A 57,671-nucleotide genomic window follows, 5' to 3' on the forward strand; every position below is an offset into this window, starting at 1 on the left:
GCGCATTGTTTTCTTTCCACCATTTTTGAGCAGCAATACATTTGATGTCTGGAACTTTAGTATAAACATCAAACCCTTTTTCCTGCGCTAACAAAACATCTTTTCCAGCATCGTCACGGATAAGTTTATCATTATCCTGCTCATGATTCCATCCTGTAGCGGTGATTTCATGAATGTTTCTTCTTTTTAAAACATTATAGTCATTACGTTTTGTCTGCTCTCTTCTTGGAAGCGGCGCATCAGCAACATTAGACCAGTAATCTTGTCCGTCAACATGTACCCAAGTTGAAGATCCTTCATATCTTGGACTGTCATCTACCTGATATACTTTTTGAGTCCACTGTCCTTTAACAGCTTTCTTGTCCAGTTTTTTATATTTCCAGGATGTTCCTTTATCAAAAGAATATAAGTCTGTGTTTTCAAATAACCAATCTTGTCTCCAGTGTTTGATAATCATATCATCACTTACGATTAATAAGTGCTGCATAACTATTTTGTTTGGAGTATCTTCTAACAATTCTACCCATTCTAAAGCAGATTCATGTTTAGTCTGTGAAGGTTTGTATGTAGCCGAATCTTTAGCATATTGAAAAGTTTCTGCAAAGTTGAACTTCACTTCATAACAACCACACATAGATTTAATTGATTTTATGTCTTGTTGTTTCTTGTCCTGACTAAAACCAAGACCACATGTCAAAGCCATAATGGCTGATAAATAAAGGCTTTTTGAAATCATAACTTATTATTTGTTTTTAATTTTTGCAAATATATAAATTTTATTTAGAACAATTAAAAATAGTTATATATTTGCATCGATTATTAAGACTGAATAAAAATAATGAAAATAAAACTATCCCTTTTTGCTGTATTAACTTTCTGTCAAATCTTATTTGCACAGCAAAAAGATACTATTGCGTCTCAAGAAAAACTATCTGAAGTGGTTGTTACAGGGCAATTAGAACCGCAATCAATAAAGAAATCAGTATTTAATGTTCGAGTGATTTCAAAAGAGACTATAAAACAATTGGCCGCAAATAACCTTTCGGATGTTTTAAATCAATATTTAAATATTACTATTAAAACTAGTGGAGAAGATGGACGTTCAACAGTCTCAATGTTTGGTCTGGATTCACAATATTTTAAAATTTTAGTTGACAATATTCCTTTAGTAAGTGATACTGGAATGGGGACAAATGTCGATTTAACTCAGGTAAACCTTGATGATGTTGAGCGTATCGAAATTATTGAAGGTTCAATGGGAGTTACACATGGAGCAAATGCTGTCAGTGGTGTTTTAAATATCATAACCAAAAAAGGAGGTGGATATAAATGGCAGATAGCAGCAACTGTTCAGGAAGAAACCGTTGGTAAGGAATATGCTTTGTTTGACAAAGGCCGCCATATTCAGTCAGCTAAAATAGCACACAATTTTAATGAAAATTGGTTTATAAATGTTGGAGGAAATCGTAATGACTTTGCAGGATATTTTGATAATAGAGAAGGTAAAGATTACGATTTAAACGATGGCTTAAGAGGGTATACGCAGCTGCCAAAACAACAATTGGTAGGAAATGCAATTTTAGGTTATCAAAAAAATGACTTTAAGATTTTCTACAAATTTGATTACTACGGAGAAAATGTTCATTATTACAATCCAATCTTAATTCCTCAGGATAATTATCCTTTTCCAGAGACTTATTTTGCAAATGACAGACGTTATATTACCAACCGTTATTTTCATCACTTAAATTCTAACGGAAAACTTTTCTCTAAATTAAATTATAACATCTCAGTTTCTGAACAAAAACAAGAACGTGATGTAGAGAAATTCAATTATCAAATTGATACAGGAAATGAATTTGATAATCAGAGACAAACCTATCAGTCTAAAGAAGTCTTTTATTCTACAGGAACTTTAAGTAATTTCTTTGATAGTAAAAAAGTTGATTTTCAATTGGGATATGAGATAACAAATGAAAATGGGTTTTATGATGCAACGGCCGGAACCTTTAAAGATGATAACCAGCAGTTGACAGATATTAGAAGGAAATTCGAAAATTACGACATTTTTACGGTAGCCGAAATTAATTTGACAGACAAATTCTCTATTCGTCCAGGAATTCGCTATTCTTTTCAATCGTATTTTGACAATCAATATGCAAGTTCTTTAGGTTTAAGATATCTATTTAAAAAAGGTTTAGAAGCTAGAGCTTCAGTTGGAAAAGCTTATCGTACACCAAATTTTGATGAATTATACACCTATTTTGTAGATTCAAATCATAATCTTCAAGGTAATCCGGACTTAGTTCCAGAGCAAAGTACTTCTTATGAATTGAGTTTTAAAAGATCTTGTCTTCTCAATTCAGGAGCTCAGATAGCAAATAATCTGGCGGTAACTTATATGGATGTGGATGATAGAATTGATTTGGTAATGACTCAGGCAACTCCCACTCAAAATTACAGATATGTAAATATCAATAAATATAAAATGTGGAATGTTTCAACCACAGAACAATATTCTTATAAAAATTGGAACGTTCAAGTTGGTGCTGCTTTAGTTGGAATCTCTCGAAAATTAGATTTAGCAGCTGTGAATGTAACTTCAGATGATAAATTCTTGTATTCATTACGTTTAAATTCCAACATTTCATACAACATACCTAAATGGAATACTTTGATTGCTTTGTTCTATAAATATAATGGAGAACAACAACAATTTGTAGCAGGAACAGATACAGATGGAAGTACTAAATTCTTTTTAAGTCAAATAAAACCTTATAGCTGGATGGATGCCTCTATTCGTAAATTATTCTTTAAGAATCAATTTGAAGTAACTGTTGGAGCTAGAAACTTATTTGACATTACAAGTGTGCAGACGATTCAAAATGGAGGAGGTTCCGCTGGAGGAGGAGCTCATGCTTCTGGAAGTTCAGATTTGCTGTTGGGATATGGGCGCTCCTATTTTCTTAAACTTACGTATAACCTAAATTTTAATTAATATATAAATACCATGAAAAAAAACTTTATTTTAATCCTTTCTTTCGTTTTACTTGCTTTTACAGCTTGTAATAGTGACGATGATGCACCTGTTGTAAATTCAATTGCTTTTGCAGCAACTTCAGTTAACTTAACTGCTGCAGCAACTCCAATCGAAATAAAATTTGCTACTCCTACAGCTGCTGCGGGAACTGTAACATTATCATTTGTTGAAACGGATGTTGTTAGTGGTACAGATTTTACAACTTTACCAGCTGCTACAGCAAAAACGGTAGTAGTTCCTTTTGGACAAAATGTTTCTTCTGTAAGTTTTACTTTTAACAAATTAAAAGATGCTGTTGAAGGTGAAAATAAAACTAAAAAAGTTGTTTTTACAATTGTAAGTGCTACTATCAATACTACAATTGCTGAAAACAAATCTATCCAGGTAAACTTTACAGAAACTGCTTCTTTAGGAAGTGCTTTGTCTCCGGAAGTTGGAGGTTCTTTACAGCCAAATCAAGTTTATGTTGATTTGAGCAGCGGAACTATGACAAAAGTTGTTAGAACATCTTGGGATTTAGGATTCTATTCAGGAGATAAATTTAGAGTAGTATTAAACAGCTCTTTAAAAATGGCAGCTAAAGTATTAGCAACTTCAAACATTGATGAAGTTCAGGTAGCTGATGAGACCATGATTATTTCTCAAGGACAAGGAAATGCAAGTCAAATTGATGATCCAACTGGAGATTTTACTAAAACAACTGCTATTGCTGAAGTTTCTGCTACAGATTCTGAAAACAAAGTTTACTTAATCAATATGGGAAGTAATCCTTCAACAACTACACCTGCTTCAGGATCTGAAGGATCTGCTGGAGGAACTTCAAGAGGATGGAAAAAAATCAGAGTTTTGAAAAGTGGAAACGATTATAAAGTTCAATACGCTGATATTGCTGCAACAACTCATAGCGAAGTTATAGTGTCTAAAAATGCGGCATTCAACTTTACATTCTTTAGTTTATTAGACAAGAAAACAGTTGATGTTGAGCCCCAAAAAGCACAATGGGATCTTAACTTTACAACATTTACAAATATAATTCCAGGCGCTACACCTACACCTTACTATTACCCGGATTTTGTATTGAGTAACTTAAAAGGTGGTGCAAAAGCATACCAGGTACTTACAACTGCTTTTACATATGATGCATTTACATTAGCAAATGTTGATAATGCTAAATTTACAGAAGACCAAAGAAATATTGGTTCAAACTGGAGAAGTACAAGTGCAGTAGGTGCTGATGGAATTCCTGTTTCTCAATTTGTATTAAAAACGGATCGTTTCTTCGTAGTTAAAGATCCTGCAGGAAATATTTATAAATTGAAATTTACTGGTGGAGCTAGCGCAACAGGTGAAAGAGGTTTCCCTAAATTTCAATACGCTATCTTAAAATAATTGATAATGAAGAATCTAAAAAAAATATAAAGATTATTTCATTCTAGTTTATGATGTTTCAGCATCAAAAATTTAGTTAATCATTAGCTTTGTTTTTTTTATTTTTTTTTGATTTAGAGGTTAGATTTATCTAACCTCTTTTTTTTATTTCTTTATTATTAAAAATGAATGTTTAATTCTATCTTTGTCTACATTTACATATTGCGAATTAATAGGAATTTTACAATAATTTTTAATTTTCGTAGTTGTTTCTTTTAAATTTATTTAATTAAGTGAATACTAAGTCATATTTCTTTCAGTCTTTTGCAATTGTAGCATTAGCATTTATTGCTTTTATTGGTTTTAAACAAATCTTACCAGATAAAATTTTTTCTGATAGTAAAGTAGATCCCAAAAATGTACTTATAGACAGCCTGCTTCTGGAGTCAGTAGCAAAAGATTCATTGTCCTTAAAAAGCGACAGCATCGAAGAAAGCGAGCGTAAATTAGGCCAGCAGAAAATTGTTTACGATGCTTCAGAAGGAATTGAATTCCCATCAGAAACCTTCGATAATTACAAAGGATATCAATATCTGATTTCTTTTTACGAAAAATTATATCAATTAGAACAGAATCCGCAAAGGCATGTTAGAATTGCTTATTACGGAGATTCTATGACCGATGGAGATTTAATTGTTCAGGATGTGCGTAACAATTATCAGGACCGTTTTGGCGGGAACGGAGTTGGTTTCGTATCCATAACTTCAGAATCTGCAGCGTCAAGAGGTTCTGTTAAAGCCACCTATTCTAAAAACTGGAAAACACAATCATATTTAAATGTAAAAAGACCTGCAAGCCCTTTTGGTGTAAACGGACATGTGTTTTTTGCAAATGACCAGACAAACCCAACCTGGGTTCAATATGAAGCAGGACTTCCAAAACATACAACAACTTTAGATAATCCAACCTTATTTTATGGGAGATCATCTAAAAGAGGAAACGTAAATTTCATTATCGGAAAAGATACCTTGAAAAAAAGTCTTACTCCAAACAATTTGGTAAACACTTTAAAAGTTACTTCGGGAAGTATAAAAGCTTTCAAAGCAAACTTTATTCATGCCGATTCAATTCCAATTTACGGATTTAATTTTGATAACGGAATTGGTGTTCACGTTGATAATTTCTCTCAAAGAGGAAATTCAGGACTGCCAATTTCTATGTTTGATGCCAGCGTAATGCAAGCCTTTGATAATAACCTGAAATACGATTTAATCGTACTTCACTACGGAACTAACGTATTGAATTACGGAACCAAAAACTATTTCTGGTACGAAAAAGGAATGACAAAAACGGTAAATAAAATAAAAGAATCATTTCCGGGAGTTTCTATTTTAATTGTTTCAACAGCAGATAAATCGACTAAATATGATTTAGAAATGAAAACTGATTCTGCAGTTGTTCCTTTAATGAAAGCACAGAAAAAGTATGCTTTAGAAACCGAATCAGGATTTGTAAATTTATATACCTTAATGGGGGGTGACGGATCGATGGTAAAATGGGTAGATGAATCTCCTGCAAAAGCCAATAAAGATTACACACATTTTAACCAAAGAGGCGCAAAAGCAATTGGTAATTTGTTATACAGTCAGTTAAATAACGGATACGAACAATATAAAATTTTACGTCAAAAACGTGAAACAGGCGTTAGACCTAAAGCGATTAGAAAACCCAAAGCAGATTCCGTCTCTGTAGAAAAAGATAGCGTAAATGAATAAACTTATTATTTTCTTTTGTTGTCTGTTTTTCTCAACAAATGATAAACCGCAAAATCCAGTTTCACCTCCAATAACTAAAAATATGGTTAGTAAAGTCGATTCAACAACAGTTGAATCTTTCAACGGAAATAATATTTACAATGTGAAAGCTTTAGAAAGTTTTTTTAAGAAATTAAAAGACAATGAAAGCGATAACAATCAAAAAATAAATATTGTTCATATTGGAGATTCTCACATTCAGGGAGATTTAATGACCAATGAAATCAGGAAAAATCTGCAAAGAAAATTTGGAAATGCCGGCCGCGGATTAGTTTTTCCGTACCAATTGGCTAAAACAAACGGATCTTACAACGAGCGTTTTCGCTGCAACAGAGTTTGGGAAACCTATCGAAATATTTATCCGGTTAGAAATTATCCTGTTGGTTTAAGTGGAATTGGACTTTGGAGAGATTCCGGCGGATTTGTTTTAGAACTGAATATTAAAGATCCGGTATATAAGTTCAATTCAATAAAAATAATAACACCTCAAAATGAAGACATGTTTGATTTGTCAACAGCATCTCAAACCAAATTTATTGAAACAGCAGAACCTAAAATAATCAAGCATAAAATTAAAAAAGGAGAAGCAATCTCTGTAATTGCAGATAAATATAATGTTTCGATTGCCGAAATAAAAAGAGCAAATTCGCTAAAATCAAATAACATTCGTGCAGGAAGAATATTAAGAATTCCGACAAACGAAACACAATCCAGAAATATAAAAACATCTGAATATGTTTCTTTAAACATGGAATCTGATTCGTATTCACATTATTATAATTCAGAAAAAGCGTTAGATAAGATTTATTTGATTCCGAATAAAAAAGCTTCAAAATTTGAACTAAACGGAATTGTTTTAGAAAAAGATGCGCCGGGATTAATCTACAGCGGCATTGGAGTAAACGGAGCAAAATATTCAGATTATAATAAATATCCGTTGTTTTTTGAGCAGTTAAAAGCTTTGCATCCAGATATGTTGGTATTTTCACTCGGAACAAATGAAAGTTATGAGAAACTGGAATCAGGAAATTACATCAAACAGTTAAGAGAATTTATAAGCAACTTAAAAGCGCAGAATATAAATGTTCCAATAATTGTAATGACACCGCCGCCGTCTCTGCTTAGAAAAAGACCGAATACATTCATTCAAGATTACACCAAGCAAATTATTGAAATCGCACAAACTGATGGTTTTGCCGTTTGGGATTTATATGATGAATTTGGCGGAATGGAAGGAATTCGAAATCTAAAATCGGCAAAATTAATTGGTCCTGATTGGGTTCATTATTCTAAAAAAGGATACGAAAAACAAGGAAATTTGTTTTCAGAGGCATTTTTAAAAGCATACGATAATTTTAAATTAAAGAAGTAAGTTGATAACAATAGATAACATCAATAATTGGTTCGTCCAAAATTTTGGTGCAATTACAATAGAACAAGTTAAAAGCTGGTTTGTTTATAATCCAGACGAAAAACTATTATTTAATACAGGTTTATTCTTAGGATTATTTCTCGTTTTTTATTTTGTGTACGGCTTTTTACGCAAAACATTTTATTTAAGATTAACGTACGTTATTCTCTTCTCGCTTTTCTTTTATTATAAGTCAAGCGGAATTTACTTTTTGCTGTTATTACTTTCTTCAGTTGTAGATTATGGCTTGAGCCAAATTATCTATAAAGAAACAAAAGTCGCTACCAAGAAAGTATATTTGGTAATTAGTGTAATCCTGAATTTGGGATTATTAGGGTATTTCAAGTACATGAATTTCATGATTGGAACATATAACGATATGTTCAACGGACATTTTAAATTTCATGATATTTTCCTTCCGGTCGGAATTTCATTTTACACTTTCCAATCGATGAGTTACATTATCGAGATTTACCGTGAAGAAATTAAACCAACGAAAAACTACATTGAATATTTATTTTTCGTTTCGTTTTTCCCACAGTTAGTTGCCGGGCCAATCGTGCGCGCAAAAGATTTTCTGCCGCAGATTTATCAAAAACTAAACTTAACAAGACAAGATGTAAACAATGCCTTGTTTTTGATTATTGGCGGATTAATTAAAAAAACGGTAATTTCAAATTATATCTCCATAAACTTTGTAGATCGCGTTTTTGATACGCCTTTAAATTACACTTCATTCGAAAATTTAATGGCATCTTACGGATATGCCATCCAGATTTATTGCGACTTTTCAGGATATTCAGATATGGCAATCGGTATTGCTTTATTATTAGGATTCAAATTACCAGCCAACTTTAGAACGCCATATAAATCAACTTCGATTACAGATTTCTGGAGAAGATGGCACATTTCGCTTTCAACCTGGTTAAAAGATTTCTTATACATTTCGATTGGTGGAAACAGAGAAGGTTCATTTGCCGGATTCTTATTCCCAAGTTTATTCTTCTTCGGATTATTGCTTTGGGGAATCACAAGTTACAATACAAGTATAATTCCGTTGATTATTGCTTCAATTTCGATTGCGCTATTTTGTTTATCATTTCTGCTTTCCAGCAAAAGAAAACAAACTTTAGTAACCAATCTAAATCTTTTCACCACAATGCTTTTAGGCGGATTGTGGCACGGAGCAGGAGCGCAATTTATTGTTTGGGGAGCTTTACACGGATTAGCTTTAGCGGTTCACAAAATTTTCCTTGAATTTTTTCCTTCTAAAAAAGACGGAAAAAGTAATTTCTTATGGAGATTTTTCTCGATTCTAATTACATTCCATTTTGTAGTTTTCTGCTGGATCTTTTTCCGCGCCAGAGATTTCGAAACAGCCTTGCAGGTAATCAATAATATTGGTCAGTTAACTTTCGAACCACAAAACTGGAAAGCAATTGTTTTAGGATATAAAAACGTGTTCTTATTAATGTTATTCGGATATGTTTGGCATTTTTTACCAGAAGTTATTACTGACAAAATGAAATTGGTTTTCGATAAAACACCATTACTAATAAAAGCAATAATTCTGGGCTTCGTTTACTGGATCGTTTACGCAACAGCAGTTGCCGGTTCACAACCGTTCATATATTTCCAATTTTAAAATATAGCCACAAAGACACTAAGGCGCAAAGATTTTTATTCTTTGCGCTTTTTTTACTCTCGCAGATTTAGCAGATTTTTTTCATATTCTATCTAAAAAATAATCTGCCTATCTGCTAAATCTGCGAGAAAGAAAAAAATGACGCCTTGACAAGAAAAAACAAAATAAACTTTGTGTCTTTGTGCCTTCGTGGCAAAAAATTGCACATAAATAAAAATTGCCTGAAATATCTAATTAGATTATCTTTGCACTTCAAATAAAGAAAATAGTATGTTTGATAATTTAAGTGATAAGTTAGATAAAGCGTTCCATATATTAAAAGGACACGGTAAAATTACAGAAGTAAACGTTGCCGATACCTTAAAAGAAGTTCGTCGTGCCTTACTTGATGCCGATGTTAACTTTAAAATTGCTAAAGATTTTACAACCAAAGTAAAAGAAAAAGCAATTGGTCAGGACGTTTTAACAACGCTTCAGCCAGGACAATTATTGGTGAAGCTGGTAAAAGATGAGCTGACAGAATTAATGGGAGGTGATGTTGCCGGAATTAATTTATCTGGAAATCCAAGCATTATTTTAATGTCTGGACTTCAGGGTTCTGGTAAAACTACTTTCTCAGGAAAATTAGCCAATTTTTTAAAAACGAAGAAAAATAAAAAACCACTTCTTGTAGCGTGTGATATCTACCGTCCGGCGGCGATCAATCAGTTACATGTTGTAGGAGATCAAATAGGTGTTGAGGTTTACTCAGAACCAGAAAATAAAAATCCTGTTGAGATTGCACAAAACGCTATCAAACACGCAAAAGCAAACGGTTTCAATGTAGTTATTGTCGATACTGCAGGACGTTTAGCAGTAGATCAGGAAATGATGGACGAAATTGCACGTGTACACAAAGCAATTCAGCCACAAGAAACATTGTTCGTTGTCGACTCTATGACAGGACAAGATGCTGTAAACACAGCAAAAGCTTTCAACGATATCTTAAATTTTGATGGAGTTATCTTAACGAAATTAGATGGAGATACTCGTGGTGGAGCAGCAATCTCGATTAAATCGGTTGTAAACAAACCAATCAAATTTGTGGGTACGGGAGAGAAAATGGAAGCAATTGATGTTTTCTATCCGGATCGTATGGCTGAGCGTATTTTAGGTATGGGAGACGTTGTGTCTCTTGTAGAAAGAGCTCAGGAACAATTTGACGAAGAAGAAGCAAGAAAACTTCAAAAGAAAATCGCTAAAAACGAATTCGGTTTTGATGATTTCCTAACGCAGATTCAGCAAGTAAAGAAAATGGGTAATATGAAAGACTTGGTAGGAATGATACCAGGAGCTTCAAAAGCCATGAAAGATGTAGAAATAGAAGATGATGCTTTTAAACATATTGAAGCAATCATTCACTCCATGACACCGGGAGAAAGAAGCAAACCGGCCATAATCGACGTAAAAAGAAAAGCCAGAATCGCAAAAGGTTCCGGAACGAAAGTCGAGCAGGTAAATCAGTTAATGAAGCAGTTTGACCAAATGAGCAAGATGATGAAAATGATGCAAGGTCCGGGCGGAAAAAACCTGATGAAAATGATGGGAGGCATGAAAGGAATGCCAGGAGGAATGCCGAGATAAAATAATAAAAGTTTCAAGTTTCAGGTTTCAAGTTAAGAGACCAAAACTTGAAACTTTTTTAATTACATAAATATTTAAGCTTCGCAAGTAACGTGAAACATGAAACTTTAAACCTGAAACAAAAACAATGCAACTACTAGACGGTAAAAAAACATCTAACGACATTAAAAACGAAATTGCAGCCGAAGTTCAATCCATAAAAGCAGCCGGAGGAAAAGTACCTCATTTAGCAGCCGTTTTAGTTGGAACAAACGGAGCAAGTTTAACTTACGTAGGAAGTAAAGTAAAATCATGTCAGGAAATCGGATTTGATTCAACTTTAGTAAGTCTGCCGGAAACGATTACCGAAGATGAACTGCTTGCTAAAATTAAAGAACTAAACGAAGACGATAATCTGGACGGATATATCGTACAGCTTCCTTTACCAAAACATATCGACGAGCAAAAAATATTATTGGCAATCGATCCAGATAAAGACGTAGACGGATTTCATCCGACTAACTTTGGAAGAATGGCATTGGAAATGGAAAGCTTTATTCCGGCAACACCATTCGGAATTATGGAATTGTTAGAGCGTTACAAAGTAGAAACTTCAGGAAAACATACCGTTGTAATTGGAAGAAGCCACATTGTAGGCCGACCAATGAGTATTTTAATGAGCCGTAAAGGAAACCCGGGAGATTCGACAGTTACCTTAACACACAGCCGTACTAAAAACTTAGAAGAATACACTAAAAATGCTGACATTATTATTACAGCTTTAGGTGTTCCTGAATTTTTAAAAGCTGATATGGTAAAAGATGGAGTAACGATCATCGACGTTGGAATTACTCGCGTAGATGACGCATCAAACCCAAAAGGTTACGTTATAAAAGGTGACGTTGATTTTGACGGCGTAAGTAAAAAAGCCTCATTTATTACACCAGTTCCTGGTGGAGTAGGACCAATGACAATAGCTATGCTGTTAAAAAACACCCTTTTAGCACGCAAAATGAGAAGTGCAAAAAAATAAGCCAAAAAAGAATGAAAAATACAGAAAGTCCATCTACTAAAGATGGGCTTTTTGGTTTTACAACATGATATAAAAATATTCGGAATTTGAAATGAAAACATTTTATAAAAGTAATGACGGATTATTTGAAATTCCTGAATGGAGTTCGAATTGTTGGATTAATGTAGAATCACCAACTTTAGAAGAAAAAAAATATTTATTAGAAGAACTTCAAATTCCGGAAGCCTTTTATAATGATATTGAAGATATTGACGAAAGACCCCGTATCGAAACAGAAGATGGATGGACATTAGTAGTTTTGCGCGTTCCTATAAAAAGAAACGATATCAAATTACCATTTCAGACCATACCTTTAGGATTCGTTTTCAAAGATGATATCAAAGTAACAATCAGCTTTTATAGAACAGAAATTATTTGTGACCTTGTGATTTATTCACAAAAAAAACATATCCAGATCAATGATAATTTTTGTTTGGTTTTAAGGCTTTTACTCTCATCAAGCGTTTGGTATTTAAAATATCTTAAACAAATCAATCAAAAGATTAAAGTAGCAGAAGATAATTTAGAAAAGTCAATTAAAAATGAAGAACTGCAAACATTGCTTCAAATTGAAAAATGTCTTGTCTTTTTTATAACGTCCTTAAAAGGAAATGATGTTTTATTTCATCGCATTAAAAACTTAAAAATACAAACACAAAACTACGACACAGATTTGGTCGAAGATGTTGAAATTGAGTTAAGCCAGGCGCAAGATACAGCAAATATTTACAGTGATATTTTGACAAGAATGGTTGATTCCTATGCTTCTGTAATTTCGAACAACATGAATAATATCATGAAACAAATGACTTCTATTTCGATTATTTTGATGATACCAACATTGATTGCCAGTTTATATGGTATGAATGTTCCAAACGGTCTCGAAGAAATCAAATACGGAATTTGGATTCTTCTTTCAATTTCAATCGTACTTTCAGCCGTTGGTGTATTCCTTTTTAAGCGAAGAAGATGGTTTTAATTATAAATGAAAATAAAAGCCTGTTCCTTACGAATAGGCTTTTTCGTTTTTATACTTTGGGCGTGACCATGTTTGCAAAAAGGCGCTCCAATCTTTTCGTTTATTGCGCGCCTTTTTGCAAACATGGTCGGGCTATCCGCGCTACTTCGGTAGCCTGCTTCTATCCCTCACGCAGCACTCAGGTAACAACAAATCCCGCTCCTGCAAGACTTGCAAAACGATATGATTATTAAATATTAATTAAATGTGTAGTCCCTACGGGACAAAAAATTGTCGTAAATGATTTTTAGCTACCGATATTTAATCTCTCCGAAATAATTGGTTAGGAGTTATAAATAGTTGTGAATGAAAAATGAATAGCAATAATCTGTATTTAATACAATCCCTGAAGAATACTCTGTTAGGAGTTATATATCGGTAGCTAAAAAAATAGATGCCTAGAAATCCCATTTAATATTTCATCTCTGCAGAATACTCCGTTAGGAGTTATATATCGGTAGTATAAATAGTATCCCCGTAATAAAATATCCCGTAGGGATTACACATTTCATCCCTATGAATCGCAATTCATTTTTACGTCTGCAAATAATTTAAAATAAAAACACAATTTTTTATTTGTCAATTCAAAATAAATAATAACTTTGTAACGCAAAGTACTTTAATTATGAATCAAAAGCACCAAGAAGATTTAGCACATATTCGTTCCATGATGGAGCGTTCTTCAAGATTTATATCGTTAAGCGGACTTTCAGGAGTTTTCGCGGGACTTTCGGCATTAATAGGCGGATTATATGTCTATCAGCTTTTTAAAGTAAATGGAATAGAATATTTCACTGATGAGCATATAATATTATCGGGCAGCTTAGTTTCAGAATTAATATGGATAGGCGTAATAATTTTAATTTGTGCATTTGTATTCGGAACCTTTTTTACCGTTAGAAAAAGTAAAAAATACAATTTGCCAATTTGGACTTCTGCCACAAAAAATATGTTGTTTAATCTGGCGGTTCCACTTGCAGCAGGAGGAATATTTTGTTTAGCATTAATATATCACGGATATTACGGTTTAGTAGCGCCGTCTACTTTATTATTTTACGGACTAGCCGTTATCAATGCCGAAAAATATACATTTTCAGATATAAAATATTTAGGCTTTTCTGAACTTTTGCTGGGATGTATTTCGCTTTTTTATATTGGATATGGTTTAATATTTTGGATCTTAGGATTTGGTATCCTGCATATCGCATATGGATTGGTGATGTTCAAAAAATACAAATAACCCAATGGGAATTATTGATAAACTAAATAAAGATTTTGAAAGCCGTGTCAGACTGGGTATTATGTCCGTTCTGATGGTTAACGACTGGGTAGATTTTACCGAGATGAAAACACTTTTAAATATCACCGATGGTAATTTAGCAAGTCATTCCTCTGCGTTGGAGAAATCTGAATACATCGAAGTTAAGAAAGAATTTGTTGGTAAAAAACCAAAAACATCTTATCAGGTAACGCCGCTAGGCCGCGCAGCGTTTAAAGAGCACCTTTCTTATCTCGAAAAATTAATGAAATCGTAATAACTATATTTTTTTACCTAAAAACTTTGAATTACAAAGTACTTTTAAAAATTGAAATCATGAAATTGCCGATAGTGTTTTTACAATTAGAAGATAAGGCAATTACATTTTTGACCAATAACAAATAAAAATCTACAAAAATGAAAAAACATCAAATTATTTTAGCTTGTACAGCGGTTTTTATACTGCTTTTTTACAATGAATCTGTGGGAATCAATATCTCTATTTTTGGAGTGATACTTACTCTGTTAATTAGTTATTTCTTTCAGGAAAAGTTTGTAAACAGATCACATCTTGTTCTTGTTATGACTTCTATTTTATCTTGTTTTGCCTTTGCGTGGTATGGAGACGCTGCATCATTTTTTGCTTTAGCATTATCAATTCTGTTTTTACAATTTAAAACGCAGGATGGAGAACTTAAAATCGTTCAGATTTTTCCTTTAATATTCCTAAACGGAATCACTACAATAGGACGTATTTTTATATTTAGCCAATGGCTTCCTGAACGAAAAATTCACAACGACTTTGCTAAGAAACTAGTAGCGTTTGTAATTATTCCGGTAATATTTCTTGGATTATTTTTTATCGTTTACTCATTCGGAAGCAATCATTTCTCTTCATTGTTTACTGATTATACATTAGATATTAATCTGCCTCAATTAATAGCTATGTGTATTTTAGGATTTTATATCTCATTCAGTTTTTGGAATTACTGGGTTCCGGATATTTCTTATCAGTTCAACCCAAAATTAAACAATGAATTCACTAACATTTCTGAAGTAAAAAATCAAAGTACATTCTCATTTTTAGATTTGGATTTTGAAAGAAAGAGCGGAGTAATCACATTATTTATGTTAAATATTATGCTTCTAATTTTCATTGGAACATATAATTACGAACAATTTTTTGAAGTAGTCGAAAAAACAAACCTAAGCGCCGATACACACGAACGAGTAAATGCAGTTATATTTTCAATTTTGATGGCAGTTGGTGTAATCTTATTTTACTTTAAAGGAGGTTTTAACTTTGATGAAAAAGCAACAACACTAAAAAAACTGGCAAAAGTATGGATTGTATTAAATGTAGTTTTAATTGTAAGCGCCATTGTTAAAAACTCAGAATATGTTTCTTTCTATGGTTTAACATACAAACGTCTAGGAGTTTATGCGTTTTTAATTTTAGCCATTATCGGGTTAGTTTATTCTTTCTTAAAAATAACGAAACAAAAAACTAATGCCTATCTTTTCAATCAAATGATTTGGTATTTCTATGGAACAATTCTTTTATGCAGTTATGTGAATTGGGGGAATTTAGTAACCAATTATAATATTTCGGTAAATAAAGGAGTAGAGCCAGTATTTTTAAGCGGATTAAACTTTAATGATGATGCCAGAAGAGAATATCTTTCAAAGAATAATTTAGACGGAAAATATCCAGAAGCGGTAAGAGAAGAATTAATTTCAAATTATCAAAATGCAGGTTTTTTATCTAAGGCTTTGTATTATGAATTTTTAGATAATAAGAAATAAATTAAAAAGTCCCATTTGAAATCTCAAATGGGACTTTTATTTAATTGTTATCACCTCTTTTTCTAAATCGGGGATCGTGTTTTGAAATAAATGTTGTTCTTCGATTCGAACTTTGACTTGGAGCTTCAACTTTAGGAAAACTCGCTTCTTCCGTTTTACTCGAAGGCTCAATTAACTGATTTAATTCTTTAATTTCAGCATCGGTTAAATCGCGGTAACGCCCAACTGGAACATCCAAAGAAATATTAATAATTCTAATACGTTTAAGTGCGGTAACTTCATAACCCAAATATTCAGACATTCTTCTAATTTGTCGGTTTAAACCCTGAGTTAGAATTATTTTAAAAGTGTATTTACTGATTTGTTCTACTTTACATTTTTTGGTAACCGTATCCAAAATTGGAACACCATTTCCCATTCGTTGTATAAAACGATCTGTAATAGGTTTATTTACTGTAACCGTATATTCTTTTTCGTGATTGTTTCTGGCGCGTAAAATCTTATTTACGATATCACCATCATTGGTCATAAAAATCAATCCTTCACTCGCTTTATCCAATCTTCCAATTGGGAAAATACGTTTCGGATAATTGATATAATCCACAATATTATTTCGAACTTCTAAGTTAGTGGTGCATTCGATTCCAACCGGTTTGTTGAAAGCCAAATAAACCATTTTTTCGTGCTTTTCCACGATTAACTTTCCGTCTATGCGTACTTCATCATGTGGAGAAACTTTAGTCCCCATTTCCGGCACAACGCCATTTATTGTTACACGTCCTTCTTCAATTAATTTATCGGCTTCACGACGAGAACAATATCCCGTTTCACCAATAAATTTATTAAGACGTTTAAGATTTTCTTCCATACTGCAAAAGTAGGCAAAAAAATGATTTTAGATTTTAGAATTCAGATTTTAGATTTTTCAAAAGCTTTGAGCTAAAAAAACTTAGAATCTTAGCAACTTAGAATCTCAGTATCTTTATTAAGAATCATGAAAAATCGAACTATCTTCCGGAGTTTCTTTTCTTTCAAACATTCCGTAGTCGCGCACAACAGTCGCAATTCGTAAATGATAATCTTTAAGAACCTCATTTCGTCCTTTTGTCTGTGCAACGTGATGCATTTCAAGATTTCTCCATTGCTGAATACTTTCTTCATCTCTCCAAAAAGATAAAGACAAAACCTTTGAAGGATCACTAAAACTCTGAAATCGTTCTATAGAAATAAAACCTTCAATATGGTCTAATTCAGGGCGCAGACTTGCGGCGATATCAAGATATTCTTCTTTTTTTCCTTCATTCGGAATAACTTCAAAAATTACAGCTATCATTTTAATTGTAGATTTTAGAATTCAGATTTTAGATTTTTGGAAAAACTTTGTCCCTTTGAACCTCTGTTACTTTGTCCCTTCAAAAAGAAACTCAATCACCTTATCATACAATTCATCATCATGCATTCCGTGACCTAAGCCTTTGGTTTCAATAAACTGACTGTTTTTCCAGTTGCTTGCTATTTTTTTTCCTTCGGCGAAAGCCACAATTTTATCAGAAGTATCATGTGCAATGAAACCGGGAATAGTAAATTGAGAGGCAAATTTTTGCCCTGAAAAATCTTCCAGTTTAAAGTTGAAACGATTTATGAATTTATTTTCTAAAAGAGACAGCATTTTGGAATTCAGACTCAGCATCGAAATATAATTATCAATCAAAGTTTTTAAATCTGAAGGGGCGCCAAGAATAACCATTTTATTAATGCTCGTATTCGGAAATAAATATTGATGATAAACACAGGCTGCACCACCAATAGAATGTCCAATAATAATTTCTGGCTGATATTTTTCTACCGCTTTATTGATGAATTCGGTATAAAGCGGAACATTAAATTCTTTTCCGCTGCTTTGTCCGTGTGCGGGCGCATCAATTGCAATAATAGTACTTCCTGATTTTTGTAGATGAGGTAAAGTTTTTTTCCAACGAGAAGCATTGCTTTCCCAACCGTGAACCAATAAAATTTTGGTTTCATTTCCTTTCCAGATATAGGTTTGAAAATGATGTTCGTTATGGTGAAAAATTTCTGTTTCGGTGTTTCTTAAAACTTTTGGAAGTGTTTCTTTTTTTAATCTCCCAATTCGGGGCTGACTAAAAAGAGCATAAGAAAGTTCCATGGCTTTTTGCGGACGCACATAACTCAAAAAGTTAATATAAGACCCAACTGATTTTAATGTAATAAAACGAATTCCTTTTTTAATTCCCAAAACTTAAATTTTTTCTAAAGGTAAAAAATGTTTTGCCACAGATTAAAAGGATTAAAAGGATTTTATTCAGCGTAAGAATAATTTAATCTGTGTTAATCTTTTTAATCTGTGGCAAAAAAATAATTGCAAAAAAAAGTCCCGATTAAATCGGGACCGTTTATTTAGAATTTTGAGAACAATTGTTCCATTTTTTCTTTTTCTTCTTCAGCTAATTGAGTATCAACTAAAATTCTTCCAGAGTGCTCATCAGTAATGATTTTCTTTCTTGAAGCGATTTCAACCTGAGTTTGTGGTGGAATCGTAAAGAAAGATCCTGCAGAAGCTCCTCTTTCGATAGAAACTACAGCTAATCCGTTACGAACACTGCTTCTGATTCTGTTGTAAGCAGCTAATAATCTTTCTTCAATTTGAGCTGAAAATTCAGCTGATTTCTCAGATAAGAAGATTTCTTCTTTTTGAGTTTCAGCCATAATAGCATCTAATTCAGATTTTTTATGTTTTAAATGAGAGCTTTTAGCATCAAGTTTTTCTTTTAAATTAGAAATAACTTCTTTTTTGTGCTCGATAGAAGCTTTCATTTCTTTGATTTGCTTTTCAGCCAATTGAATTTCTAATTCCTGAAATTCAACTTCTTTTGTCAAAGAATTAAATTCTCTGTTGTTACGAACTGATTCTTGTTGTTTTGTGTATTTCTTGATAACCTCTTTATGCTCCTCAATAGCAATTTTCTTTGCTTTGATTTGCTCCTCAATCACTTCAAGTTCACCTTTCAGTTTTTCTGAACGAGTGCTCAAACCTGCAACTTCATCTTCTAAATCTTCAACCTCTAAAGGAAGTTCTCCTCTAACGTTTCTGATTTCGTCAATTCTAGAGTCAATAAGCTGTAAATCATATATTGCTCTTAACTTGTCCTCAACACTTAATTCTTTCGTATTCGTCATATTCTATAAGTACTTAACTGGATTTGTATTTTCTTCCGATAAAATGATCGCAAAATTAAGAATTTTTTTTCGAAGATAATCAACAATATAGTTTTTTGTATAGCGTTCACTCTCAAAATGACCAATATCGGCTAAAAGTAACTTGTTTTCTGCTTCATAAAACTGATGATATTTTAAATCAGCAGTTAAAAAAGCATCGGCTCCAGCCTGAATTGCATTTTTTATGGCAAAACTCCCCGAACCTCCCAGAACAGCTACTTTTTTTACTTTTTTTCCTGTAAAGGCAGAATGACGAATTCCGCGGGCAATCATAATTTCTTTTACGTGCAGAAGAAAGTCTTTTTCATCCATTTCATTTTCCAATTCGCCAATCATTCCTAAGCCAATATTTGGATGCGAATTTTGAAGATCGTAGATTTCATAAGCCACTTCCTCATAAATATGATTCGTTAAAAGCGCTTTTAAAACTTTGGATTGTAAATGTTTTTCAAAAATAACTTCGATTTTTATTTCGGTTCCGGTATGTAATTTTCCTTTTTCTCCAATTGTTGGATTGCTTTTTTCATTTCCTTTAAAAGTAAAAAAGCCTTCAGAATTAAAACTGCAGTTATCATAGTTTCCTATTGTTCCTGCGCCGGCTTCGAACATAGCATTTCGAACTTTTTCAGAATTTTCGGGAACAGTATAAGTAACTAATTTTTGTAGAAATTGCTGTTTTGGAATTAAAATTTTGGTGTTTATTAAACCTAAGGTATTACAGAAAATGTTGTTAACTCCCTGCGGATGATTGTCTAAAGCGGTATGTACGGCATAAATGGCAATATCATTTTTAATGGCTTTTAAAATGGCTCGCTCGACATAGTTTTTACCTGTGATTTTTTTAATTCCGGAAAATAAAATAGGATGGAAGCAAACTACGAGATTGCAATTTTTAGCTATGGCTTCTTCAATTACATTTTCTAAAGCATCATGACAAACTAAAACTCCGTTACTTTCGTTTTCCGGATTTCCTACTAAAAGTCCTACATTGTCAAAATCTTCTGCATAGGCGAGAGGCGCCATTTCTTCTAGTACGGTTATGATGTCTTTGATCTTCATGTAATTTTTGTTTCAGGTTTTAAGTTTCAGGTTTTCTTGTATTGTGCAGATTGAAACTTTAAAACAAATTAACGAATAAACGTATTAACCTTAAAATATTTTAGTGATATTGTGTTATGTAAAATTAGTAATGCCAATAAGACCATATTACCAGTATTACTAATTTTGTATCTTTGTCTTTAAATCAAGAACTATGAAAACGCTAACTGTAAAAATAAACGAACGCACTAAGATAGGGAAAGCTTTTATCGCCATGTTTGATAGTTTTAAAGGTTTTGAGGAAATTGAGATTATTGAAACTGATTATGGACAAGTGAATGAGGAGCGAAGCATTTATTCTTCTGAATTTGTTGAAAAAGTTAAAAAAGCAGAAGAAAATATTAAAAATGGCGAAACAACAAGGCTAAATCCAGATGATATATGGGGAAGTTTAGGGTTGAAGTAACTAAGGTCGCAAACCTGGATATTGAAAAACATAAAAAATCAGGAAATAAAATTTCTATAAAAAATATTGCTAAAATTTTAATTGATCCTACAGAGAATCCATATGAAGGTTTTGGAAATCCTGAACCATTAAAATATGAATATTCAGGATTATGGTCAAGACGAATTAATCAAAAAGATCGATTAATTTATCGTGTAGATGACGAAGTTGTAACCGTATTTGTAATTTCTGCAATGGGTCATTATTCAGATAAATAATTCTATGAACTTACTTCGAAAAATACTTTTTCCCTTCGCTATCCTATACGGATTCATTACCAGCATTCGCAATTTTCTTTTTGACAAAGAAATTCTAAAATCAACTTCTTTTAATATTCCGGTTATTGCAGTTGGAAATTTAAGTGTGGGCGGAACTGGAAAAACTCCACAAATAGAATATTTGATTCGGTTATTAGCTGATAAATATAAAGTGGCGACTTTAAGCCGGGGTTACAAAAGGAAATCGGAAGGTTTTGTTTTAGCAGATGCAGCTTCAAATGCTGAAATTCTAGGCGATGAACCTTTTCAGTTTTATCAAAAATTTCCAAATGTTAAGGTTGCAGTTGATGCCAATCGTACAAACGGAATTACACAATTGCTTTCTCAAAAAAATAAACCACAGGTAATTTTATTAGATGATGCTTATCAGCACCGAAAAGTAAAAGCTGGATTTTATATCCTGCTGACTTCTTACGGAGATTTATATGCAGATGATTTTATGCTGCCAACAGGAAATTTAAGAGAAAGCCGAAGTGGTGCCAACAGAGCTAATATTGTTGTGGTTACTAAATGTCCAAATAATTTATCGGAAGAAGAACAAGAAGAAATTCGTTTGAAATTAAAACTGAATTGTTCGCAGCAAATCTTCTTTACTTTTATAGATTATGATACTGTAATTTATGGCAAAAATGAAAAGATTGCTGTTGATGAAATTAAATCAGAATCAAAGTTGCTTTTAGCCGGAATTGCAAAACCAAAACCATTTTTTGATTATTTAAAAAATGAAAATGACGAATGTTTGACTTTCCCGGATCATCATCATTTTTCTGATGCTGATTTAGATTCTATTCAAAACAAAGCAAACGGAAAAAAGATTATTACAACCGAGAAAGATTATGTTCGCTTAAAAGATTCGAAACTGGTTTCTCAATTGTATTATCTGCCCATAAAAAGCACGTTCATCAATCACCAGCAAAATTTTGACGTTTCGATTTTACAGTATATAAAAGAAAACTTAGAACCTTAGCATCTCAGAATCTTAGCCCTTTTAGATCAATCAAAAAACTTAGCAATTGTACTGTAAAATTCGTCAGGAACAAAAGGTTTTGTAATTACATCGTTCATTCCAAAAGATAAAAGCATATCTCTGTTTTCGTCAAGCGAAATAGCCGTCAAGGCAATAATAGGAGTTGTTTTGTCGAAATCTCTAATATGCTGCGTTGCTGTAGTTCCGTTAATTCCAGGCAAATGCACATCCATTAAAATCATATCAAAACGTTTTACTTTTAAAAGTTCGACAGCATCTTCGCCATTATCGATAATTTCGCAGGTAATCATTTTGTTTTCAAGCATTTTACGCGTAATCATTTGATTGATTTTGTTGTCCTCAATCAGTAAAATAGACTTGTGTTTTAATTGTTTGTCGTTATATGGTTTTTCTTCTGTAACAGCTTCCAAAGGTTCGTTATTAATTTTAAAATTTAGTTTGAAAGTAAAAGTTGATCCTTTGCCAACTTCACTTTTTAGTTTGATTTCACCTCCTAAAAGTTCGATTAATTTTTTAACAATAGTAAGACCTAATCCTGTACCGCCGTATTTTCGGTTCACTTCTATAGAACCTTGAGAAAAACTTTCGAAAACGGTTTGCAGTTTATCTTCGGGAATACCAATTCCGGTATCAACTATTTCAAAATAAACGGTTGCATTTTCATCTTCCTGTCCAAATAGTTTAGCAATTACATTTACATTTCCGTTTTGAGTAAATTTTAATGCATTGTTAATCAGGTTTAATATAATTTGAGATAATTTGGTTGGATCGCCAATTAAGTTGTCTGGAATTGCATCGTCTATTTCAAGATTGAAATAGTTTTTATTAGCCGTTGCCAGTTCTTTTAGAGAGCTTTGAATATTAAAAAGCAATTCTTTTAAATTAAAACTAATATTTTCAACTTCAACTTTAGTCGAATCAATTTTATTAATTTCAAGAATTTCGTTTATAAAAGTAGTAAGATAATTTCCGGAGAATTTTAGAGATTCTAAATATTTTAACTGTGTTTTTTTCGGGTTATCTTCAAGAAGTAAATGCGTGATTCCGTTAATTGCATTTAGCGGCGTCCGCAGCTCGTGACTTACGGTTGATAAAAATTCTGATCTTGCTTTCGAGGCTTTTTCGGCTTTATTTTTTGCCAGGATAAGTTCTTTGTTTTTTTCTCTTAAAAGCAAATTATTCTGATTACGAATAATATTGTTTTTGTATAAAGCCAAACTCAAAAGAGATAAAATCGAAATTAAGGCAATCGCCAAAATACTAACTAGTTTAGAATAGCGATACGTTTTAAGCTGGATTTTTTCTTCGCTTTCCCGTTTAAGTGTATTGTTTAAGGTTTGATTTTTTTTGAATTTTTGAAATTCGTTGAAATCTATTTTGGCATTTTTTAATTTTAGAATATAATTTTCTAATTGATAATGCTCGTCCAAATAAGAATAGGCTAAATCAAAATTTTTGTTTTGTTTGTAGTATTGACTTATTGCTAAAGTTATTTTTGATTTTTGCGAAAGATTATTTGTTTTCTCTGTATAATCAAGCGCTTTTTCAAAATAAATCATAGCAGAATCATTCCGTTTAAGCTGTGTTTCAATTAATCCAAGTTGATAATAAGAATCACTTTTGGTTTCTAAGATCAATGGATTATCCGGTTTTTTGATAATTTTTCGGAAGGTATTGGTCGCTTGATAAAAGTTTTTATTTGTTTTAAATGCAATTGCTTTTTGATAGTCTAAAATTTCAGAACTATCAACAATACCAAGCTGTTTTAGAAGTTTTTGGGCTTTTGCATAATAAACATCTGCCGTTTTATAGTCGCCTTTTGCAGTATTTACAGCGCCAATATATTGTAAGGCTAAGATTTTGGTACAAGTTGGTTTTAGGCTGTCAAAGGATGAAACACTTTTATGAAAGTTTTTTAATGCTTCGTCGTACTTCCGCTGATTGTAGTAAATTTTTCCAAGCTTAAAAGTCTGGTTGGCTAAATTTTCAGGAATGTTATTAGTTTCGCAAAAATCAATTGATTTTTTAGTGTAAAAAACAGCCTCATTGTACTCTTTACTGTTTAATTTTTTATTGGCCAGTTTATTATAATAGGAAACACTATCTGTATTCTGTTTGATTTGAGAATACAAAAATGAATTAAAAAAACAAACAACAGATAAAAGATAGTACTTCATGTATGGCAGAGCATTTACAATGAATTCTTATGTTTTCCTTATCAGTAAAATCAAATCAATCAATCTTGATGAATAGCCAATTTCATTATCATACCAACCCACAACTTTTACCATTTTATCAATGACAGAAGTTAATTGTGCATCGAATAAGCACGAATGCGTATTGCCAATTATATCAACAGAAACGATAGGATCTTCTGTGTAATCTAATATTCCTTTTAAATTTGTTTTTGAGGCTTTTTGAAATGCAATGTTAATTTCTTCAATCGTAACAGCACGCTTAACATTGAACGTGATGTCTGTTAATGAACCATCTGGAACTGGAACACGAATGCCACAGCCTCCGATTTTCTCATGCAATTTAGGAAAAATTTTTGTTAATGCCTTAGCTGCACCTGTAGTTGTTGGAACAATCGACTGACTTGCGCCTCTGGCCCTGCGTAAATCCTTATGCGGCTGGTCGTGAAGACTTTGGTCTGTTGTGTAAGAATGTATCGTTGTAATGTAAGCCTGCTCAATTCCGCACAATTCTTCAATGATTTTTATCATTGGAGCAGCGTTATTTGTTGTACAGCTTGCATTTGAAACAATATTTTCTGTTCCGTCTAATATGTTTTCATTAACTCCAAGAACTACTGTTTTAATCGTATCAACTTCTGATGGTGCAGAAAGTATCACTTTCTTTCCCCCGGCTTCTATATGTGCATTTAATTCTTCATGCGTTTTATATTTTCCGGTCGATTCAATTACAAAATCTATTGAATGACTTTTCCAGTCTAAATTAGAAATGCTTTTTTCGTGAAAAAATAAAAAATGCTTTTCGTTTACAATAATTCCTGTTTCATCATAACTTACAGCAAAAGGCAGAATTCCATGTATACTGTCGTATTTTATTAAATGTGACATTGTTTTGTTATCTGCAATATCATTAATTGCAACAACTTCAATTTCAGGATGATTTATAAGAAGGCGGAATAAATTTCTTCCAATTCTTCCAAAACCATTAATAGCAATTCTTGTTTTCAATGTTTTGTTTATTTGTTGAATCGTTTAACCGTTTAATCGGTTTGACAATTAAACGATTAAACAATTAAACTTTTTATAAAATATGTTTTTGTGCTTTGTATGAAGAACGAACAAGAGGTCCGCTTTCGACATGACGAAATCCTAATTCAAGACCAAATTTTTCGTATTTGGCAAATAACTCAGGCGTGATAAATTCTTTTACAGGTAAATGTTTTTTACTTGGCTGTAAATATTGGCCAATAGTAACCACATCAACATTTGCATTACGTAAATCTCTCATTGTTTGGTAAACCTCTTCTTCAGTTTCTCCAAGGCCAAGCATGATTCCAGATTTAGTTCTGTTTATTCCTTTTTCTTTTAAATAACGTAAAACTTCTAAACTGCGATCATATTTTGCCTGAATACGAACTTCGCGTGTTAAACGACGAACAGTTTCAACATTATGAGAAACTACTTCAGGATTTGCTTCCACAATTCTGTCAATATTTCTTTCAATTCCCTGAAAGTCCGGAATCAAAGTTTCAAGAGTAGTATTTGGGTTCATTCTACGGATTGCTTTTACAGTTTCTATCCAAATGATAGAACCTCCGTCTTTTAAATCATCTCTGTCAACACTTGTAATTACAGCGTGTTTAATATTCATGATTTTTATAGAACGAGCTACTTTTTCAGGTTCGTCCCAATCTACCGTTTCCGGGCGTCCGGTTTTAACACCGCAAAAACCGCAGGAACGGGTGCAGACATTTCCTAAAATCATGAAAGTTGCTGTTCCTTCTCCCCAGCATTCTCCCATATTAGGGCAGCTTCCAGAAGTACAGATCGTATTTAAGCTGTATTTATCAACTAAACCGCGTAGTTCAGTATATTTTTGTCCAATTGGTAATTTTACCTTTAACCATTTCGGTTTTGCAGGCGGTATGTTTTCAATGACTGTTTCCATATATCATAAATCTGAATACAAAGATACGGAATGTTGTTTATTTGGAGATGCTAATTTACTTTTCGTTTACTTTTCATATCTCCTAATGTCATTTAGGATTATGAAGTTCAAGTATTAATAGTTTGACTATAAATACGTTTTAAGCTTATCTTTTTAATTTTTACTTAAGATTTTGATAGTAAGACTAATATTTTTTAAAATTTCACATTTAACCTTAATCTGTTGCAAATTTGGCTTTTTTAGATAATAAAAGATTTACGCTGTAATATTTTTGCTGTTAATTTAATAATAGTTTAGAAAAGACATGAAAAAGAAATTTATTGTATTAGGAATTTTATTTGCAGCTTTTGGTTTTACTAAAATGGATGCACAAATACTTTCAGATAAAACTATGGGAGCTTTAGGTAAAGGAGTTTCAGGATTTACTTTTAGCGATGCAGATGCTGCAGCTTTAGCAAAAGAATCGATTGCTGAAATGGATGCAAATAATCCTGTTGCCGCAGCAACAGATGGTTATTCGATTCGTTTAAATCGTTTATTTGGAAAACATACTTCAAGTGAAGGAGTTACTTTAAATTATAAAGTTTACTTAGTAAAAGATATTAATGCTTTTGCTTGTGCAGATGGAAGTGTTCGTGTATTTGCAGGTTTAATGGATATTATGGATGATAATGAATTACTTGCCGTTATTGGACATGAAATAGGTCACGTAGTGAATCATGATACAAGAGATGCTATTAAAGCAGCTTATAAAAAAGAAGCTTTGTTAGATGCCGCTTCATCACAATCAGGGAAAATTGAGACGCTTACAGGATCTCAATTAGGAAAAATAGGAAGCGCAATGATCGACAGCAAACACAGTAGAAAACAAGAATCTCAGGCAGATACATTTTCATATGATTTTATGAAAAAAAATGGTTATGATGTGAATGCTGTAGAATCTGCTTTTAGAATTTTGCAAAATTTAAGTGAAAGTGCAGAGGCATCTTTTATTACCAAAATGATGAGTTCACATCCTGATTCTGGAAAAAGAGCCGATGATGCTAAAAAAAGAGCAGTAAAAGATGGTTTGTATAAAGAGTATGTACAGCAGAAAATTGTAAATACTGCACCTGCAAAAACAACAACGAAAGCGCCAGCAAAAGCAACTGCTAAAAAAACAACAACAAAAAAGAAGTAATTTTTGTGTAAAAAGTAAAACCGGTAATTCTACAGAATTTACCGGTTTTTTTTTTGATCGTTATATCAGAAACACCTACAATATTGCTAAATAGCTCATTTAAAATTCATATCTTTAATTTGTTAAAAAAATAAACTTTGTGTGAAATGAAATAGCATTATGTTATTTACATTTGTTGTTAAATTGTAATTATAAAAACATGAAAAAAAGATTTATAATAGTAGGACTAATATTTACAGCATTTGGTTTTACAAAAATGAATGCACAGATTAATTTTGGTGAAAAGGCGATAGGAGCAGTTCAAAAAGGTGTGGCAGCTTTCACTTTAACAAATGCAGATGCAGCAGCATTATCTAAAGAAGCAGTTAGAAAATTAGACTCTACTAATCAGGTAGCGCCAGCAACTGATGGTTATACTTTGCGATTAAACAGGGTTTTTGGAAAACATACAGCAGGCGATGGTTTTACTTTAAATTATAAAGTTTATAAACTAAAAGAAGTAAATGCTTTTGCAACCGCTGACGGAAGTGTTCGTGTATATTCAGGATTAATGGATATTATGGATGATAACGAATTGTTAGCTGTAATTGGTCACGAAATTGGACACGTTGCTAATAATGATTCAAGAGATGCAATGCGTGCGGCTTACCAAAAAGAAGCTTTAATTGATGGTGCATCATCACAATCTGCTAAAATTTCTGCAGTAACAGATAGTCAGTTAGGAAAAATTGGAAGTGCTTTAATCGATAGCAAACACAGCCGTAAACAAGAAACTGAGGCTGATTTATATTCTTATAACTTTTTAAAGAAAAACGGTTATAATGTAAATGCAGAAGAATCTGCTTTTAGGATTTTAGCTAAAATGAGTGAAGGTGCAGAAGCTTCATTTATCGATCAAATGATGAGTTCACATCCTGACTCTAAGAAAAGAGCAGATGATGCAAAAGCAAGAGCAGAAAAAGATGGAGTTTACAAACCATACGTTCAGCAAAAAATCGATAATACAGTTCCTAAAAAGACAACAACGAAAAAAACGACTACAAAGAAGAAAAAGTAGTTTTTGACATAAAGTAAAAACGGCAGATTTAAATCTGCCGTTTTTTATTTCTAAATTAACCTAAAACATGATGTGCTAAAACTTTTTGCACATCGTATACGTTTACCGATTTATTGAATTGTTTTACAATACTTGGATTTAATTCGCTTGAAACCCAAATTTTTAATTCAGCATCAAGATCAAATGTTCCCGCAGTTTCTACACTAAAACGCGTAATACTTTTGTAAGCAATAGATTTATATTCAGTTTTGCTTCCTGTTAATCCTTGTACATCAACTAAGATTAATCTTTTATTGGTGAAGATAAAAGTATCACGAATAAGTTTAAAACCCATTTCAATTTCTTCGTTATCTGTCAAAAGCTGACCGTATTTTTTAAGTAAATCTTCCTGACTTACTGTACCGGCATTGCCCATAAGAGCTGAAAATATTCCCATTTCTTTTTATTTTTAATTGATTAATTGTCTTTAAAATATCTTGTAAAAATAACTAAAATGAAGAATAAAAAAGTTTTATAACCATTAAGAGATTAAGAAAATTAAGCTGAAGGTTATTTTTAGCCATAAAAAAAGCAGAACCTAAATTCTGCTTTTCTTTTTATATATTTTATTTTTATTCAGTTTGTCCTGTTTGTATTGTTATTGGAAGATTGTACGCTGTACGAACTGGTTTTCCAGCTAATATTCCTGGAGCCCATTTTGTTTTCAAAGATTTTAAAACTCTAACAGCTTCTTTTCCCATTCCAAATCCTGGATCATTTTTAACAATAATGTCAGTCATTGTACCGTCTTTTTCGATTACAAATGAAACATACACACGTAATGTTTTTTCAGCATCCAATTCTGGTTTTGTAAAATTGTTGCCAACATAAGTATAAAACTTTTTAATTCCTCCAGGGAACTCTGGTAATTTGTCTAAAACTGATACGTTAACAATCGTAGTTCCAGTATCACCAGTATTAGCAATTGCAGGTTCTCCGCCAGTATTTCCAGGTAATACATTTGTACCAGGTCCATCTGTTCCTACTGCATTGTCTACATGAGGAGTATTGTCCACGTTAGCAGCGATAGTTTGTGTGGCCTGATCTGTAGGTACTATAACCGGATTTGTTAATTGACTTGACGTTACTGGCGCTGTTGCTGCCGGTGGTGTTGATTTCATTGGTGGTGCAACAGGATCCTTTGTTTTTGGAACCACTATTGGATCAACATCAGTTAAAGTAAGAGGTGTAATAGGAACAGGCTCAGTCTCAACAGGGTCAATTGTTCTAAATTTATTAAGCAGCATCGATACACTTCCTATGGCGGTTAGTAACAACAAGGCCATAAATAGTGCCGTAACTGTTGTTTTAGAATTTTCCTGGCGTAATTGGTACGCTCCGTATTCTTTGTTTTTGTTTTCGAAAACAAGGTCGATCCACTTGTTTTCATAGATGCTTAATTTAGTCATGATTTTTGGATTTTAAGGTTAAGTAACTTTAAATCATACGCGATAGTGAATTGGGTTTAAGCAAACAACGTAGAAGTTGTTGTTTTAGTGTGTGAATAAATTATTTTTTTAAGAAAAAATATGATTATATCTTATTCTTTTCTTAAAGATAATAAATTATCTATTACGTTCGATGATTTCTGCCAATAATTTTTTAGCACGAAGTAATTTGACCTTTACGTTGCTTAGAGGCTCATTAATTTTGTCAGCAATTTCCTGATAGGACATTTCCTGAAAGTAGCGAAGCTGAATTACTTCCTGATAATGGGGTTTTAATTCTTTGATGCATAAAAGCAAACGGGAGAGGTTTTGCTCTTTAATTAATGCATCTTCTGCAGATGGAGTAGTGTCGGCAATATTGTATGCCTGTTGGTCTTCAGTATCAGTGATTTCTATAAAAAGATTGGTTTTCTTTTTACGTAATAAATCAATATAGACATTTTTTGCAATCGCAATTAACCAAGTGTTGAACTGAAATTCCGGGTTATAAGAACCTATTTTATCAAAAGCTTTTGAGAAAGTTTCAATAGTAATATCTTCTGCGGTAGTTTCATTTTCTGTACGTTTAAGCATAAAGCCATAGACTTCATTCCAGAAATAATCTAATAAAAAAGTAAAGGCGACCTGGTCACCTTTTTTTGCTTTTTCTATTTTAGAATTTATTTCCAATATACAGGTTTTGAAAAAATATTAGTTATAAAGATATTAATTTGCGTTACAATAAGCACAATTTCTAATACTGGAAACCAAATTTTAATATCATTTTCTTTAAGTTTTCCTGCAGAAAAACCAATTACAGTCCAAACTACAGTATAACGTGTTGCTAAAATTGCTACAACAGCAATCCATTGAAATTGAAACGCCAGCAGAATTATAACTGATAAAAAGAAAAATAATTGTGAAAAATAGAAAAGTCCCAATTGAAATTTATCAAAAAACTTATAATGCTCAGCCGTAGAAACGTGTCTTCTTTTTTGTGTAAACCAGTCTTTAAAAGATTCTTTTGGTTTTGAATACGTAAAACTTTCCGGCGTATACGATATTGTAGTATTTAATTTGTTTGCCGCCTGATTGATAAACAAATCATCATCGCCGGAACGAACCTGAATATGATCAATAAAACCATTTACATTAAAAAACTCCTCTTTTTTGTACGCTAAATTTCGTCCAACTCCCATATACGGAAGTCCGGCTTTTGCCCACGAAAAATATTGAACAGCAGTTAATATGGTTTCAAAACGAATAATTTTATTTAATAAAGAATTTTCTATTTTTTCATAACCTCCGTAACCTAAAACAATAGTTTTTTCTGTATCAAATTGTGAAGTCATTGATGTAATCCAGTCTTTTGAAGTTGGATAACAATCTGCATCTGTAAAAAGTAAGTAATCTTTTTTTGCTGCTTTGATTCCTAATGTTAAAGCGTATTTTTTATTTCCCCAAAAAGCTTCATTATTTTCAACTTTAACAAGGCGAATGTTGGGATATTTTTGCTCAAATTCTTCAAATACTTCAAGCGTTTCATCACTTGATGCATCGTCTATTAAAACAATTTCAAAATCAGGATAATTTTGCTCTGCTAATAAAGGAATAAATTTCTTTACGTTTTCTTCTTCATTTTTTGCACATACAATAACAGAAACCGGAATATTCTTTGGCGTAACATCTTGAGGTTTAGCAAAAGCAAATTTTCCAAAAATTCCTAAATAATAGAAAAGCTGAATAAAAACAATAGCAATAAAAAAGTAAAGTAAAATTATAAGCATATGGTTTTAATGTCTGTTAATGTTCCAAATTTTGCGAGAACAAAGGTAGTTATGAATTCCTAATTTTCAATGTTTAATATCAATTTACTTTCGGCACTTTGACATTTCTTTTGCAATTGCAATAGACTGAGGGTTTTCTGTTTTTTCCAGTTCCGAAATTATGTTTTTATAATTATGATCATCGCGGTTTTGAGACAATTTTTTGGTAGCCTGAATTTCACCAATTTCTATTTCAAAACCAAAAATCCCTCTGGCTTCGCGCATTGTTTTTACAGATAAATCTTCAACACGAACAGGATTTTTAGAATTTGCTTCGTATTTGTCAACAAGTTTTTTCAGCTGTTCTACAGATGTAGTGTAATCTACAATCTTAATTCTTCCATAAACATGTACGGCTATATAATTCCATGTTGGTACATTTTCATGATCGTACCAAGAGGATGAAATATAACTATGCGGACCTGTAAATACGGCCAAAACCTGATCGTTTTCTGCAAAACCTTCAGCTTGCGGATTCAGTTTAGAAATATGTCCCTGCAGGATTTCTTTTCCATCAGCATTAATTTCCAGTTCTATCGGAATATGCGTGGCACATAATTTCCCGTTAGTCTGATTGATCAGAATCCCAAAACTATTCTCTTTTAAAAAAGTTCTGATTGATTCCGGATCTTCATCTTTATATAGCTCAGGTGTGTACATTTTGAGAATTTATTTTCAAGATTTCTTTGTGATGCATTCACTTCAGCATCAATATGAGTTCTTAAAGTTTTCAAAACGAAGATAAAGATTTGCGGATAATTCAAAGGTACTTTCTGTAACTTTTTCGGTTTTTGATGTGTTAATTTATAAGGAAGATTTTTTAATCATCAATATAAAATTCAGTTCGTTTTTTTTGAGTTCAAATAAATCTGAATTACGCTTAGATATAAAATAGTAACTCCAATAAAAGTAAAAATTACGCCTTCGATCAGGCATTGTGTTCCAAAATCGTCAGAGCAAAAAGTTCTTATGGGGCGGAATAATTGGGATATTATTTCTTTTCTGAAAAACTTAACCCTTAAAAGAATGTACAATACAATTGCCACTATAATTGTATTAAGTGATGAAAGTTTACTTTTCCAGTTTATAAAAGCAAGTGTGCAAATACCTATTAATGAACCTAAAAATATCCAAACGTATACGCTAGGCCAAAAGTTGAAAATGCCTTCATTTGTGGGTAATAATTTGTTCCAATATTGCGAATGTTGGTATTGTGAATGTGTTTCTGCCCAGATGATTTTTTCCGATACGGTGTAAAATCTAAGCTGCAGAATACCATTTATCAGGAAAATCAATCCGAATATTTGGAGCAAGATAACTTTGATATTTAATTCTTTCATTAAGGTTTGGTTGGTAAGCTGGTAAAGTCTGAGTTTTTTTAGATAACATTTACTTCAGCTTCAATTTGAATGCCAAAGATTTCGAAAACGGTTTGCTGGACTTGTTTCGAAACATCTAAAATTTCCCGACCTGTTGCATTTCCGTAATTTACTAAAACCAAAGCCTGATTTTTATGAACTCCCGCATCGCCAAAACGTTTTCCTTTAAAGCCTGCCTGTTCAATAAGCCATCCCGCAGGAACTTTTACTTCGGTTGGTGAAACTTCGTAAAACTTCATTTCAGGGAATTTTTGATGAATTTTTTCGAAATCAGATTTCAATAAAATGGGGTTTTTAAAGAAACTGCCGCTGTTTCCTAATTCTTTTGGATCAGGTAATTTGCTTTGTCTGATAGCAATTACAGCGTTGCTTACATCTTTTAAAGTAGGTTCAGAAATATTATTCTTAGCCAGTTCAGCCAAAATATCTCCGTAAGATGTATTGATTTTATGATTGCGTTTTGTCAATTTATAAATTACCGAAGTAATAATAAATTGATCTTTTACTTCATGTTTAAAAATACTTTCGCGATAACCGAAATTACATTCAGAATTGGCAAAAGTTTTTATTTCCTGTGTTTCAATGTTCATTGCTTCGCAGGAAACGAAAGTATCTTTGATTTCAGTTCCGTAAGCACCAATATTTTGAACTGGAGTTGTACCGACATTTCCCGGAATTAGGGACATATTTTCTAATCCGCCAAAATTATTGTCGATTGTCCAAAGCACGAAATCATGCCAGGTTTCCCCAGCCTGACTTTCAACCCAAACAAAATCATCATCTTCCTTAATGATTTTTTTTCCTTTTAAATCGATATGAATGACCAATGCATCAATATCTTTTGTTAAAAGCATATTGCTCCCGCCGCCAAGAATAAATTTCTTCTCGTTTTTGTTTTCTTCTAAAATAATTTTCAGTTCTTCAACAGAATGTACTGCGACAAATTTTTTGGCTTTAGCTTCAATACCGAAAGTATTATAGTTTTTTAAAGAAAAATTGGATTGGATATGCATGTGTAAAAGGCTTTTTAATCTGAGGTCAAAAGTAAGGATTATAATTTATTTCAATTGAGTTTTGACATCAGAAAGTCTTTTTAAGCGAATTTACTTTATTGCCTCAATAAATTGCTGCATTTCTTTCATTGTTCCAATAGTAATTCTCGTCCATTTTCCGTTTTCTTCATAGATTTTGGTTCCCTCAATATTGTTGGCTTCTAATTGTTTAAAGAAATCCTTTTTATAATTTTCAAGAGAAAAATAAATAAAATTGGAATAAGACGGAATGCAGGTTAAGTTAAGCTGTGTAAGTTGGTCAATTGTATATTTCTTAACTTCTTCATTTAAAGAATAAACTTCCTTAATAAACTTTTCATCATTTAAGGATGCCATAGCCGCAGCTGTTGATACCACACTAACTGATAAATTTGGAGATGATTTTAAAGCACTGAGTTCGTCAATAGTTGATGATGCCGCAATGGCATAACCGATACGCGCGCCAGCTAAACCATGCATTTTTGAAAAGGTTTTAGTGATAATTAAATTTTTGTTTTCCATTACAAGACTGCTTAATGATTGCTCTTTTGTGAAATCGATATAAGCTTCATCTACAAAAACAATGGCATTTTTAGATGCTTCTTTTACAAAAGAAACCAATTGTTCGTGATCGCATATTGTACCTGTTGGATTATTGGGATTACAGATATAAATCATTTTTGTGTCTGAATCAATTGCTTTTAACATTGCCGCTAAATCATGCTTTTTGTCTGCAGTTAACGGAACCGTAATTTTTTTTATCCCTAATTTTTCAGAAGGAAATGTCCAATAGTTAAAGGTTGTTTCTGCAAGTATGTAATTTCCCTTTTTTAAAGCAGTATATTGAAGAACTAAATCTAAAATTTCTGTTGAACCGGCACCTAATAAAATATTATTATCAGAAACATTATTCTTTTTTGCAATAAGAGAAATTAATTCTCCCGAAAGATTCCAGCCGTATCGATTGCTATTATTGATGCTTTTTTGCATGGCAGAGCGAGCGAGTGGAGAAGGTCCATAAGGATTTTCATTGGATCGTAATAATATAGGAGATTTGTCTGCATCTAAAGAAATATAATTTTCTGGCGAAGGATTTGCAAATGCTTCAAATGAAGTTAAACCTAATCCTATTGTGCCTAAACCTACTTGTTTTAACCAATTTCTTCTATTGCTCATATTATTTTAAGAATTAAATTACACAATCCATTATAATAGTATGTCGTTGAGATTGAAGAAAAGTTACGAAGGTTTTTTAACCGCAAAGACACAAAGTTTACGCAAAGTTCGCTAAGCTTGGTTTTTATTGCGGGAATGCCTGAAAGCTTTTTTTGTTAAAAACAGGCTTCTATAAAAATTACACCATTATAATTTGCTATACCGGCTTGGAAATCTTCTATTTTTGATAAAAGAGATTCTGCATTTTGGCTGAAATAATGAATTGAATCACTGTACATTTTTGAATAATCACTATTCATGTCTTTTAAAGTCTCAAAAAATAAACATGCAGCTTCTTTTAGTTCTGTTTTTCCTTCTACATTTTCTAGCTTGTTTATTAATTCAAACTGTTCTTTTGTATTAGTTTCTGTGTTAGAAATTATAAACTTAATCATTAAGAAGGTTAAAAAATCTAATACTAAATTCATTTCTTCTGCATTTGAAAGAGTATCTAATTCTTTCCAAAAATTGTCTTTTTTAATTGTGCTATAGTAGTTGTTTATACCATTGATGCCAAAAAAGAATAAATCATTTTCGAATTTAGTGTTAAATGACTCAATTTCTTCTAAGCCTAATTCAATAAGAAATTTATCAATGTCTTCATTATCATTATAATATTTATGTACCCAATCCATTATCATCTCAAATTCAGAAGGGTTAATTTTGTAAAAATCTGTTTTTACTTTGAAAATTAATTGTTCAAATGAAATTTTTGTAAAAATTGAATTTTGGGTTATTTCAATTACATAATCTCTGAAGTTGGTAATTTGTTTGTCTTTAAAATGATATAATTGTTTAGGTTGCAATTTTATATCATTCAGTTTTGATAATAATGTAACGGATGTTTTATTCTTGTCGACTTTATAATAGTTGTAATATCCACTCATTTATCTTGTGATTTTATATAGAAATAAGATTTTATTTGTTCAGCAACTCATGATACTTATCAGCAATAACCTTCATATTAATATCGTAATTAGCATTTTCCTCTACAAATTTTCTATTTCGAATAATGGCCTCATTTCGGGATTCAGGATTTTCAAAAGACCAGATTAATTCATTGGAAAGTATTTCAATGTTGTCAATTTCAATTAATTGCCCGTTTTGACGATGCGTAATCCAGCTTTGATTTCCTGCAATATCAGAAACTACAGGATAACAATTGCAAGCCATAGCTTCAAATAAAGATGCCGAAACGCCTTCGGTAATTGGCATGCTGATATAAATATTCGATTGCTGTAATAATTTAGGAAGTTCAGTATTTGGGATTCTTCCCGTAAAAATTACTTTGTTTTCGATTTGCAGTTCTTTGGCTAAATCTTTCAAAAATTGCAATCTTGTTCCATCGCCAACAATTGTCAGCGAAAAATCAATTCCCTTTTGATGTAAAATACCAAATGCTTTTAAAATAGAATCATGTCGATATTCCGGCTGTAGCGAACGCGTTACAATTGCTTCAATTTTATTGGAATGGTTTGTTGAAGCTGTAAAAAGTGATAAATCAATTCCTTTCGGAAGAACCAAAACTTTGTTCATGTCAACGCCAATTTCTTTCATAGAAATCGTCATAACTGGTCCCCAAGCATGAATTAAATGTGCTTTTTTGAAAGCATATTTCTGAATGAACTTTTTAAATGGATATAAAACAGAATCTTCCGGCCATAAATCAGTTCGGCCTTGTTGTGCGATTGCAATAGTTTTTGAACCGGACAAAGCAGCAAGAAATCCGTAACTTGTAGTTCTTTCCGCAATAACCATGTCCGGTTTTTCATTTTTGATTATTGTTCGAATAGAAACAGGAGCGAAGAAATATTCTAAAATACGTTTGAATCGGTTAAGTTTTGAATTACTCGGAGATTGAAGTTCCCAGGTGATAATTTCAAAATCGCCAAATTCTTTCAGGCCTTTCATCCATGTTATAGCATCGGCGCGGTACGATTCTCCAAGAAAAAGTATTTTTCTTTTCATTAAAATGAGTTTTTTTTTCGCCACAGATTTCACAGATTAAAAGGATTTTTTTTTGCCACAAATTACACGAATTAGCACGAATTTAATTAGTGGAAATTTGTGTAATCGTGGCAACTTCAATTGTGAATCATTTTAATCTGTGAAATCTGTGGCAGATAAAATTAAGATTCATCAGTGTCTAAAGCACGATTTATGAATTCGTTTAAAGGTTTTAAAGCAATCAGTTTTTTGCTCATTTTTGAAACGAAATCTTTTTGAGTCACTTCAGAAATATCATATTTTTGAGTCGCAGTAACACTTTTCAGTTTTAGAAATTCAATTGCCGGATGATCTTTTTCATAACCTCTTGGCATACCTTTAAGAGAATTATTTTCGTTTACATCTAAACTTCCAAATTCTTTTTTAAAATTTTTATCCGCCAAAATAGCTTCTAAATCGTCATAAAAAAAGGCAATTTCCTTGCGGACTTTTTTCAAATCTTCCGCTTCAGGCGAATAAAATCCGCCTGCTATAAAACTAGCTCCTTTTTCAATATGAACATAATATCCCGAACGATTCGCGCCTTTTGCGCCAGCCGACATCCAAACGCCCAAATGCGCTTTATAAGGAGATTTGTCTTTAGAAAAACGAATGTCCCGGTTAATTCTAAAAGTACAATTTTTAACCTCCAATAATTCCAGCGAAGGATCAAGCGGTTTCATTACATCCAGAAAATCACTTACTAATTGATGATAGTCTTTTTTGAAGATTTCATAACGTTTTTTATTGTCCTGAAACCAATCTCTATTGTTGTTCTTTTTTAAATCGTCTAAAAATTGCAATGATTCTTTCGTAAGCATATTATGTGTTTTTATTGCAGTTGTTTTAAGTTCGCCACTAATTACACGAATTTACACTAATTTTTTAATTGCTTATCGCTCAACTTTGACAAAGTTTTGATTCGTGAAAATTCGTGGAATTAGTGGCAAAAAACTTTACAAATTAAATATCTTATAAGTTTGATGCGTCGATTTTACAATCGCTTCGGTTCTTTCCGGGTGTGTATCTGAAATAAAAAGCTGTCCAAAAGTTTCGCTGTTTACCATTTCGACAATTTTGGCAACACGGGTTTCGTCCAGTTTGTCAAAAATATCATCAAATAATAAAATAGGTTTTACACCGCTTTGCTTTTTTAAAAATTCAAACTGAGCCAGTTTCAAGGCAATCAAAAAGGATTTTTGCTGTCCCTGCGATCCGAACTTTTTTATGGGATGAGAATCAATTTCAAAAGATAAATCATCTTTATGAACTCCAGAAGTTGTATAATGTAAAGCTCGGTCTTTATTGATATTTTCCTGTAAAAGGGTCAATAAATCTTTTTCAAACAAATGACTTTCGTAAACCAGTTGAACCGTTTCTTCAGAACCCGTTATGGTTTGATGATGTATATTAAATATAGGTATAAATTGTTCCAGAAAATCTTTTCTCTTTTCAAAAATCGATTTTCCGTATTCATTTAACTGCTCATTATATATAGATAAGGTATCATTGTCAAAAGTATGATTGAGTGCAAAATATTTCAAAAGCGCATTTCGCTGTACAATGACTTTTTGATATTGAATAAGCTGATGCAGATAAGTCGAATCTAACTGCGAAATAACACTGTCCATAAATTTACGGCGTGTTTCACTTCCTTCTACAATTAAATCTCGGTCGGCCGGAGAAATGATTACCAGCGGAATAAAACCAATATGATCGGAGAATTTATCGTAAGCCTTTCCGTTTCTTTTTAGAACCTTTTTTTGACCTTTTTTTAAACTGCAGACAATTTGTTCTGTTCTGTCGTTTTTTTCTAATTCGGCATCAATAACAAAAAACTCCTCTCCGTGTTTGATATTTTGAACCGCCAGCGGATTAAAATAACTTTTTCCGTAAGCCAAATGATAAATGGCATCCAGAACATTGGTTTTTCCAATTCCGTTTTTTCCAACAAAACAATTGATCTTGATGTCGAAATCAAAACTGGCTTCAGCGAAATTTTTATAATTGAATAAAGAAATTTTGTTTAAATGCATTTTTAAGAAACTCTAAAAGGTAAAATTTGATGTTTTTCTATTAACTCTTTAACTTTTTTCTGCCACTCCCGATAGCTATCGGGATAAAATGATTAAAAAGATTTTTTGCTGAGGCTTTTTAATCTGTGTAAATCTGTGAAATCTGTGGCTAAAACTAAGTTTTAGCTCAGAAAAGTGGTATTTAAAATCATCAAAAATTTGAGGGTGCAAATTATCGAAAATTATCGATATAAAGGACTTTTGGTACGTTTCAAGTTGATTTATTTTGGTGCTGATGCGAAAGGAGTTAGCGTTATTAAAAATATTTGTTTTAAAATAGTGATAAATTTGATTTTTTATGCCACAGTTTCAAGAAAAATTTTATTTTTGCCGTTCACTAAATTAATTTTAAATGGCTACTTACAATAAAAGAGGATATAAAGCACCAAAAGAGAAGGAAGTTAAAGAAGTAAATGAAGAACAACAGGTAATCATTGACGAAAAAGACAGCACAACAGCTGGTGTTTTTTCTAAATTAGACGAAACTGCTTCAAGAACTGAGGATTGGGTTGCTAAAAATCAAAAAATCATTATTGGTTTAGTTGCTGGTATTGCAGTTGCTACTATTGGTTATTTGGCTTACCAAAAATTTATTGAAAATCCTAAACAAGACGAAGCTGCAAATGAAATGTTTGTTGCACAACAGAACTTTCAAAAAGCTGTTGATGGTGTTGCAAGCGATTCATTATATAAATTAGCATTAAACGGATCTGAAGGTAAATTTGGATTTGTGAAAATCGCTGACGAATATTCTGGAACTGACGCTGGAAATTTAGCAAATTACTATGCTGGTATGGCATATTTAAATACGGGTAAATTTGACGATGCTATTAAGTATTTAGGAGAATTTAAATCAGATGATTTAATCTTAAGCGCTTTAGCAAAAGGAGCAATTGGAGACGCTTACTCTCAAAAAAACAATCAAAAAGAAGCTTTAGATTATTATGTAAAAGCTGCTGAAGCTAACAAAAACGATTTTACAACACCTCGTTTCTTGCTAAAAGCTGCTAAAACGGCTATCGCTTTAGGTCAAAAAGAAGACGCTTTAAAATATCTAAACGATATTAAAGACAACTTCGATGCAACTCCAGAAGCTGGTGCTGTTGATGCCTTGATTGGATTAGCGCAATAATAAAATTTCTAGAGTTCAGATTTTAGATTTTAGATTTGTATTTTTACAATCTGAAATCAAAATTCTAAAATCTTAAATATAAAAGATGGCTACCGAAAATAAAAATTTATCAGAATACGATAAAAACACAATCCCAAATGCGAAAGACTTTCGATTTGGGATTGTTGTTTCTGAGTGGAACGATGTTATAACAGAAGGACTTTACAATGGCGCTTTTGATGCACTTGTTGATTGTGATGTTCCTGCGCAGCAAATTATTCGCTGGAATGTACCAGGGAGTTTTGAGCTTATTTATGGTGCAAAAAAAATGCTTCAGACACAAAATGTCGATGCAGTAATCGTAATTGGATGTGTAATTCAAGGAGAAACAAAACACTTTGATTTTGTTTGTGAAGGTGTAACGCAGGGAATTAAAGATTTGAATGTTCAAACTGATATTCCGGTTATTTTTTGTGTTTTAACAGATAATAACATGCAGCAGTCTATTGACAGAAGCGGCGGCGCTCACGGGAACAAAGGAACCGAAGCTGCAATTGCTGCCATAAAAATGGCATACATTCGTCAGCAGGCTTCTATCTCACACGCTTTCAATCAGCCTTTATTAACTTCTGGTGCACTTCAGATAGAAGATTCTCCAAGAAAAATAGAGAATGAATAATATCTATGGATGAATTTTTCTGTAAAACAAGAGTCTTTTGGGCAATTTCTAGAATTCTGTTAAGTGTTTTTATTTTCTGGAGTTCTTTTAATATATTAGAACGTTATCCAGATTCTTCAGATTCTCCAATAAGTATGTTTATTTGGGTTTATGCAGTTTGTATCGTAATAGTTGCTATTAATGAATTTAGAGAAGAAGATTCTAACAGATTTTTTCTCTTTATAGTTGGTATAAGCTCATTCATATTTGCTCTTTTTCTTGTTTATATGACTCTTGGTCGTCTAAAACCCGGATATGGAATATTGCTTTTTGTAACTTTTGTCTGGCTGGTTTTAGTGGGATTAAAAGATATACTAGGAAATCACTTTTATATTACAGAATAAACACATTTGTTTTAAAAATATTAAAACCTATACTGTGTCACAATAGTATAGGTTTTTTGTTTTTTTTATGATTTCACATATTCAAAAAGCCAGTAGAAATTCACTAAATTTGTGCTGCTTGGTTTAGATTTAAATCAAAAATCTTAAATCGTTAATCTACAATCTAAAATTTTCAATGTCGAGTATTATTCAATTACTTCCTGATCACGTTGCTAACCAAATTGCTGCTGGAGAAGTGGTTCAAAGACCCGCTTCAGTCGTAAAAGAGCTGTTAGAAAATGCTGTTGATGCAAAGGCAACTGATATTAAATTGATTATAAAAGACGCCGGTAAATCATTAGTTCAGGTTATTGATAATGGTGTAGGAATGACCGTTACAGATGCGCGTTTGTGTTTTGAACGTCACGCTACATCAAAAATTCGTCAGGCCGAAGATTTATTTTCTCTTGCTACCAAAGGTTTTCGTGGCGAAGCATTAGCTTCTATTGCGGCAATCGCGCATATGGAAATGAAAACGAAACAAGAACAAGACGAACTCGGAACTCATATTATTATTGAAGGAAGTAAATTTGTTTCGCAGGAAGTGGCAGTTTTACCAAAAGGAACATCATTTGCCGTTAAAAACTTATTTTTTAATATTCCGGCACGTCGTAATTTCTTAAAATCAGATACAGTTGAATTTCGACATGTCATGGATGAATTTCAGCGTGTAGCTTTAGCGCATCCAAACATTCATTTTAGTTTTTATCATAACGGAAGCGAATTGTATAATCTTCCAGCAGCAGGATATCGCCAGCGTATTGTTGGAATTATGTCTGGTAAAACCAACGAAAAATTGGTTCCTGTAAATGAAGATACAGAAATTATAAATGTTCAGGGATTTGTGTGCAAACCTGAATTTGCCAAGAAAAACAGGGGAGAACAATTCTTTTTTGTAAACGATCGTTTCATTAAAAGCGGTTATTTGCATCATGCAGTTATGGCTGCTTACGACGGACTTTTGAAAGATGGCTCTCAACCGAGTTATTTCTTGTATCTGCAAGTTCCGCCAAATACAATCGATATTAATATTCATCCCACAAAAACGGAAATTAAGTTTGATGATGAACAAGCCTTATATGCTATTTTAAGAGCTTCGATCAAACATAGTTTGGGACAGTTTAATGTCGCTCCGGTTTTAGATTTTGACAGAGATTCAAATTTAGATACGCCTTATCATTATAAAGATGTAGAAGCAGAAGTGCCAACGATTCAGGTTGATGGAACTTTTAATCCTTTTACTGATGATAAAACCAATCAGCATTATGCAAAAGCGGGTTCAGGATCAGGTTCTGGTTATAGCTCTGGATCTTCTTCCTCTTCAAACTCATCTTCGTCTTATTCTGGTTATTCAAAAAGAGTAGAACCAACAGTAAGCTGGGAAAGTTTGTATGTCGGATTAGATGTTGAAAATGCTGAAAGTATCGAAAGTTCGCCATTTACATTTGAAAACGAAGAAGTAACATCATCTTTATTTAATGATGATGAGGTGGAACAGGCAACTCAAAAAACATATCAAATTCATAAAAAATATATTGTTTCGCCAATAAAATCAGGAATGATAATCGTTGATCAGCAGCGCGCACATCAACGTATTTTATACGAACAATTTTTGTTGAATATGACTGTGAATCAGGCTTCAAGTCAGAAATTGCTTTTCCCTTTAGATTTATTTTATTCTTCTACAGAAATGAAATTAATCGAAGAATTAAAGCCTTCGCTAGAAACAACCGGATTTATTTTTGAAGAAGCTCAAACAGATCACATTGTAATTTCAGGAATTCCGGTAAACATTACCGAAAGTGAAGTTTCTCTTGTAATTGAACAATTACTAAGCGATTTGCAAGACGGAATTCCGGCAAGCAGTTACAGTCAAAATGATACTATTGCCAAATCGATGGCTAAAAGTTTAGCGGTTAAAACAGGATCTTATTTAACTGAAAAAGAACAAGACAATCTAGTAAACGGTTTGTTTGCTTGTAAAGATCCTAATATTTCACCTTTTCAAAAACCAACCTTCATCACTATGCGTGTTGAAGATATAGATAAAAAGTTTGCCTTATGATGAACATGACTCCAGTAGTTAAACAACTGCTAATTATTAATATTATATTTTTTATTGGTGCTCAGTTAGTGCCAGTTTCTTACGAATATTTCGCGCTCTTTTTTCCGGAAAACCCGGGATTTAAAGTTTGGCAGCCTATAACACATATGTTTATGCATGGCGGATTTGCTCATATTGCATTCAATATGTTCGCATTGTATTCATTTGGGTCAACATTAGAGCATTTTTGGGGAGCAAAGAAGTTTTTGTTTTTCTATATCTCTTGCGGACTGGGAGCTGCTTTAGTAAATTTTGCTGTTAATTATTATTTTTATCAGGATAGTTTAAATATTTTATTGGCAAATGGTTATCAAAAAGCGGATATTCTTAATCTATTAAATAGTGGAAGAATAGATACAAGATGGGAGCAGATTTTGACAGCTTCAGAATTTAAGCATTTCACGAATGCCTATTTGGGAACTGTTGTAGGTGCATCTGGTGCTATTTACGGTTTACTGGTAGCATTTACTTTTATGTTTCCTAATGCAGAACTTGGAATTTTGTTTATACCTATTCCGATAAAGGCGAAATATTTTGTACCAATTTATATGCTTTTATTTGATGGTTTTTTTGGGATTTTTGGAAGTTCTTTTATGGGAATAGATTCTGGAATAGCTCATTATGCTCATATTGGTGGAGCTTTGTTTGGATTTTTGATTATGTGGTACTGGAAAAAAAATCAGTTTAATAACAATCGATGGAATTAATTTTTAACTTTAATTGATTAAATTTAAAAACCAAAAGAAGACTTTATGAATATTCTTGACGATTTAAAACTTCAATATAAATTGGGCGGCATTGCGATGCAGGTTATTTATTGGAACATCGCTTGTTTTCTTATTTCCCTAATTTTTTTCTATCAGTTTTCTACCGGTCAGTTTGTTTTTCCAAATTGGCTTGCATTATCATCATATCCTCAGGTTTTCGTGTTTAAGCCCTGGACATTTTTAACGTATGCATTTTTTCATTTCGGATTTTTGCATTTGTTATTTAATATGATGGTTTTAAATTTTGCAAGCAATTTATTCCTGACCTTCTTTACTCAAAAACAATACTTAGGATTATATATTTTAGGCGCAATTTTTTCAGGAATTGTATTTGCCTTGAGTTTTTATGTTTTAGGAACTTCAGCTTCAATAGTTGGCGCATCGGCCGCTATTATGGCAATTTTAGTTGCTGCAACAACTTATCAGCCTTTAATGAATGTTAGGTTTCTTTTTGGAAATGTAAAACTCTGGCATATTACAGGTGTAATTTTACTTTTAGATTTAATGCAGCTGCGCCTTGAAAATATGGGCGGACATATTTCGCATTTAGCCGGAGCATTTTTTGGTTTTATCTTTATTAAACTGCTTCAAAACGGAACAGATTTAAGTATTATTGTTTCTAGAATATTAGATTTCTTTGCTAATCTTTTTAGAAAATCCCCAACGACCCCATTTACAAAAGTTCATAAAAATTACAAAAAACCTACAGAAAAAGCGACATCAAGAATTGTTACAAAAGACAAAACGCAGCAGCAAATTGATGAGATTTTAGATAAAATCAGCCAGTCGGGATACGACTGCCTGACAAAAGAAGAAAAAGAGTTTTTATTTAAAGCAGGAAAATAATCCTTAGCAAGAAAATATGAAAAACCTTTCGTGGTTTAATAAAATAATGTTCTTTTTGAATATAGTGCTGACTGTGGTCACATTTAGTGTCTATATTTTGCCGTTTTTAGCACCTAAGAGCTTTCCGCTTTTATCGGTGCTTACTTTGTTCATGCCGGCCTTTTTTGTGGCAAATGGACTCTTCTTTTTATATTGGGCAATTCAATTCAAAAAACGACTTATTTTATCTGGTTTGGTTTTGCTTACCGGAATTACTTTTATCAGCAAATTCTATAAATTCTCTGCTAAAGAATATGTGAAAGACGAAAGGGATTTTTCTGTAATGAGTTATAATGTGCGTCTTTTTAATGTCTTTAAATGGCTGGATCGCGATGATATTCCGGAAAATATAAAAACTTTCATTGATGAAAAAGATCCTGATATTTTATGTGTTCAGGAATATTCAAACTCGGCGCATTTAGATTTAAAAGTGTATCCGCACCGCTATATTTTTATTGAAGGAAACCAGGTTAAGACTGGACAGGCCATTTTTTCTAAATTTCCTATTATTGACGAAGGAAACATCATTTTTCCTAAATCAGATAATAATGTAGTTTATGCTGATATTAAACGCGGGAAAGATATTATTCGTGTTTATAATATGCACCTGCAGTCTATTAAAATTTCTCCTGACGTAAGTGAGATTTCTGATGATATTGATAAAGTAAACCAGCAAAAATCACAGCGTATTTATGCCCGAATCAGTAAAGGTTTTACGCAGCAGCAGGAACAAGCTGAAATTTTTAAGGAGCATATAAAGAAATGTAAATACCCGATTATTATTTGCGGAGACATGAATAACAGTCCGTTTTCATATGTTTACCGAAATATTAAGGGAAAACTTAAAGATGCTTTCGAAGAAGCCGGAGAAGGTTTTGGAGCGACTTATAAATTTAAGTATTACCCAGCCCGAATTGATTATATTTTTACCGATACTAAAATGAAAGTAAAGCAGTTTGAAAGCTTTTCTGATTTCGAAAATTCCGATCATTACCCAATAATGACCCGACTTTCAATTGATCAATTTTAGATTATTTTCTGAGTTTTTAAATAATCCATTGCAAACTTACCTTCGTTAAAAAGTAAATCCAAAACACTTAAATTGTTGATAAAACCATGTTTGTCATCAAAAACCTGAGTGTATTTTTCGAAAGAATTTTGATCTTTTTTTCCGTTTGCTAAATATCTGAAATCAGAAATATTTTCTACTTCATGAAAATATTCAGCTGTTTTACCAAATTCTATTTTCATTCGAAGACACTTTGTAACCGTATCAAAAACTTCCATATTTAAATCCATCAGGAAAGTGTGTTTCTTTTCGAAAATAGGCACAATATCGTCTTCAAAATACTCAAAGAACGGCGAACTTCTATAAGCTGCCTCTAAGGATTTAAAATGCTGTTTCTGCCAGTCAAATTCATTTTCGATCAATACATCTTTTGTCTTTTGATGTGCAGATTTAGAATGCTTAACAGGAATGTTTAATAATTGAATTCCGTTTGGACTATAGATGTAAGTTCTGTTTCTATTTGTCTGCTTTTGAAAATTATCTTCCATTTCAAAAGTTATATTCTCAGATTGAGCCATAACTGCAAAATGGCTAATGGATGGAAAATATGTAGGAAGTAATAGGGAATTCATTTGATTTTTGTTTTAAAAGTTTCAGGTTTCAAGTTTCACGTTCGCAAAGAACCTGAAACCTAAAACCTGAAACAAAAATAACATTTTTTATTTTTTATGCTTTATTCTGTTTTCTTTTTCTCCAGAAGAATTCTCCAACAAAGTATAGTGCAAGAATAATTAGGAAATATTTGAAATACGATTGCGGTTGTCCTTCGCCGTCAACAGTAGTGAAAACTCTGCTCCAGCGAATTTTGTTGATACCTTTTCCGTTAGTATCCCAGCTCATCCAGATGAAAACCGGTTTTCCAACGATGTGATTTTCCGGAACGTAACCCCAATAACGACTATCTTCAGAATTGTGACGATTGTCTCCCATCATCCAATAGTAATTTTGTTTGAAGGTATAAGTGTTAGTTTCTTTACCGTTTATGATAAATTTAGAACCACTTAATTCTAAAGTATTTCCTTCATAATTAGTGATGATTTCTTTATAAAACGGAAGCGATGTATTAGTTAAAGCAACTGTTTTACCAGCTTCAGGAATATAAATTGGACCAAAATTATCCTGATTCCATTTGTTGATATGCGGGAAAATCGCATTGTCATTTCCTTTATCAATTTCTCTTTTTACAGCAGTAACGCCCGGAGTATTTTTCAAACGTTCAGCACTTGCTTCGGTTAAAGCTCTAAAATAAAGCGTATCCCTTTTTTCAGTTCTAAAACCTGCAGGATCTGTAATGTCTAATTCTTTAAATAAAGATTCAAAATCAATAGATGTTTTTCCGTCTAAAGCTACAGAATAAGAATATTGAGGTTTTGCTCTTTCCGGTAAAATAAGTTTTTTTCCGTTAATGAATACAAAGCCGTCTTTAATTGATAAACTGTCGCCAGGAATACCAACACATCTTTTTACATAGTTTGATTTCTTATCGATTGGTTTAATAACGCCCGGTCTTCCTTTTGGCTCGTAAAAATAATGTACGGTATCAACCGGCCAGTTGAATACCACAATGTCATTTCTTTTTATTTGTTCAAAAGCAGGAAGCCTGAAATACGGTAATTGAGGCCAGCTTAAATAAGATTTTCTTTTCGTTAATGGAATAGAGTCATGAACCATTGGTAGTGCAACCGTTGTCATAGGAACTCTAGGGCCATAATTTACTTTACTTACAAATAAGAAATCTCCAATTAATAATGATTTCTCTAACGAAGAAGTTGGGATGGTATAAGGCTGAATAACGTAAGTATGTACTAAAGTTGCAACAATAATTGCAAAAAGCAAAGAACTTACCGTATCAGCTGTTTTGTTTTCAGGAGTTAATTTTCTGTCAGCGTTATATTCTAATTTCTGTGTGTAATTTACATAGTAGATATAAAAGCCAAGAGTAAAAATCCCTAAAATAGTATCTAAAGTTGATTTTTTACCAAAAGTTCTAAGTGTTTCAACCCAAACAACCGGAAACATAATCAAGTTGATAATTGGAATGAAAAGTAATAATGTCCACCAGGTTGGTCGGCCGATAATTTTCATTAAAACAATTGAATTATATACCGGAATTGCCGCTTCCCAGCTTTTTCTCCCTGCTGCCTGATACAATTTCCAAGTACCAACGAAATGAATAATTTGAACAGCTAAGAAAAATACGAACCAAGAGTAAAGAGTCATAATATAGTATTTTAAGTTTCAAATTCGGGATTGAATATTTGTTTAATCCAGAATTTTTATCAATTTATTGTAAGTTTAATACATCTTTCATAGTGAAAATCCCCTGTTTTCCGGCAAGCCATTCTGCAGCGATAACAGCGCCAAGGGCAAAACCTTCACGATTATGAGCAGTATGTTTGATTTCAATGCTGTCAATAGCAGAATCGTAGTTTACGGTATGTGTACCCGGAACTTCTCCAATTCTTTTAGCTTCAATATGAATTTCACCTTTTTTTGCTTCGTCTAAAGTCCAGTTAGAATAGTCACTGTTTTGAATAACGCCTTGTGCTAAAGAAATCGCAGTTCCGCTTGGAGCATCCAATTTGTGAATGTGGTGAATTTCTTCCATCGTAACTTTATAAGAATCAAATTGATTCATGATTTTGGCTAAATATTCATTTAAACCAAAGAAAATATTTACTCCCAAACTGAAATTTGAACTGGATATAAAACCTCCTTTTTTCTCGTTGCAAAGAGCAATCATTTCATCGTAATGTTCCAGCCATCCTGTTGTTCCGGAAACTACAGGAACATTAGCATTAAAAGATGCAGAAATATTGTCGACTGCCGCTGACGGAACGCTAAAGTCAATCGCAACATCTGCAGTCGAAAGTCCGTCGTATGTATTGAATTCGTCTTTCTTTAAAACAATTTCATGACCTCTTTCTAAAGCAATTCGTTCGATTACTTTACCCATTTTTCCGTATCCTAAAAGCGCAATTTTCATTTTGTATGTATTTGTGAATTTTTAAATAGAAGAAACTATTTAAAAACGATAATTAAAAGTTAGTCCAACGTTTGGTTTAAATGTTACATCGGCGGGATAAATTTCTGGACGAAGTGATAGTCTTTCGTTTACGTTAAATTGAATCAAAGCCGCATCAACATTGGCATCGATAATATTTAAAACATAAAAACCAACAACAAATAAGGCAGATAAATCTCTGTTTCGCTGATAAAATTTCTGACCTGCAATAAGTCTGCTTTCGTCAAGAAATTGATATTTATCATCATTATAGCCTTCAAGTCTTCGTTTGTAGGCGTCACGATAATCATGATATTTTTTATTGTTATCAATATAAAAGTATAAACTTGTACCTATTGCTCCGTAAACAAGCGGAACTTTCCAGTATTTTTTATTGTATACCTGACCCAAACCAGGTAAAATAGCCGAATAAAAAGCTGCTTTTGCAGGTGTAAGCGGATCTATTTCTATTAATGCAGTTGTGTCTTTAACGACTAAAACCGTGTCTTTTTTTACCTGGGCAAAAAGAGAAACGGTTCCTATGAGAAAGAACAATAGACTTATGGGGACAATTTTATTCACTATCCGTTTATTAATTTTATAATTCGATTAAAGTCGGCTTCAGAATTAAAAGGAATTGTGATTTTTCCTTTTCCGTTACCAGCGACTTTTATATCAACTTTCGAACCAAAATAATCATTGAAAGTATTTTTTTGTGTTTCTCTAACCACAAATGAAGATTCAGCTTTAGGTTTTCCTTCTGCTTTTGGCTGCTGACCTTCGTGATAATTTTTAACTAAGGCTTCAGTTTCACGAACAGATAAATTTTGACTTACAATTTTTTGGTAAATATCAGTCTGAACGTCTAAATCTTCAATATTAATAATAGCACGACCGTGTCCCATACTAATGAAACCATCGCGAATACCAGTTTGAATAATTGGATCCAGTTTTAAAAGACGTAAATAATTGGCAATTGTAGAACGTTTTTTTCCAACGCGCTCGCTCATTTGCTCTTGTGTTAATTGAATTTCGTCAATTAAACGCTGGTAAGAAAGTGCGATCTCGATTGGGTCTAAGTCATGACGCTGAATGTTTTCAACCAATGCCATAACAAGGGACTCATTGTCATTAGCAATACGAATGTATGCCGGAACATGAGTTAAACCAACTAAAGTTGAAGCACGTAAACGACGTTCTCCAGAAATTAACTGGTATTTATTAAAGTCTAATTTTCGAACAGTAATAGGTTGAATTACACCAAGTTCTTTAATAGAAGTGGCTAATTCGCGTAATGATTCTTCATTAAAATTGCTTCTAGGCTGAAACGGATTTATTTCGATAGCACTTATTTCAAGCTCAATAATATTTCCAACAACCTTATCAGCATTTTTGTCTTCTACTGATGTAATGTCGTTTTCCGGATCTTTTAATAACGCTGATAATCCTCTTCCTAAGGCTTGTTTTTTAATTGCTTTTGTCATAAAAACTATTTACTGTTTTTCTTTATAATTTCTTGAGCTAAATTAATGTAATTAACCGCACCTTTACTTGTAGCATCATAATTAATGATACTTTCTCCAAAACTTGGTGCCTCACTTAATTTAACATTTCGCTGAATAACGGTGTCAAAAACCATATCGTTAAAGTGTTTTTGAACTTCTTCAACTACCTGATTAGATAAACGTAATCTTGAATCATACATTGTAAGTAATAATCCTTCGATGTCTAGATCAGGGTTGTGAATTTTTTGAATACTTTTAATTGTGTTCAATAATTTTCCTAATCCTTCAAGTGCAAAATATTCACATTGAATTGGAATTACTACTGAGTCGGCAGCTGTCAAAGCATTTAAGGTTAATAAACCTAATGAAGGCGCACAGTCGATAATGATAAAATCATATTCTTCTTTTGCTTCTTCTAATGCTTTTTTAAGCATATACTCACGATTTTCTTTGTCAACCAATTCGATTTCGATAGCAACAAGGTCAATGTGAGCAGGGATCACGTCAACATTTGGAGCTGAACATTTTAAAATGGCTTCTTTTGGTGTTATTGTATGTTCAAGAATTTGGTAAGTTCCAAGTTCAACAGATTCTACGTCAATTCCAAGGCCAGATGTAGCATTAGCCTGAGGATCAGCATCGATCAATAATACTTTTTTCTCTAAAACACCTAATGAGGCTGCAAGATTTACAGATGTTGTAGTTTTTCCAACGCCTCCTTTTTGATTAGCAATCGCAATGATTTTGCCCATTTATTTTCTGAATTTTGAACCGTAAAAATACAATTATTTATGGTTTTTGAAAATCTATTTTGTTAACATTTGTGAAACTTCGCTTAATCGTTGTTTCGTGCGTGTTCGGCAGAAATTAATTTAAGTTTTGAGCAGAATTACAGACCAGATTTTGGTCATGATGAAAGTTGTTTTGCAGTAAAAGTGAACGAATTTAAAATTTACTTTGTAGAAATGATCTCATTCTGTTTTTTCTTTTCTAAAATATTAATAATAAAAAATAATGAACAGGTTTTTTATTTTATAATCTCAATTTTTACATAAACTAAGCCGCTCTTTATATTTGAAGCAATGTTCATAAAAGCTCTTTTGCTTAAGTCAATTTCTCTTCCTTTAATAAAAGGCCCTCTGTCTGTAACTACTACTATAACGCATTTGTTATTTTTTTCGTTTGTTACCCTAAGTTTTGTGCCAAAAGGAAGTTTTTTATGCGCAGCAGTCAAATCATCATTGTTGAATCTTGCACCGCTTGCTGTTTTTCTTCCGTTAAATTTATCATGATAATAAGAAGCGTGAGCATTTTCTTTATATAAGATATACTGATCGTTTTCAGTGCCGGGATCTGTATCAATTGAATTTTCTTGTGCTGTAACCGTTGCAGAAAAAGCTAGAGCAATATAGAGTATTATTATTTTCATTTTCTAATTTCTATTGGGCGCAAAAAAAATCTATTATGGAAAAATGAGAATATCGTATACGGTTTATTTATGTTATTAAAAGGCATATTTGGCGCCGTTGTATAGTTTTTGATAAGAAAATTGAAAGATACAGGTTAAAGATTATGACTATTTTAGAATCCCTAATAAACTATTAAACCAAAAACAATTTTTATGATTAAAAAGTTAACCTCAGTATTTACTGCATTTGCGTTTATGCTGATCCTATGCAGTTTTGCGACGTCTAATTCATCTGATGAAAAGCAGGGAAATAAGATAGAAGGCAAAATTGTTTACAATAAGAAAAAACATAGCATAACATTATCTTGGCCGGCATTTGGCTCTTCGGGAAATTATGTGATCACAAGAGGAGGAAGTCGTTTGGCATCCAATTTTGTTTCTGTGAGCTCAACTTCTAAATTGACCTTTACAGATAATAAACCAAATAAAAATAAATACGAGAACTATTATAAAATAACTCGTAACGATATAACAATCATGGTTTCGCTGGAGAACCAAATTTTTGGAAGTAATATGTATTTCTACGATAGAAAATATGAAAAAGCAGAAACGGCACGAATTGATATTAATTCGCAATTTAGTGCTATTGGTCTGGGCGGAGCAAATGGCGAATGGACTACAAAACGTCAGGCGTATTATTTAAAAGCAAATGTTGATGGACAAACTTACGATTCAGGCGGGTCGGGATCTGCATCATCGGCAGAGGCCAACTCAATAGAATTAGGATTCTACTCTCATATTGGAGGTTTGGGCAAAGTGCCATCAGATGTTAAATTGGGTTCTATTTTTACAAGACCTCACCTTTCTGGCGGAGCAAATGCTACCTGTACATTTTGGCGTTCTGTAGAAAATATAGAAGTAATGCGGGATTTTGCCTGGACGGTTTCTCAATCAACCAGTGCACGAAGAATGCTGATTGAAAGTACTTCGAAATATATTTCAGATATTGGAAATACCAATTTTTGGGGCAGCGGTGGTTTTATTGCCGATACTCATTATACATCAAACAGACCAAATTGGGCTGGACAGCAGCAATGGTACACCCGAAATGCTATTTTTCCTTCCGGTTCGGGAGCTATGGGAGGCTCTTATAATATGGTTTGGCAAGGCTGTGTTAATCCTCCGCAAGCAGATGATACCAATTCTCCAATTCCTACTACACCTATTATAAGAGAAAAACCTTTTCTTTTTATAGATAATGATGGTGAATACAAAGTATTTGTTCCGGCATGGCAAAAAGACAGAGTAGGAGTTTCATGGTCTTCAACAGACATGGGTAAAGGAAAAGTACAAGATTTGCTTACGGATTGGTATGTGGCTAAAGAAGGTGATACTGATGTAGAAATCAATAATGCGTTAAAAGCAGGTAAAAATATATTTTTTACACCAGGTCATTATGCATTGAATGCGCCTATTCAGGTAAATAGAAAAGATGCAATTCTTTTGGGTGCGGGTATAGCTTCGGTAACGTTGGAACCTACTGAGAAAAATACTTGGGGCTGTATTTATGCCGACGACAAGGACGGAATTATTATTGCCGGACTTTTGACAGATTCATTTAATAGTACAACTTATCAGGTTAGAATTGGTGAAGAAGGTGCAAAAGCAGATCATTCTGCAAATCCTATCTTACTATCAGATATTACTTGTAGAGTAGGCGGGGTTCAGTCAAAAAATATTCAGATACATACTGCTATGCAAATAAACAGCAGTAATGTGGTGGGTGACCATTTCTGGTTGTGGCGTGCTGATCATGGTTCGCAAAAAGGTGGAGATTTGCGATGGACAAGAGACAGATGTAAAAACGGACTTATTGTTACTGGTAATGATGTTACGCTTTATGCGCTGTTTACGGAACACTTTCAGGAATATGAAGTTTTATGGTTAGGAGAACGCGGCAGAACTTATTTCTTCCAAAACGAACCGCCATATGATGCTCCAAATCAAGCAAGCTGGAGCAGTCAAGGAGGTAAAGTTGATGGTTATGCAGCATTTAAAATAGCCAATACTGTAAAAGATTATCATAGTATAGGAATGGGTTCTTATGCGGTTTTTACAGGAACTGATGGTAAAGTGAATAAGAAAAATGGCTTTGAAGCTCCTAATAGCCCAAATGTAAAACTTGAAAAAATGTGTATTACTCGTTTTGCCGGCCCGGGAAATATTCAAAATGTTATTAATGGTATTGGCGGAAGCACAGCAACTGGTGTAAAACGTGTGGCATTATACAATAATGGTGAAGGTACGCAGCCTTTCGATGAAGAATTTAATTTGCCTAATCGTGAATCGTATCCTGCTTATATTGTTATGGAGAGATAAATAAGATATAGATATTTTGAAATAAAAAATGACAAAGTTTTCGAGCCTTGTCATTTTTTATTATTATCATTTATTGGTTATTGCTTCCAAAACTCGGCATTGGTATGCGTAATCCAAAAAACCAATACGGATCTCCTGTGAAGATGTTATAAGCGATACCGCTTTGAACATAATCATGCAGTGCTGTAATTACTATTCCCGCACCTAATTCAGGAACATCATCTTTGTCGAAATCTGGTGCAGATACATGTAAACCAATACCCCAGTCCAATAGTTTATTGTATGTTATAGATTTTCTTCGTTTTTTTTTGTCAATCCATCCTTTGAACAAAAGATTGTAATATGGAGCCATTTGAAATTGCGTTTGTATGGCTGTTGGCGTAAAGGGGTCTGCAAAAACAATTCCTACAGTACTTATTACGTGAGTTAAAACCTTAAATAAATATATTTCTCTTATTTGGGTTTTTATTTCAAGATTGCTGCTTTTATCATATACGGAAAGTTTTAATGCTACTCGGTTCCCTTCCTCGCGATAACCCGCATTGGTAAGATCGAATTCAAAGTTTTTCTTTATCTCAGTTAAAGATAATTTTAAAACAGCATTGCTAAATTCTAATGCTGCTGCATCGAGTTTGCGTCCTTCGATGATATCTTTAATGGTTGTGTTGTTTAAATTGTTTATTGCGTCTATTTTAGTTGTAAAATTTGCAATAATAGCTGAAAAGGTATTGGTGATATTTGGAGAAAGATTAATGGCTGTTCTATTGATACTAGATTTTAAATCAGAAGCTTTTTTCTTTAAAGTTTCTAAAGTTGTAGAAAAATATGTAATGTCTGATGTGATTTTAGAAACCAAATCAGTAATATTTTCTCCTTTTTGAAATTTTAGATTTTTATAATAAGCTATTCGTCTTTCCGCATCTTTTTTAAAGGTTTCAATATCGCTTGCTAATGTCTTTGCTTTTTGTACAATATCCTCCACACTAGGGTCGGATTCCAGTTTTTTTATTTCCAGTTTTATTTGATCGGCAATTCCGGTATATTCTGTCCAAGCTAAATCTTTAATGGCTTTAATTTGCATATCAGCCATTTGGTTTATTAAATCCAGTCCTTTATCTCTATTTTCTTTTGCATATTTCTGTAAATCTGCAAGTTCTTGTTTCTGCTCAGGTGTTAAAGATATTGCCCAACGTTCAACTTCGTATTGTTGTTGAGGGGCGATGTTGTCAAAACCATCAATGTGTAAAGGGATTTTTTCACGTTTAGTAATAAGCCATGCGCCAAATTTTATAGATACACCTTCTTCTTTTGCATAATCGAAAAGTTTTGCTTGTTCTCTTTTTAGAACTACAGCCGCAGCCATATAGGATCTTGAGAACATACCATCGGTTCCTGTTTGATCATAAAAGCTGTCAGCAATATTATCAATGTCTTTGTCAATTAAACTGATATTGTCAACTAACTCCGCAAGTATTTGTAAATCTTTTAATTGCTTATGAATGGCTTCAGGATTTTTTGAATAACTGCTGTAGTCAATACGATTTATAAGATTGTCTATTTTTTCGAGTACATCTTTTTCAGTTTGAAGAACATTTTTTAAAGCCGTAATTTTAGTAGCAATTTCTTGAGGAAGGCCTTTATTGTTTGCGTAAGACGAAACGATATTTTCGGCTTCAATATCAATCATGAGGACGCTATTAATATCTGCTATTCGATTATTTATATAATCTGTCTTAGCATTACCATTTGCATCAAGCCAATTACCATCTTGATCTTTTTCTGTTACTTTAAACAGGTCTTGCGCTTTCACTATGTATTGTGTGCCAATGGTTAACAATAATAAGAAGAGTATTTTTTTCATGAACTTATTAAAGATTAAATGGATAAATCGGCTGCAAGCGCTTTTAGAACTAATCGGTCTGTTTTAGCTTCTGGAATATTAAAATAATTTTGAGCGGAATAAATATACCCTATGTTATTGTATACTGCTGATATACAGGTTATTAAATAATTTTGTGAATTATTCCAGTCAATTTGAACCTCAGGTTTTACACGTAGACTTTTTAATAAAGGTAATACTAAAGAAGGAATTGGAATATGTATACAGCGTACACCTTTGTAATATGGATGGCCTGAGTTTATTTTTTTATAGCAAATTTGTAAAGCATTTTGCGCTTCAGTACTATTTCCTAAAACAACAAGAAATGTCCATGGGTCCGAAATAAGTTCACTTAATGTACTAGTTGCATCTTCTGCATTTGTGCTTGAAAGTGTAAAGTTTTGAATCATAGCTAATAATGTTTTATTTTTTATGTTAATACCAAATGAAAATGAATTTTAATTTAATCTAATTTGGATAACTTCTTTAATGAAATTTACAATTGCTTTTTACTAATAAATGTCAAATCTCGTTATTATTGTAAAGAAATAAACAAGTATAAATACTTGATTTTTAATTAAAAGTAATGTTTGAAATTTACTCTAAGATATTTAATTGTTTCGAAAAGGTTGAATTAGGAATATAAAAAGTTAAATAGTGGCGCAATAACCTTTCAATTGTAAGTTGGGTTTAAAGCAAAAAAAGTCTTTCCAAGTAAATGAAAAGACTTTTGGTCGGGGTGGCAATCCCGAAAGTTTTCTGGAGAACCTGTGGTCTTCCCGATTTTCAATCGGGATGTGATAATCGTTCTATGCTATGATTTTATTTTTCAGTTTATTGCAAAAAAAAAAGTCTTTCCAAGTAAATGGAAAGATTTTAGTCGGGATGGCAGTCCCGAAAGCTTTCGGGAGAACCTGCGGCCTTCCCGATTTTCAATCGGGACGCGATAACCGTTCTATCGTATGTTTTTATATTTCAGTTTATTGCAAAAAAAAAAGTCTTTCCAAGTAAAATGAAAAGA

54 protein-coding genes (1 of these 54 only partly in view) are annotated in these 57,671 nt (G+C 32.6%); 24 read left to right on the forward strand and 30 right to left on the reverse strand.

Annotated elements, in window-relative coordinates:
• Nucleotides 1-736: the 5' portion of a DUF6607 family protein gene (locus APR43_RS10635; protein ID WP_053472433.1), read on the reverse strand. The gene continues 167 nt to the left of window position 1, outside the view; the window shows 736 of its 903 coding nt (coding positions 1-736); it begins with the start codon at nt 734-736; the stop codon falls past the left edge of the window.
• A gap of 102 nt (nt 737-838) precedes the next feature.
• On the opposite strand from APR43_RS10635, the gene APR43_RS10640 reads away from it, so the two are divergent.
• The 11 genes from APR43_RS10640 (at nt 839) to APR43_RS10690 (ending at nt 16,034) form a co-directional block, all read left to right on the forward strand.
• Nucleotides 839-2,998 carry a TonB-dependent receptor plug domain-containing protein gene (locus tag APR43_RS10640; protein ID WP_053472432.1) on the forward strand — a complete coding sequence of 720 codons (2,160 nt, stop codon included), beginning with the start codon at nt 839-841 and terminating at the stop codon, nt 2,996-2,998.
• 12 nt (nt 2,999-3,010) lie between these two features.
• Complete coding sequence (locus APR43_RS10645; RefSeq protein ID WP_053472431.1) at nt 3,011-4,429, forward strand: HmuY family protein; 1,419 nt, start codon at nt 3,011-3,013, stop codon at nt 4,427-4,429.
• A 272-nt stretch (nt 4,430-4,701) separates the two neighbouring features.
• Nucleotides 4,702-6,183, forward strand: coding sequence for an SGNH/GDSL hydrolase family protein (locus tag APR43_RS10650; protein WP_053472430.1), 1,482 nt, complete (start codon nt 4,702-4,704; stop codon nt 6,181-6,183).
• Nucleotides 6,176-7,594: a GDSL-type esterase/lipase family protein gene (locus tag APR43_RS10655; protein WP_053472429.1), complete on the forward strand. Its 1,419-nt coding sequence runs from the start codon at nt 6,176-6,178 to the stop codon at nt 7,592-7,594. Before APR43_RS10650 ends, APR43_RS10655 begins: the two co-directional genes overlap by 8 nt.
• Nucleotide 7,595: 1 nt before the next feature.
• Complete coding sequence (locus APR43_RS10660) at nt 7,596-9,278, forward strand: MBOAT family O-acyltransferase (protein ID WP_053472428.1); 1,683 nt, start codon at nt 7,596-7,598, stop codon at nt 9,276-9,278.
• Nucleotides 9,279-9,548: 270 nt separating this feature from the next.
• Entirely contained in the window at nt 9,549-10,901 is a 1,353-nt protein-coding gene (gene ffh, locus APR43_RS10665) for a signal recognition particle protein (protein WP_053472427.1), read from the forward strand.
• A 127-nt stretch (nt 10,902-11,028) separates the two neighbouring features.
• A complete protein-coding gene (locus APR43_RS10670) occupies nt 11,029-11,913 on the forward strand; it encodes a bifunctional 5,10-methylenetetrahydrofolate dehydrogenase/5,10-methenyltetrahydrofolate cyclohydrolase (RefSeq protein ID WP_053472426.1) in 885 nt (294 codons plus the stop codon).
• A gap of 91 nt (nt 11,914-12,004) precedes the next feature.
• Entirely contained in the window at nt 12,005-12,931 is a 927-nt protein-coding gene (locus APR43_RS10675; RefSeq protein WP_053472425.1) for a magnesium transporter CorA family protein, read from the forward strand.
• A 664-nt stretch (nt 12,932-13,595) separates the two neighbouring features.
• Nucleotides 13,596-14,210 (forward strand): hypothetical protein, encoded by a 615-nt coding sequence (locus tag APR43_RS10680; RefSeq protein WP_053472424.1) that lies wholly within the window; start codon nt 13,596-13,598, stop codon nt 14,208-14,210.
• A gap of 4 nt (nt 14,211-14,214) precedes the next feature.
• On the forward strand, nt 14,215-14,505 hold the full coding sequence (locus tag APR43_RS10685; RefSeq protein ID WP_053472423.1) for a winged helix-turn-helix domain-containing protein: 291 nt from the start codon (nt 14,215-14,217) through the stop codon (nt 14,503-14,505).
• A 140-nt stretch (nt 14,506-14,645) separates the two neighbouring features.
• The gene (locus APR43_RS10690) at nt 14,646-16,034 is read left to right on the forward strand and encodes a DUF4173 domain-containing protein (protein ID WP_053472422.1); all 1,389 of its coding nucleotides are present in this window, start codon (nt 14,646-14,648) and stop codon (nt 16,032-16,034) included.
• 40 nt (nt 16,035-16,074) lie between these two features.
• Here APR43_RS10690 and rluF read toward each other — a convergent pair whose 3' ends face one another.
• The 5 genes from rluF to APR43_RS10715 all read right to left on the reverse strand — a co-directional run bounded on the left by rluF (nt 16,075) and on the right by APR43_RS10715 (nt 20,330).
• Entirely contained in the window at nt 16,075-16,902 is an 828-nt protein-coding gene (gene rluF / locus APR43_RS10695) for a 23S rRNA pseudouridine(2604) synthase RluF (RefSeq protein WP_053472421.1), read from the reverse strand.
• A gap of 117 nt (nt 16,903-17,019) precedes the next feature.
• A complete protein-coding gene (locus APR43_RS10700; protein WP_053472420.1) occupies nt 17,020-17,367 on the reverse strand; it encodes an antibiotic biosynthesis monooxygenase family protein in 348 nt (115 codons plus the stop codon).
• 66 nt (nt 17,368-17,433) lie between these two features.
• Nucleotides 17,434-18,291 (reverse strand): alpha/beta fold hydrolase, encoded by an 858-nt coding sequence (locus APR43_RS10705; protein WP_053472419.1) that lies wholly within the window; start codon nt 18,289-18,291, stop codon nt 17,434-17,436.
• A gap of 161 nt (nt 18,292-18,452) precedes the next feature.
• A complete protein-coding gene (locus APR43_RS10710) occupies nt 18,453-19,232 on the reverse strand; it encodes a zinc ribbon domain-containing protein (protein WP_053472418.1) in 780 nt (259 codons plus the stop codon).
• Nucleotides 19,233-19,235: 3 nt separating this feature from the next.
• The gene (locus APR43_RS10715) at nt 19,236-20,330 is read right to left on the reverse strand and encodes a Nif3-like dinuclear metal center hexameric protein (protein WP_053472417.1); all 1,095 of its coding nucleotides are present in this window, start codon (nt 20,328-20,330) and stop codon (nt 19,236-19,238) included.
• Nucleotides 20,331-20,523: 193 nt separating this feature from the next.
• Between APR43_RS10715 and APR43_RS10720 the strand changes: the two genes are divergently transcribed.
• From APR43_RS10720 to lpxK, 3 genes are read left to right on the forward strand one after another with little or no spacing between them, the layout of a single operon-like run.
• Nucleotides 20,524-20,775, forward strand: a complete 252-nt coding sequence (locus APR43_RS10720; RefSeq protein ID WP_053472416.1) for a DUF2683 family protein — start codon at nt 20,524-20,526, stop codon at nt 20,773-20,775.
• The gene (locus APR43_RS10725) at nt 20,751-21,032 is read left to right on the forward strand and encodes a Txe/YoeB family addiction module toxin (RefSeq protein WP_053472415.1); all 282 of its coding nucleotides are present in this window, start codon (nt 20,751-20,753) and stop codon (nt 21,030-21,032) included. Before APR43_RS10720 ends, APR43_RS10725 begins: the two co-directional genes overlap by 25 nt.
• Nucleotides 21,033-21,036: 4 nt before the next feature.
• Nucleotides 21,037-22,059 (forward strand): tetraacyldisaccharide 4'-kinase, encoded by a 1,023-nt coding sequence (lpxK, locus tag APR43_RS10730; RefSeq protein WP_053472414.1) that lies wholly within the window; start codon nt 21,037-21,039, stop codon nt 22,057-22,059.
• 26 nt (nt 22,060-22,085) lie between these two features.
• Here the strand turns inward: lpxK and APR43_RS10735 are convergent, their stop codons facing one another.
• From APR43_RS10735 to lipA, 3 genes are all read right to left on the reverse strand, one after another.
• Complete coding sequence (locus APR43_RS10735; protein WP_053472413.1) at nt 22,086-24,257, reverse strand: ATP-binding protein; 2,172 nt, start codon at nt 24,255-24,257, stop codon at nt 22,086-22,088.
• 27 nt (nt 24,258-24,284) lie between these two features.
• A complete protein-coding gene (gap, locus tag APR43_RS10740; protein ID WP_053472412.1) occupies nt 24,285-25,283 on the reverse strand; it encodes a type I glyceraldehyde-3-phosphate dehydrogenase in 999 nt (332 codons plus the stop codon).
• A gap of 73 nt (nt 25,284-25,356) precedes the next feature.
• A complete protein-coding gene (lipA, locus tag APR43_RS10745; RefSeq protein ID WP_053472411.1) occupies nt 25,357-26,223 on the reverse strand; it encodes a lipoyl synthase in 867 nt (288 codons plus the stop codon).
• A gap of 304 nt (nt 26,224-26,527) precedes the next feature.
• On the opposite strand from lipA, the gene APR43_RS10750 reads away from it, so the two are divergent.
• Nucleotides 26,528-27,403, forward strand: coding sequence for a M48 family metalloprotease (locus APR43_RS10750; RefSeq protein WP_053472410.1), 876 nt, complete (start codon nt 26,528-26,530; stop codon nt 27,401-27,403).
• A 199-nt stretch (nt 27,404-27,602) separates the two neighbouring features.
• Nucleotides 27,603-28,460: a M48 family metalloprotease gene (locus APR43_RS10755; protein WP_053472409.1), complete on the forward strand. Its 858-nt coding sequence runs from the start codon at nt 27,603-27,605 to the stop codon at nt 28,458-28,460.
• A 55-nt stretch (nt 28,461-28,515) separates the two neighbouring features.
• Here APR43_RS10755 and APR43_RS10760 read toward each other — a convergent pair whose 3' ends face one another.
• From APR43_RS10760 to recF, 12 genes are all read right to left on the reverse strand, one after another.
• On the reverse strand, nt 28,516-28,896 hold the full coding sequence (locus APR43_RS10760; protein WP_012022332.1) for a PH domain-containing protein: 381 nt from the start codon (nt 28,894-28,896) through the stop codon (nt 28,516-28,518).
• Nucleotides 28,897-29,071: 175 nt separating this feature from the next.
• Nucleotides 29,072-29,908: an energy transducer TonB gene (locus APR43_RS10765; RefSeq protein ID WP_053472408.1), complete on the reverse strand. Its 837-nt coding sequence runs from the start codon at nt 29,906-29,908 to the stop codon at nt 29,072-29,074.
• 156 nt (nt 29,909-30,064) lie between these two features.
• On the reverse strand, nt 30,065-30,616 hold the full coding sequence (locus tag APR43_RS10770; protein ID WP_053472407.1) for an RNA polymerase sigma factor: 552 nt from the start codon (nt 30,614-30,616) through the stop codon (nt 30,065-30,067).
• Nucleotides 30,607-31,713 (reverse strand): glycosyltransferase, encoded by a 1,107-nt coding sequence (locus APR43_RS10775; RefSeq protein WP_053472406.1) that lies wholly within the window; start codon nt 31,711-31,713, stop codon nt 30,607-30,609. The genes APR43_RS10770 and APR43_RS10775 overlap by 10 nt, the downstream gene beginning before the upstream one ends.
• Before the next feature lie 84 nt (nt 31,714-31,797).
• A complete protein-coding gene (locus APR43_RS10780; protein ID WP_053472405.1) occupies nt 31,798-32,412 on the reverse strand; it encodes an FMN-binding negative transcriptional regulator in 615 nt (204 codons plus the stop codon).
• Nucleotides 32,413-32,591: 179 nt separating this feature from the next.
• On the reverse strand, nt 32,592-33,092 hold the full coding sequence (locus tag APR43_RS24320; protein ID WP_123959136.1) for a hypothetical protein: 501 nt from the start codon (nt 33,090-33,092) through the stop codon (nt 32,592-32,594).
• 38 nt (nt 33,093-33,130) lie between these two features.
• Entirely contained in the window at nt 33,131-34,144 is a 1,014-nt protein-coding gene (gene murB / locus APR43_RS10790; RefSeq protein ID WP_053472403.1) for a UDP-N-acetylmuramate dehydrogenase, read from the reverse strand.
• 90 nt (nt 34,145-34,234) lie between these two features.
• Nucleotides 34,235-35,338, reverse strand: a complete 1,104-nt coding sequence (locus APR43_RS10795; protein ID WP_053472402.1) for a pyridoxal phosphate-dependent aminotransferase — start codon at nt 35,336-35,338, stop codon at nt 34,235-34,237.
• 155 nt (nt 35,339-35,493) lie between these two features.
• Nucleotides 35,494-36,264, reverse strand: coding sequence for a hypothetical protein (locus tag APR43_RS10800; protein ID WP_053472401.1), 771 nt, complete (start codon nt 36,262-36,264; stop codon nt 35,494-35,496).
• 31 nt (nt 36,265-36,295) lie between these two features.
• On the reverse strand, nt 36,296-37,345 hold the full coding sequence (locus APR43_RS10805; protein WP_053472452.1) for a glycosyltransferase: 1,050 nt from the start codon (nt 37,343-37,345) through the stop codon (nt 36,296-36,298).
• A 161-nt stretch (nt 37,346-37,506) separates the two neighbouring features.
• A complete protein-coding gene (locus APR43_RS10810) occupies nt 37,507-38,184 on the reverse strand; it encodes a DUF2461 domain-containing protein (protein WP_053472400.1) in 678 nt (225 codons plus the stop codon).
• 135 nt (nt 38,185-38,319) lie between these two features.
• A complete protein-coding gene (recF, locus tag APR43_RS10815) occupies nt 38,320-39,399 on the reverse strand; it encodes a DNA replication/repair protein RecF (protein ID WP_053472399.1) in 1,080 nt (359 codons plus the stop codon).
• 391 nt (nt 39,400-39,790) lie between these two features.
• On the opposite strand from recF, the gene APR43_RS10825 reads away from it, so the two are divergent.
• From APR43_RS10825 to APR43_RS10855, 7 genes are all read left to right on the forward strand, one after another.
• Nucleotides 39,791-40,570 (forward strand): tetratricopeptide repeat protein, encoded by a 780-nt coding sequence (locus APR43_RS10825; RefSeq protein WP_053472397.1) that lies wholly within the window; start codon nt 39,791-39,793, stop codon nt 40,568-40,570.
• 85 nt (nt 40,571-40,655) lie between these two features.
• Nucleotides 40,656-41,228 (forward strand): 6,7-dimethyl-8-ribityllumazine synthase, encoded by a 573-nt coding sequence (ribH, locus tag APR43_RS10830; RefSeq protein WP_053472396.1) that lies wholly within the window; start codon nt 40,656-40,658, stop codon nt 41,226-41,228.
• Nucleotides 41,229-41,233: 5 nt separating this feature from the next.
• The gene (locus APR43_RS10835) at nt 41,234-41,611 is read left to right on the forward strand and encodes a hypothetical protein (RefSeq protein WP_053472395.1); all 378 of its coding nucleotides are present in this window, start codon (nt 41,234-41,236) and stop codon (nt 41,609-41,611) included.
• Between the two features lie 175 nt (nt 41,612-41,786).
• Nucleotides 41,787-43,715, forward strand: coding sequence for a DNA mismatch repair endonuclease MutL (mutL, locus tag APR43_RS10840; protein ID WP_053472394.1), 1,929 nt, complete (start codon nt 41,787-41,789; stop codon nt 43,713-43,715).
• Nucleotides 43,712-44,461 carry a rhomboid family intramembrane serine protease gene (locus APR43_RS10845; RefSeq protein ID WP_053472393.1) on the forward strand — a complete coding sequence of 250 codons (750 nt, stop codon included), beginning with the start codon at nt 43,712-43,714 and terminating at the stop codon, nt 44,459-44,461. The genes mutL and APR43_RS10845 overlap by 4 nt, the downstream gene beginning before the upstream one ends.
• 45 nt (nt 44,462-44,506) lie before the next feature.
• Complete coding sequence (locus APR43_RS10850; protein WP_053472392.1) at nt 44,507-45,367, forward strand: rhomboid family intramembrane serine protease; 861 nt, start codon at nt 44,507-44,509, stop codon at nt 45,365-45,367.
• 16 nt (nt 45,368-45,383) lie between these two features.
• On the forward strand, nt 45,384-46,436 hold the full coding sequence (locus APR43_RS10855; RefSeq protein WP_053472391.1) for an endonuclease/exonuclease/phosphatase family protein: 1,053 nt from the start codon (nt 45,384-45,386) through the stop codon (nt 46,434-46,436).
• Here APR43_RS10855 and APR43_RS10860 read toward each other — a convergent pair.
• The 7 genes from APR43_RS10860 to APR43_RS10895 all read right to left on the reverse strand — a co-directional run bounded on the left by APR43_RS10860 (nt 46,433) and on the right by APR43_RS10895 (nt 52,413).
• Nucleotides 46,433-47,047 carry a WbqC family protein gene (locus tag APR43_RS10860; RefSeq protein WP_053472390.1) on the reverse strand — a complete coding sequence of 205 codons (615 nt, stop codon included), beginning with the start codon at nt 47,045-47,047 and terminating at the stop codon, nt 46,433-46,435. The genes APR43_RS10855 and APR43_RS10860 overlap by 4 nt on opposite strands.
• Nucleotides 47,048-47,141: 94 nt before the next feature.
• Nucleotides 47,142-48,695, reverse strand: a complete 1,554-nt coding sequence (lepB, locus tag APR43_RS10865) for a signal peptidase I (protein WP_053472389.1) — start codon at nt 48,693-48,695, stop codon at nt 47,142-47,144.
• 64 nt (nt 48,696-48,759) lie between these two features.
• Nucleotides 48,760-49,461 carry a 4-hydroxy-tetrahydrodipicolinate reductase gene (gene dapB, locus APR43_RS10870; RefSeq protein ID WP_053472388.1) on the reverse strand — a complete coding sequence of 234 codons (702 nt, stop codon included), beginning with the start codon at nt 49,459-49,461 and terminating at the stop codon, nt 48,760-48,762.
• Between the two features lie 39 nt (nt 49,462-49,500).
• Nucleotides 49,501-50,061, reverse strand: coding sequence for a DUF5683 domain-containing protein (locus tag APR43_RS10875; protein ID WP_053472387.1), 561 nt, complete (start codon nt 50,059-50,061; stop codon nt 49,501-49,503).
• Nucleotides 50,061-50,963, reverse strand: a complete 903-nt coding sequence (locus APR43_RS10880; protein WP_053472386.1) for a ParB/RepB/Spo0J family partition protein — start codon at nt 50,961-50,963, stop codon at nt 50,061-50,063. The genes APR43_RS10875 and APR43_RS10880 overlap by 1 nt, the downstream gene beginning before the upstream one ends.
• Before the next feature lie 5 nt (nt 50,964-50,968).
• A complete protein-coding gene (locus APR43_RS10885; RefSeq protein WP_053472385.1) occupies nt 50,969-51,736 on the reverse strand; it encodes a ParA family protein in 768 nt (255 codons plus the stop codon).
• Between the two features lie 275 nt (nt 51,737-52,011).
• Nucleotides 52,012-52,413, reverse strand: a complete 402-nt coding sequence (locus APR43_RS10895) for a septal ring lytic transglycosylase RlpA family protein (RefSeq protein ID WP_053472383.1) — start codon at nt 52,411-52,413, stop codon at nt 52,012-52,014.
• Between the two features lie 192 nt (nt 52,414-52,605).
• On the opposite strand from APR43_RS10895, the gene APR43_RS10900 reads away from it, so the two are divergent.
• The gene (locus APR43_RS10900; RefSeq protein WP_053472382.1) at nt 52,606-54,771 is read left to right on the forward strand and encodes a hypothetical protein; all 2,166 of its coding nucleotides are present in this window, start codon (nt 52,606-52,608) and stop codon (nt 54,769-54,771) included.
• 70 nt (nt 54,772-54,841) lie between these two features.
• Here the strand turns inward: APR43_RS10900 and APR43_RS10905 are convergent, their stop codons facing one another.
• Nucleotides 54,842-56,632, reverse strand: a complete 1,791-nt coding sequence (locus tag APR43_RS10905) for a hypothetical protein (protein ID WP_053472381.1) — start codon at nt 56,630-56,632, stop codon at nt 54,842-54,844.
• A 14-nt stretch (nt 56,633-56,646) separates the two neighbouring features.
• On the reverse strand, nt 56,647-57,060 hold the full coding sequence (locus APR43_RS10910) for a hypothetical protein (RefSeq protein WP_053472380.1): 414 nt from the start codon (nt 57,058-57,060) through the stop codon (nt 56,647-56,649).
• Between the last annotated feature and the right edge of the window lie 611 nt (nt 57,061-57,671).

It is taken from the genome of Flavobacterium sp. NLM (assembly GCF_002210235.1).
In the GTDB taxonomy this organism is placed as follows: domain Bacteria; phylum Bacteroidota; class Bacteroidia; order Flavobacteriales; family Flavobacteriaceae; genus Flavobacterium; species Flavobacterium panici.

What these genes read in the sequence shown, in the direction of transcription:
- APR43_RS10640 (WP_053472432.1), top strand. Translation starts at nt 839, where the DNA reads ATGAAAATAAAACTATCCCTTTTTGCTGTATTAACTTTCTGTCAAATC.
- APR43_RS10645 (WP_053472431.1), top strand. Translation starts at nt 3,011, where the DNA reads ATGAAAAAAAACTTTATTTTAATCCTTTCTTTCGTTTTACTTGCTTTT.
- APR43_RS10655 (WP_053472429.1), top strand. Translation starts at nt 6,176, where the DNA reads ATGAATAAACTTATTATTTTCTTTTGTTGTCTGTTTTTCTCAACAAAT.
- ffh (WP_053472427.1), top strand. Translation starts at nt 9,549, where the DNA reads ATGTTTGATAATTTAAGTGATAAGTTAGATAAAGCGTTCCATATATTA.
- APR43_RS10670 (WP_053472426.1), top strand. Translation starts at nt 11,029, where the DNA reads ATGCAACTACTAGACGGTAAAAAAACATCTAACGACATTAAAAACGAA.
- APR43_RS10675 (WP_053472425.1), top strand. Translation starts at nt 12,005, where the DNA reads ATGAAAACATTTTATAAAAGTAATGACGGATTATTTGAAATTCCTGAA.
- APR43_RS10680 (WP_053472424.1), top strand. Translation starts at nt 13,596, where the DNA reads ATGAATCAAAAGCACCAAGAAGATTTAGCACATATTCGTTCCATGATG.
- APR43_RS10685 (WP_053472423.1), top strand. Translation starts at nt 14,215, where the DNA reads ATGGGAATTATTGATAAACTAAATAAAGATTTTGAAAGCCGTGTCAGA.
- APR43_RS10690 (WP_053472422.1), top strand. Translation starts at nt 14,646, where the DNA reads ATGAAAAAACATCAAATTATTTTAGCTTGTACAGCGGTTTTTATACTG.
- rluF (WP_053472421.1), bottom strand. Translation starts at nt 16,902, where the DNA reads ATGGAAGAAAATCTTAAACGTCTTAATAAATTTATTGGTGAAACGGGA.
- APR43_RS10700 (WP_053472420.1), bottom strand. Translation starts at nt 17,367, where the DNA reads ATGATAGCTGTAATTTTTGAAGTTATTCCGAATGAAGGAAAAAAAGAA.
- APR43_RS10710 (WP_053472418.1), bottom strand. Translation starts at nt 19,232, where the DNA reads ATGACGAATACGAAAGAATTAAGTGTTGAGGACAAGTTAAGAGCAATA.
- APR43_RS10715 (WP_053472417.1), bottom strand. Translation starts at nt 20,330, where the DNA reads ATGAAGATCAAAGACATCATAACCGTACTAGAAGAAATGGCGCCTCTC.
- APR43_RS10720 (WP_053472416.1), top strand. Translation starts at nt 20,524, where the DNA reads ATGAAAACGCTAACTGTAAAAATAAACGAACGCACTAAGATAGGGAAA.
- APR43_RS10725 (WP_053472415.1), top strand. Translation starts at nt 20,751, where the DNA reads ATGGGGAAGTTTAGGGTTGAAGTAACTAAGGTCGCAAACCTGGATATT.
- lpxK (WP_053472414.1), top strand. Translation starts at nt 21,037, where the DNA reads ATGAACTTACTTCGAAAAATACTTTTTCCCTTCGCTATCCTATACGGA.
- APR43_RS10735 (WP_053472413.1), bottom strand. Translation starts at nt 24,257, where the DNA reads ATGAAGTACTATCTTTTATCTGTTGTTTGTTTTTTTAATTCATTTTTG.
- lipA (WP_053472411.1), bottom strand. Translation starts at nt 26,223, where the DNA reads ATGGAAACAGTCATTGAAAACATACCGCCTGCAAAACCGAAATGGTTA.
- APR43_RS10750 (WP_053472410.1), top strand. Translation starts at nt 26,528, where the DNA reads ATGAAAAAGAAATTTATTGTATTAGGAATTTTATTTGCAGCTTTTGGT.
- APR43_RS10755 (WP_053472409.1), top strand. Translation starts at nt 27,603, where the DNA reads ATGAAAAAAAGATTTATAATAGTAGGACTAATATTTACAGCATTTGGT.
- APR43_RS10760 (WP_012022332.1), bottom strand. Translation starts at nt 28,896, where the DNA reads ATGGGAATATTTTCAGCTCTTATGGGCAATGCCGGTACAGTAAGTCAG.
- APR43_RS10765 (WP_053472408.1), bottom strand. Translation starts at nt 29,908, where the DNA reads ATGACTAAATTAAGCATCTATGAAAACAAGTGGATCGACCTTGTTTTC.
- APR43_RS10775 (WP_053472406.1), bottom strand. Translation starts at nt 31,713, where the DNA reads ATGCTTATAATTTTACTTTACTTTTTTATTGCTATTGTTTTTATTCAG.
- APR43_RS10780 (WP_053472405.1), bottom strand. Translation starts at nt 32,412, where the DNA reads ATGTACACACCTGAGCTATATAAAGATGAAGATCCGGAATCAATCAGA.
- APR43_RS24320 (WP_123959136.1), bottom strand. Translation starts at nt 33,092, where the DNA reads ATGAAAGAATTAAATATCAAAGTTATCTTGCTCCAAATATTCGGATTG.
- murB (WP_053472403.1), bottom strand. Translation starts at nt 34,144, where the DNA reads ATGCATATCCAATCCAATTTTTCTTTAAAAAACTATAATACTTTCGGT.
- APR43_RS10795 (WP_053472402.1), bottom strand. Translation starts at nt 35,338, where the DNA reads ATGAGCAATAGAAGAAATTGGTTAAAACAAGTAGGTTTAGGCACAATA.
- APR43_RS10800 (WP_053472401.1), bottom strand. Translation starts at nt 36,264, where the DNA reads ATGAGTGGATATTACAACTATTATAAAGTCGACAAGAATAAAACATCC.
- APR43_RS10805 (WP_053472452.1), bottom strand. Translation starts at nt 37,345, where the DNA reads ATGAAAAGAAAAATACTTTTTCTTGGAGAATCGTACCGCGCCGATGCT.
- APR43_RS10810 (WP_053472400.1), bottom strand. Translation starts at nt 38,184, where the DNA reads ATGCTTACGAAAGAATCATTGCAATTTTTAGACGATTTAAAAAAGAAC.
- recF (WP_053472399.1), bottom strand. Translation starts at nt 39,399, where the DNA reads ATGCATTTAAACAAAATTTCTTTATTCAATTATAAAAATTTCGCTGAA.
- APR43_RS10825 (WP_053472397.1), top strand. Translation starts at nt 39,791, where the DNA reads ATGGCTACTTACAATAAAAGAGGATATAAAGCACCAAAAGAGAAGGAA.
- ribH (WP_053472396.1), top strand. Translation starts at nt 40,656, where the DNA reads ATGGCTACCGAAAATAAAAATTTATCAGAATACGATAAAAACACAATC.
- APR43_RS10835 (WP_053472395.1), top strand. Translation starts at nt 41,234, where the DNA reads ATGGATGAATTTTTCTGTAAAACAAGAGTCTTTTGGGCAATTTCTAGA.
- mutL (WP_053472394.1), top strand. Translation starts at nt 41,787, where the DNA reads ATGTCGAGTATTATTCAATTACTTCCTGATCACGTTGCTAACCAAATT.
- APR43_RS10845 (WP_053472393.1), top strand. Translation starts at nt 43,712, where the DNA reads ATGATGAACATGACTCCAGTAGTTAAACAACTGCTAATTATTAATATT.
- APR43_RS10850 (WP_053472392.1), top strand. Translation starts at nt 44,507, where the DNA reads ATGAATATTCTTGACGATTTAAAACTTCAATATAAATTGGGCGGCATT.
- APR43_RS10855 (WP_053472391.1), top strand. Translation starts at nt 45,384, where the DNA reads ATGAAAAACCTTTCGTGGTTTAATAAAATAATGTTCTTTTTGAATATA.
- APR43_RS10860 (WP_053472390.1), bottom strand. Translation starts at nt 47,047, where the DNA reads ATGAATTCCCTATTACTTCCTACATATTTTCCATCCATTAGCCATTTT.
- lepB (WP_053472389.1), bottom strand. Translation starts at nt 48,695, where the DNA reads ATGACTCTTTACTCTTGGTTCGTATTTTTCTTAGCTGTTCAAATTATT.
- dapB (WP_053472388.1), bottom strand. Translation starts at nt 49,461, where the DNA reads ATGAAAATTGCGCTTTTAGGATACGGAAAAATGGGTAAAGTAATCGAA.
- APR43_RS10880 (WP_053472386.1), bottom strand. Translation starts at nt 50,963, where the DNA reads ATGACAAAAGCAATTAAAAAACAAGCCTTAGGAAGAGGATTATCAGCG.
- APR43_RS10885 (WP_053472385.1), bottom strand. Translation starts at nt 51,736, where the DNA reads ATGGGCAAAATCATTGCGATTGCTAATCAAAAAGGAGGCGTTGGAAAA.
- APR43_RS10895 (WP_053472383.1), bottom strand. Translation starts at nt 52,413, where the DNA reads ATGAAAATAATAATACTCTATATTGCTCTAGCTTTTTCTGCAACGGTT.
- APR43_RS10900 (WP_053472382.1), top strand. Translation starts at nt 52,606, where the DNA reads ATGATTAAAAAGTTAACCTCAGTATTTACTGCATTTGCGTTTATGCTG.
- APR43_RS10905 (WP_053472381.1), bottom strand. Translation starts at nt 56,632, where the DNA reads ATGAAAAAAATACTCTTCTTATTATTGTTAACCATTGGCACACAATAC.
- APR43_RS10910 (WP_053472380.1), bottom strand. Translation starts at nt 57,060, where the DNA reads ATGATTCAAAACTTTACACTTTCAAGCACAAATGCAGAAGATGCAACT.